Origin of the sequence: Pseudoalteromonas sp. UBA2102, from assembly GCF_002331165.1 — a bacterium.
GTDB classification, from domain to species: Bacteria; Pseudomonadota; Gammaproteobacteria; order Enterobacterales; family Alteromonadaceae; genus Pseudoalteromonas; species Pseudoalteromonas atlantica.
The window spans coordinates 57,672-103,189 of record NZ_DCYU01000091.1 but is presented as its reverse complement, the minus strand read 5'-3'; the positions used below and the strand labels follow the sequence as shown (position 1 = coordinate 103,189).

Sequence of the window (45,518 nt, the reverse complement as noted above, 5' to 3'; positions counted from 1 at the left end):
CACCGTTTTTTTTGGCTCAAATTCCTGTGATTTAACTATTTTGCTGGGCACGACTTAGCAATATTATAAAGTGCGTATACTCAATCGATTAATTCACTGAGCTATTTTGTTGCCTTGTGTAATTGATCCACATTGCTTTACCCTTTGTACCTATACCCTCGTAAATAAGAGGCTTTTTACGTATCTGCTATTAAGTTACTCTTCAAAATGATTAACCCTTATTGTAGATTAATAATGCGCTTAAAATAATGTGGCTAAATTGTATGACCCCGGCAATAGAATTACTGAAAAAACAAAATGTGCCTCACGATGTACTTAGTTATCAACACGATGCTAATACAACGCGTTATGGCCAAGAAGCCGTTGAAAAGTTAAACCTTAACAGTGAGCAGGTATTTAAAACCCTCGTGCTTGAAACCAATGAAGGGCAGTTAATTGTTGCCGTTACACCGGTTTCCCAGCAAGTAAATTTAAAGCAATTGGCCAAACTCAGTCACGCTAAAAAGATCGCAATGGCAAGCGCGCCAAAGGTACAAGCCGCTACAGGGTATATTTTGGGAGGGGTTAGCCCGCTAGGGCAAAAAAAGCGCCTAACCACTTATATTCATTCAAGCGCTATAGCCTTTAAAACAGTGTATGTAAGTGCAGGTAAGCGAGGGCTTGAGGTAGCGCTTTCGCCAACCGATTTAAAGGCACAAACGCGTGCCACCTATGGCGATTTTTAAAAGCCTCCACAAAAACCAACACGCCCTATACCATATATTTTAAAGGCGATAATTTGCTGCTTAGGGTATTTTTAACTACAGTCAAAATACCCTTGTACACTATGCATTATGGCAGTATGTATGAATTTTGCTGATGTTAATTTTTTTGCCGTGCTTGTGGCGGCGCTTTCCTCTTTTATGCTTGGCGGTATTTGGTATTCAAACGCTTTTTTTAAAAATGCCTGGTTAGAGTGTACAGGCCTTACGGAGCTTGATTTACAAACAGCAAAACCGGCGTTAATTTTCGGCGGCAGTATGGTACTTGCACTTTTGTCGGCGGTGGTGCTTTCATTATTTTTAGGTAAAGAGGCCGGAATGGGAGAGGGTGCCTTTACAGGTTTTGCCATCGGTTTGTTTTGGGTAGGTAGCTCGCTGGGCCTCAGTTACATTTATGAGCAGCGGCCAATCAAGTTATTTATAATTAATGCAGGGTATTACACATTACAATTTACATTAATGGGTTTTATTATAGGTGTATGGCCCTAAGTACGCTAGATAAGGCGCCACCTTTAAGCTAAGCGCTAAAATACAATAAAGATAATTATGAAAATATTAGTCGTTGATGATATGCCACTTATGCGCCACGTATTAATTAATATGTTAAGGCAGCTTGATTACAAAAATGTTGTGGAGGCAACTGACGGCCAACAGGCGTTAAAAATACTGCGTCAGCAAAAGTTTGATTTAGTAATAACCGACCTACACATGCCTAAAGTAGACGGTGTAAACTTGCTCGATAACATACGCCACGACCAATCCTTAGTCGATTTACCTGTTATTATGGTCACCTGCGAAGATAACGCTGATACAGTAAAACAAGTTATCAAAGCAAAAGTGTCGGGGTTTATTATTAAACCATTTAATATGAATGTGTTATCAGCGCAATTAAACCGTTTGTTTTTTAGAGATTAGCGAAACGCTTTTATGGCGTTTTATATCGTACCTATTATTTAATCCCCTGCGTTTTTCTTCACCGCTTATTAGGCAGTTTGCCTAGCTTCTGTAACGTTTTTATTTATTAACTGCTAAAATGCCTGCTTTGTATCTACGTAGATATGTTAAGGAGTGTATGGCTAAGCCAAATAAAAAAGGGCCGACTAAAACAGTCGATATTTTTTGCTCTGCTTGCAAAGCGGCGCTGTTTAAATATAGGAAAGGTGGCAAAGGCGCTTTAGTAAAGTGTTTTATAGAGCGAATAACCCAAGATTACACAACTACACCGTGTATTTGCCCCCAATGCGAGCGCCCATTTGCGCGCCCAGCAATCATACGCGGTACGCCAGCTTATAAAATAATTGGCGGTAAGGTTACCTTTAAATAACCCAATACGTTTAAAAATGTAATAACTACAAAAGCTTAGATTTGCTGATTAGTAAGGCGGACAATTGACCTTGAACCAATAAACAAGCCTGATATACTCGCCCGGTTTTGCTGTTTCAATGATTGAAAAACACCCTCCCCAAGGATAGGGCCAGTTAGTTGGGTTTTTTAAGCAAAGGATAAACGTGTGATAGCACTGTTATTTGATATTGTAGGTATGGCGGGTACTTTCTTAGTTGTTGGTGCATTCTTTTTATTACAACTTAATAAAGCATCCCCAACGGGGTTATTGTACAACATAATGAATTTAACAGGGGCAATTTTGCTGTTAATAAGTTTGTGTTACAACTTTAACCTTGCAAGCTTTGTAATTGAGATTTTCTGGATTGCAGCTTCACTGATCGGCTTATACAAGTACGCTAAAAATAAGCCTCAATTAGCCACTAACTCGTAATTTTAGTACCGCTAATGATGTTTACTGTTGCGAGTCAGTGCAGACTTGCAGCAGTTTATAAATAAATTAAGATTTATTGTATTTGTTAACACAAAGTTTCTGTTGTTAGCGCCCATAACCCGTTAAACTAGCGCCCTTAAATTTTATAGCTATTTTGTTGTGAGCTAGGGCATGTTCTCCTTTTCTAAAAAACTTTTTTTATCTTTTGTTGTACTGATAGTGCTATTGTCGGTCGTGTTTTGCTATGGCCGAACTCATTATTATAATCAGGCCGAGCAAAAAGCAGCCCAGCAAGCAACTCAGTTAAAGCATTATATTGATGCTGAGCTTGCGCGTTTTTCAAAAATTCCTCAGCTTCTTACCTATAACAATGAGGTTATTGATTTTTTAGGTGCGGCGCAAAATAACGAAAAAAAGATTAATAACTACTTAGCTGATATACAACAAGCCAGTGGTGCCTCAGATATTTATATTCTTGATGAACAAGGCGCTGTGATTGCAAGCAGTAACTGGCAGGCCGATCATAACTTTTTAGGCAGCGATCTGTCGTTTAGACCGTATTTTAAGCGCGCATTTGCAGGTGAAAAAGTAGCGTATTTTGCCGTAGGTATGCGTACAAAAGAGCGAGGCATCTATTTTTCACAAGCCATTTATAACAATAATCAAGCGGTAGGGGTTGTTGTTTTAAAAGTTAATGTGAACAAATTTGAAAGTGACCGTGAGCTTTTAAATACCGCCAAAGGCAGCCACTTTTATGTGCAGCTAGAAGATAGTGTGATTGCTATTTCAGATATGGAAAATTGGCGCCTGAATACGTTTTCTACACTCGATATTACTCATCGTCGAGACATCGCTCAGCGTCGTGCGTATTTAGATTATCAACCTAAGCTGATTGCCCATTCAAATTACACATCACAAAGGTTACTGTTTAGCACAATTGATGAGCATAACTATTTATCGGTAGAGCAAAAATTACGCTTTTTGAACGCATCGGTTACCGTATTAGTAAATGTATCTAATGCTAATATTGCCCAATTACCGGCGTTATTTGGCTTTGTGGTAATTTATGCGCTTATTATTGCCCTAGGGTATGTTGTTTTAAGGCGCTTTGTTGGCGTTAAAAAGCTGGTTTATTCCCATCACAGTGTCAGTCAGGAAATTAGTGCACGTACTAATGCTTTTAAAGCACAGCAAGATGCGCTTGTACAATCAACTAAGCTTGCAACAATTGGCCAGCTTAGCATGGGCTTTAACCACGAAATTAATCACCCGCTTAATACCATTAATACTTACTTAGCCAGTGCTAAACGCTTGCTAGCTAAAGGAAAGTTTGAAGCCCTAAACGAAAATTTACAGTTTGTTGAAGCCTTAGTAGCAAGAGTGCATAAGATAGTTGCACAGCTAAATTATTTTTCTGATTCTGCAAAAACGATTATTAGCGAAGTGCCATTAAGTGAATCAGTAGCCAAGGCACTTGAGATTAATAAAAACCAGCTAAAGCAGGACAATATAAGTGTTTTACCGCCTAAAATTGACAGCCAATTAAACGTGTTAGCAGATAAAGCGGCCCTTGAAGAAGTGTTAGTTAACTTAATATCGAATGCCAGCCAAGCAATGCAAGGGTGTATTACTCGCGAGCTGAGTATCAGTGCCAATTATCTAAATAATAGTGTGCAACTATGTATTGAAGATACCGGTCCGGGTATAGAAGTGCACGATATAGACACTATTTTTGAGCCTTTTTACAGTACTAAATCGGTTGATGGGCTAGGGCTTGGCTTGTGTATTTCTAAGCAAATTATTAGCGCGCTTAATGGCACGCTAAGCGCACAGAACCGCGAGCAAGGCGGTGCTAAATTTATTATTACGCTGCCTTGTGAGCCGCTAACGAGCTAAATAAAAGTAATTTAAGGGCTAAATTATTGAGCGAGTAGTGGTTAATTGTGGCTATTTGTTCCTACAAAAGCGGTAATTTTTAGATAGTTAGTGTTATTGCTCGAAAATCAGAACGGCGTTATAGTCGTAGCAAAATGATACACGAGTAGCACCTTTGGATACTGATAGCACACACACACCGTCACTCAGCGATACGTTTAATGAGCTGCAAAATAGCTTTTTAGCCCAGTCGTACCTCCCGATAGATAAGCGTATCGTATTATTAAAAACGTTGCACAAACGCATTGTTAGTAATGAACAAGCGCTTATCGATGCAGCATCAAAAGACTTTGGCTACAGAACCGCGTTCGATACGTTACTTGGCGATATTCTGCCAACGGTTCAGGGCTTAGCGCACATTATTAAAAAATTGCCAAAATGGGCAAAACCCAGTAAGCGCTCAACTAGCTTAAGTTTGTGGCCATCAAAAGTGAGTGTGACTTACCAGCCACTTGGTGTAGTTGGTGTGATTGCACCATGGAATTACCCCATACAATTGGCATTAGTGCCTGTTATTACCGCCATTGCTGCAGGTAATAGAGTTATGCTTAAGCTCAGCGAATTTACCCCGCATACTAATGCAGTCATCGAAAAAATATTTGCAGACGAGCTACAAGCGCACTGTAAAGTGGTGTTAGGGGCAAGCGATGTAGCGAGTGAGTTTTCTGCACTGCCATTTGCACATCTGCTGTTTACTGGCTCAACGTCAGTGGGCAAGCTGGTTATGAAAGCGGCCAGCGAAAATTTAACTCCTGTTACCTTAGAGCTTGGTGGTAAGTCGCCGGTGATCATTACTGAGCAAGCTAATATTAAAAAAGCAGCGCAAACATTACTGTTTGGTAAAATGGCTAATGCGGGGCAAATTTGTGTAGCCCCAGATTATGTATTTGTGCCTAAGGCCCTTGAGCATCAGCTGGTGCAGCAATTGTGCGAGCTTTATAAAAAGCACTTTAAAGACGGGGTTGAAGGCAAAAACTTAACGTCAATTATTAGCGATGCGCATTACACTCGCTTAGAAGGGTATTTAACACAAGCACAGCAGTTAGGTGCGCAAGTTATTAAGCCGCTAGATCAAAACCAGCAAGACAAACAAAAGCATAGAATGGGTTTGCATATTGTTACCGCACCTAGCGATGATATGACGCTAATGCAAGATGAGTTATTTGGCCCCATTTTGCCTATTAAAACCTACGAAAAGCTCGCTGAGGCAATTAGCTACATAAAAGCGCATAATCACCCTTTAGCGCTATATATTTTAGGCCAAGATAAGCACGCTCAAGATTACATAATGGAGCAAACATTAAGTGGTACAGTTGCTGTAAACGATGCCTTAGTGCAGGTGACAGCAGACGATGTGCCATTTGGTGGCGTTGGGCATTCTGGAATGGGGCATTATCATGGTACAGAAGGGTTTTTAACCTTTAGTCATGCAAAAAACACCTTGGTGTCTAGCTCGTTTAACCCGCGTACCGCGCTTTTACTCAAACAGAGCAACCTTATTATTAAGTTGCTTAAATTTTTATATATTAAGTAAATTGATATAAAAAAGGGCTAATGCGAGATGCATTTGCCCTTGTGAAACGCTCAGGTTTAGCTAGGCGAAAATTAAAATAAGCGACCTTCACCGGCGTACGTGCCTGCGAGTATTTTTTCGTAGATTTTGTCGGCTTTTTCTTTTGCTTCTTCTATTTCTTTAGGTAGCATTTTACGCTCATCTAGCTTACGGCTATGGCTTGCTTGCATGTTGCCGTTGTATTCTGCAATGGTGTTCCACACATACGACTTCTCTAAGTCTTTTGGCATGCCTAGGCCTTCAAAATACATGAGCGCCAGATTAAATTGCGCCAGTGAGTAGTTATTAGCAGCGGCTTTTTCGTACCACGTTCTGGCTTGTTTATAATCGCGCGTTACGCCCTCGCCATTTGCATACATAACACCTAAATTAAATTGTGCGGCGGGGAGGTTTTTTTTCGCTGCTTTTTCAAATAACGTAACCGCCATTTGCTTATCAAGCTTTACGCCTTTGCCTTCATCGTATAAAACCGCTAGCGCAAACATTGAGTCAGCGTGATTTTTTTTAACGCCTTCTTTATAAAGCTCTGCCGCTTTAAAGTAGTCGCGTGTAACACCATAGCCGCCCTCGTAAAGCTTACCTAGTTCGTAAATACCAGGGGCAAAGCCTTTATCAGCTAAATATTCAAATTCTTTTAGTGCCGTCGCAAACTCGCCTTCGTTGGCAGCTCTTATACCGTCTTCAAGAGTTGCATGTGCAAATGGGCTTGAAAGCAAAACGCCAGTGAGTATTAATGCTTTTAAATTAAACTGTGACATAGCCATGTCTCCAATAGGTAATAGTTGCAATGTGTATGTATAAAAACCTGTTTTATTGCAACACTTTGTACTTACTATTTAATAGCCACGTATAAAATGGTGCAAGTGCTTGGAGTTAAGTGAAATACTAACGCTTTGGTGATTATATGCTCGTTTAACACTTAGCCAAGCTGTTGTGGTAATTATAGCTTAAATAAGCAATTATATTGCTAATAATGCGCTGCTTATAAGCGTAAGATACAGATATTACAGAAAATTTAAAGCAGTAAAAAAGCGCAAGCCAAGGCCTGCGCTTTTAATGTCATATTAACCGTCACTAATATGAGCAATGTAGCAAGTAGAGATGAACTTTTATGCTATTACTTGGGTCGAGTAAATAATAGCCATTAAGCAGTCACGCGCTTAAAACAAAATGTCAGCATCCATGCTGTATTTCTTCCTTGGGCACTGAGGTCGTTACACTTTATTTATGCGATTAATTATTATTTAGATTTGACGGAGTGTCAACAGTAAATAATAATTATTATCAATTAAAATAAATTAACATCTTTGCGTATTATGTGAGAGTTTGAGAGAAAGCGTTAGTTGAGGATTTCATGTTTAAAATAAAAAATATAAAAGTTTCGCGCGTAGCCATTGCGCTCAGTCTGCTCTTTTTGTGTAGTTGTTCGGCTTCGTTTACTTATAATAACTTAACGTGGCTTTCGTCGTTTTGGGTAGATGACTACATTGACCTAAATAAGCAGCAAAACAAGCAACTAAAAAGTATTATTAACACAACCCAGCAGTGGCACCGCACCACGCAATTACCCGCCTACAAGCAAGATATCCTAAATTTAAAAGTGTTATTTAATCAGCAGTTAGACTATCAGCAACTAAAGTCGCAAGTGGTATTGGCCAGAGCTCATTTTCAAAACATTCTTGAACACGCGCATATACCGCTCGCGCAGTTAGGGCTTACGCTTACTTATACGCAGCGCGAAGAGCTTATTGCTAATATCCAAACGCAAATTAACGAAGAATACGAAGAGTTTACTGAATTAACAGCGCAGGAGCGCAAAAGCGAGCGCCTAGAAAGGCAGCTCGATTACTACAAGCAATGGCTAGGAAAGTTAACCCCTGTGCAAACGCAGCTTATTACCCAAGCTAACAATGCTCATTATGACTCTTCATTGCTTTGGCATCAGTACAAGCAAACGCGTTTAAATGCAGCGCAGCAAGTACTTTTAAATAAAGCGCTCAGTGAGGCTGAATTTGTAAAACAATTAAGCTATGTAATTACACAGCGAGAAGCGTATATGAGCGAAGAACTATTAGCCAGTAATGATGCAAACTTAGCGCTCTATGTAAACCTACTTATTGAGCTAAATACCACATTGAGTGAGCAGCAACGCGAGAGTGTAAATAATGAGTTTGATGAGCTGATTAATACGCTCACCGATTTAATTGAAGATTAATGCTTATTTAAGCTAAGGCTCACATTAGCCAAAAAGCTAACGTATTGTTTGCTAATTAAGCATGTGTAACTTTTTATAAATTTTACGCTTATTAAGGAAGTTAGCGCGAGGCGTACTTCGGTGGATGAATTTACAACAGGGCGTTTGGTTTTTAGTCAGGGCAAAGCCTTTGAAGGCGATTTAATTGCACCTAGAGTGAAAAATTTCAATCCACACAGGTCACCTCGCCCTCGATAAATGCTAAGATAATATTTCATATTTAATAACGTCCTATCTGATCGATTTTAAAATATATCACGTACGCTTCTCACTTATTTGTTGCTTGATCATCCTCGTTATATCTAACAAATGAAGCAAAGCGACACCATGGTGATAATTAAAACGCGCGCATATTAAGGTTTGTAATGGCTGCAGTTTATGGTTACTGATTTAAAAGGAATGCTCAATACGTGGTATCCGCTTCGTGATGAACAACAATGGGTGCTCGCAACCTTGTACCAAATTGAAGGGTCTAGCTATCGAAAATTGGGCGCGATGATGCTTATTTCAAGCCTTGGCCAGCGCTTAGGCATGCTTTCGGGTGGCTGTTTAGAGGCTGATATTCAGCGCCACGCTAAACAGGTTATGACCTCATTACATTCTAGAACTATTACCTACGATGCAACCGATGAAGACGACTTAACATTTCAGCTAGGAATTGGCTGTGGTGGTGTGGTGCATATTATTTTGCAAAGCGTTAATAGTGAAAATGAATACTTACAACTAGATAGCATGTTTAATGCGCTTAAAAATAAGCAATCGGGGCACTACACACAGCAAATTAAACCTTTAGTGGCAAAGGGGTCTGGCGTTTTTAAAACCGTGGCGCAGCAACATAACTTATCTTTAAACCGCAAAGCAACGCTTTTAGAGCAAGATAAAGTCCAACGTTTAAAAGTGGCTATTTACCCCAGCGCACATTTATTAATTGTTGGCGGTGGCGCTGATGCGATACCAGTATACGCGTTTGCTAAACAACTCGGGTGGATGGTAAGTGTATGGGATAGCCGAGCTGCAAATGCTAAAAGAGACTACTTTAAGCAGGCCGATAATATTTTGCGTTGCCCAGCTGCGCAGCTTAAACAATTTTGCGAACAGCACAAAGTGGATGCCGCTGTTTTAATGGCCCACAGTGTAGAGCTTGACTCACAGGCGTTAGCCGCACTTGAGCAAAGCCAACTAAAGTACATGGGATTACTGGGGCCTGCACATCGCCGAGCGCAAGTGTTTGAGCATGCAAATACAACGGTAAATAAGGTAGTAGCGCCTGTATTTGGTCCTGTTGGGCTTAATTTGGGCGGCGACTCGCCAGAGAGCATAGCTTTGTCGCTCATTAGCGAAATTCATGCGGTATTTGCTAATAAAGATGCTACATCGTTAAGTAATTGGGGCAACTAAGGTGCGCATAGCAAAGGTTATTTTAGCCGCTGGGCAATCGTCGCGCTTTAACGGCTGTAAGCTTATAGCCGATGTAGGTAATAAACCAATGATTTGCCGCGCCGTAGATACCTTACAAGGTGATGACACATTACCCATATACGTTATTAGCGGTGCTTGGTATGCGCAAATTGAACACGCGTTACGTGGCTATAACAATGTTGAAATACTGCATAACCCACACTGGCAAATAGGCTTAGGAAAATCCATTGCGCTGGCAACACACACTATAAGTAAGGCGCACTCATTAGAGGGGATTTTATTTATGCTGGCGGATCAGGTTGAGCTTAGTGCTACACACATAAATACTTTAATTACTCATTTTAACAACAACCCGTCGCGCTGGTGCGCTGATTATGGCGAGCGCCTTGGCGTACCTGCTGTATTTCCTGCCTGTGATTTTAAAACACTCGCAGCGCTAAATTGCGATAAAGGCGCTCAACATTTACTGCGCGATACACAGGTTGACGTTAATACCATTTTACTTAAGCAGGCAAGCACAGATATCGACACTCAACAGCAATTAAAGCAGTTTATTAATAATAACAACAACCTAACTGTAAGCGAATAAACAAAAAAATATAGCCTAAACTTTAGGTTAAACGTTCAAAACGAGATTAAATTTTTAACAGTTGTGCCAGCGCGCATTTTAAATGTGCGCTGCAATGCAAAGCGTAATAGTTTCAACGTACGGTGGTATAAAAAGTAACGTGTATGGGTCATACGTTACTTTAATTTTATTTAGGCTTAATCAAGGGGCAAGCTATGGTGACGTTTACAGTTAATGGCAAAGAGGTTAAATCGCAAGCAAGTGCAGATACACCTTTGCTGTGGGTTATTCGCGATGAAATAGGGTTAAAAGGAACTAAGTTTGGTTGTGGTATTGCTATGTGCGGTGCATGTACAGTGCATCTAGATGGACAAGCAACCCGCTCGTGTGTATTACCCGTGGGCGCAGTGGCAGGAAAAAACATTACGACCATTGAAGGGCTTAACAACGCGCATCCGCTGCAAAAAGCGTGGGTCGATGAGCAAGTGCCTCAGTGCGGTTACTGCCAATCGGGGCAAATTATGCAAGCTGCTACGTTATTAGCAGACAATCCAAATCCAACAGATCAAGAAATAGTAAATCATATGAATGGCAACTACTGCCGCTGTATGGCGTACAAACGTATTAAATCGGCTATACAACGTGCAGCTGATGAATCGCAAAGTGCAGTACAAATGTTTAACCCCAAAGAGCTAGACGTGTAACTGGAGCCGACAATGAAAAAACTATTTCAAAAAAATACCGAAACCGTAGACTTAAACCGTCGCTCTTTTATGATTAGTACAGCAACTGCTGGCCTGGTTATGGCATTTGCTCCGGCTTTATTTTCAGGTGAACTTAGCGCCAAAGAGTCGATTGCACAACAATCGTTTTCACCCACAATTTGGTGGACTATGAACCAGCAAGGTGAAGTAGTCGTTAGTATTGCCAAAGCTGAAATGGGCCAACACGTAGGCACCGCCTTAGCGCGTATTGTGGCAGATGAGCTTGAGTGCGACTGGGATAAAGTATCAATCACGTATGTAGATACTCACGAAAAGTGGGGCTACATGGTTACAGGTGGCTCGTGGTCGGTGTTTCAAAGCTTTAAGCCGCTTTCACAAGCTGGCGCTGCGGGGCGTATAGCCCTTATAGACGCTGGAGCTAGTATGCTGGGGGTTAAGCCTGAGCAGTGCCACGCCAGAAAAGGGCGCATAATTGCAGGCGATAAATCGCTCAGTTATGCCGATATTGTTAAAAATGGTGAGTTTAACCGTACCTTTAGCAGTGAAGAAGTTGCAAAACTGCCGTTAAAGCCTGCCAATAAACGCCACTTAACGGGTTTAAAACAAGACTTTAAAGCGCTTGATATTCCGGCAAAAACAAATGGTAGTGCCGTATACGGTATAGATGTAGAGCTGGAAGGCATGGTGTATGCGCGCCCTGTGATCCCACCAACACGCTATGGTAGTGAAGTGACAAAGGTGGACGATAGCGCTGCAAAAGCAATAAAAGGCTATAAAGGGTTTGAGATTTTAAACGACCCGAGTAATACCGTACAAGGCTGGGTGGTGGTTTTAGCTGACAATTACCCCAGTGCTATTAAAGCGGTAGATGCGCTAAAAGTAACTTATAAAAAAGGGCAAACAGCTAATGTTACAGAGGCCGATATTCAATCCCTGGGCGAAAAATTATGTAACGATAGCAACGCTGGCACCTTATTTGTTAATGAAGGTGATACCACTAAAATGCAGGCTGAGGCAACGCAGTCGCTTGAGTCACTGTACACCACAGCAACAGCAAGCCATTATCAATTAGAGCCGCTGAACGCGGTGGCAGAGTTTAAACAAGACAAGTGGATTATCCACACCGGTAATCAGTGGCAGTCTTTAACATTACCTGCATTGGCCAAGGCGTTAGAGGTTGAACAAAATAACGTTATTATTCGCCCTTATTATTTAGGCGGTGGATTTGGGCGTCGTTTATTTGGTGATTGGACTGTGCCTGCAGCATTAACAGCCAAAGCAATTGGCAAACCTGTAAAACTGGTATTTACGCGCGCAGACGATAGCTTATTTGATCAATCACGCTCTGCCTCTACAGCTAAATTAACAGCTTCGTTTAATGAAAATGGCGAGCTCAGTGCAATGGAGCATGCTTTTGCAGCAGGTTGGCCAACAAAAGCAATGGCACCTGGCTTTTTATCACCAGGGGTTGATGGCAAAGGTAAGTTTGATGCATTTTCAGCCTCTGGAGCCGATCACTGGTACAGCATGGATAACCACCGTGCCCGGGCAATTAATAACGAATTAGCGCAAAGTACATTTACCCCAGGCTGGCTTCGCTCGGTAGGCCCTGGCTGGATAGCATGGAGCTTAGAGTCTTTTATCGACGAAATAGCGCACAAACAAGGGATTGATCCGGTTGAGTTTCGTTTATCAATGCTCGATGGCAAAGGTAAACAAGCAGGTAAAGCTCCTGAAAGCGTAGGCGGAGCGCTGCGCTTAAATGCGGTACTTAAAAAAGTGTCAGCGAAGGTCGCAAATGTTAAGCTGGGTGAAAATGAAGGCATTGGTTTTTCAGTAAGTTCAGGGCAAGAGCGTAATATGCCAGCGTGGATTGCCACAGCAGCCCATGTGCACGTAAATAAAAGCGATGGCAAAATTACGCTTAAAAAGCTTTACGCCGTGGTAGATGCAGGTTTAATTGTTCACCCCGATGGTGCACTAGCCCAGCTTGAAGGTTCGTTATTGTGGGGCACAAGCCTTGCGTTACATGAATCAAATAATTACCAAAACGGACAAGTAGCAGCCACTAACTTTAACACTTACTTACCACTTAGAATGCAAGATGTGCCCGATATGGACATAGAGTTTGTACAAAGTGATGAGTTTCCAATGGGCTTAGGTGAGCCTGGAGTAATTGGCGTTGCGCCAGCTATTGGAAATGCGGTATTTAATGCAGTTGGTGTGCGGTTACGTAATTTACCTATGAAACCCAATGAGCTTAAAGCAGGTCTTTCGGCCTAGTTAAGCGCTAACAAAGCGCGTAGGGCACAGGCTTTACGCGCTTTGAACTTAGCGATGAATTATTAAAATGTTAAAGGCTTTTTTATGCTAGTCGACCCAGCAGGGCGAAAATTTAGTTATCTACGTTTATCTATTACTGATGTATGTAATTTTAAGTGTGTGTATTGCTTACCGGATGGTTATCAATGCGATCACGACCGAGACTTTCTTTCACTTAACGAAATTAGCAATACAGTAAACGCCTTTGCTCATCATGGCATATCAAAGTTACGCATTACTGGCGGTGAGCCAACCCTCAGAAAAGATTTTATAGATGTAATTCGTGCGGCAAAAGACACCCAAGGTATTACCAAAATAGCCGCCACTACAAATGGTTACTCAATGCATAAACATGTTAAAGATTGGGCACACGCAGGGCTCAATGCAATAAATGTTAGCATCGACAGCCTAGACCCACGTATGTTTAATACCATTACCGGCAACGATAAGTTTGCCACGGTTATGAAAGGCATAGACACGGCCCTAGAGAGCGGCTTAGATTCAGTAAAAATAAATAGCGTACTAATGAAACAGTACAATGGTCGTGCCCTTGAACCTTTTTTAGCCTATTTAAAGCACAGACCCGTAACGATGCGTTTTATTGAGTTAATGCAAACAAACGACAATAAAGCATTTTTTGATGCTAACCATATATCGGGGCAATCCATAAAAGAGCAGTTGCTTCGCGCTGGTTGGCAACCCATTATACGCGATGTAACAGCGGGGCCTGCGCAAGAGTTTTACCACCCTGATTATTTAGGCAAAATAGGGTTAATAATGCCTTACAGTAATGACTTTTGTGCTACCTGCAACAGGTTAAGAATTTCATCACTGGGGAAACTGCATTTATGTTTGTTTTCTGAGCAGGGTATATCTCTTAGAGAATACATGAGTGATAACACTAATCAGGCATTAATTGATCAGTTAGCGCGTTACATAAAAACAAAAAAACCAACGCACTTATTGCACCAAGGTAACACCGGGGTCACTACAAACTTATCTATGTTAGGCGGGTAAAGGCGTAAGTGTAGTGTAATTCGCTACTGAGTTTACTGTTTTCGCTACACAGTTTGATAAAATGACTGTTTTTACCTGTTTAGCTACTTGTTATATTTAATTTTAAGGTTACACTGAATTTTTTATTATTTTAAGTTTTTTGAATGGATATAGCAGCACTTAGTAGTACTAAATCATTAAGAAGAAACGTTCTGAAGTGGATGTGCTTGTGCTTTGGTTTTGTCTCACTGTTTTTTGCTGCGTTTAATATTTTTTTAAATAACTTTGCGTTATTAGGCTATTTAGAAATAGCGCTCACTGTATTTTGTGCTTACACCTACTATCGCTTAAACACGCATGCGCTAGAGGTATGGCAATCTGTAGTTATGTGCATATTTGTCACCTTTGTTATTGTATTAGGTAACTATTTAGCTAAACCAATAAATGGTTTGTATGTGTGGTCGTTTGCGTTACCTGTGTTGTATTACCTACTGTTAGGTAAGCGCTATGGCATTGTATTATCGACTTTGTTGTTTGTACTCCAGGGAGCCATATTATTAACCAAAGCATCGCAACTTCCTCTAACAACGCTTAACTTCAGTTTAAATCTTGCCTTTGTTTATATCAGCATTTGGGCCATTTCTCATGTATTTGAAGGCAGCCGCGCTTTATCGTCTAAACGGCTGAAAAATCTGGCCTTGTTAGACCCACTTACTGGGGCTGCAAACCGTTTATCAATGAACCATTACTTTGCAGTAGAGCTTAAAGATAAGTCGCAACTTTATTTGTTTTTACTCGACCTAGACTTTTTTAAACAGGTTAACGACACCCATGGCCACGCAGTAGGGGATAAAGTGCTGATTGAAGTCGCCACTTTATTAAGGGTTGTATTGGCAAAAGGGTATGTATTTAGAGTAGGCGGGGAAGAGTTTGCTTTACTACATTCTTTTGCGTCACAAAGTGATGCATTGGCAATGGCCGAAACCATAAGAGAAAAACTCAACAATACGGCATTTGAGATTGATGGGCTAAAAATAAATGTAACTGCCAGTATAGGCGTTGTTAAGTATCGCCAAGGCGACACGCTTGAAAAGTTTGTAATTAAAGCAGATAAACAACTCTATAAAGCAAAAGAATATGGCCGCAATAAAGTGTACTTTCAAGCAAATGCCAACCTGATTGAAAAGCCCCAAATAGCCTAATTATGAGGCTAGTACATTTGCTCAAAATTTGGGATGTTGTTTTCCCAAATTGGTTTGTCTTTACCTAGGTATTCTCTCACTGCATCAAAAAATAAACGTGTTCTTACCGGTAAGTCTCTGTGTGGGTACACCGCATACATATGGCTAAACTCTTTTAACTTAACATCCGTTAAAATGGGCACCAATTGACCTTGTGTAATTTCTTTATCGATAATAAATGCTGGCGCAACAAAGTAGGTAGTCCCTGAAATAGCTTTCATTAGCAGTACTTCAGCGTCGTTTGCTCTGTACACGCTTTTTATTTTTAGCTCGCACGGCTCACCTTTACTATCGTAGTAATCTATGGTTTCTACGCGCATAGCGTTACTTGCATAACTTGCAGCGGGTAACTGCACCAGCTCTTCTATGGTTTGTGGCATACCATAGGTTTTTATAAATTCAGGGGCGGCTACAATAAGCAGCCTGTTACGGGCAATTTTACGGGCAATTAATGAGGAGTCTTTAGGCTCACCAATTCTAAATGCTAAATCAAAACCTTCAGATACAATATCAACTAGCCTATCGTCGAGGCGCAGCTCTACTTCTACTTGTGGAAAACGTTTTTGAAAGTCGTTAAGCACAGGTTGTAAATAACGCCGACCAATTAATGTTGACGAGGTAACCTTTAACACACCGCGTGGCTCTAAGTGGTAGTTTTCGGCCATACGTACGGTTTCACCAAGTAGCTCTCTTAGCTCTGACGCTTTTTTAATCATTTCTGCGCCCGCCGCCGTTAACGAAAACGAACGGGTGGTGCGGTTTAATAACCTAACGCCTAGCTCGTCCTCTAATCGACTGATTTGTTTAGATATAACAGAGCGGTCTATGTTTCTTATTTCTGCAGCTTTGGCAAAAGAGCCTTGTTCTACCACTTCAAGCAGCATTAAAAGCCGGCTTGTTGTATCCATTATGAACACCCAATAAATGCTATTGATGCCATTTTGGCATTAATGAATTTATAAATCTATAGTTTTTGTCCGCAAGTATAGTCCGTAACATGCCAGGTAAATAAATAAAGGAGCGTCTTCATGAATAAACATTTAATTGCTGCTGCATTAGCTGCGGCAACTCTATCCTTAGCGGGCTGTGCCGATGAGAGCGCACCAAATGCGCAGCAACAACAATTACAACCTATCGATGTAGCACACGTTTTAATTAAACCAGTACAAAGCTGGCACACTTACACCACGCGTTTAGAATCGCCGCAAGAAGTTGCGCTGATGCCGCGTGTATCTGGGGTGATTGATAGCATTGAATTTAAAGAAGGTGATGTTGTTAAGCAAGGCGATGTGTTGTTTCAACTTGACGAGCGCCCTTTTGCAGCAGTTGTAGCAAGCCTAGAAGCGCAAATACACAGCGCAGAAGCTGCACTTGAACAAGCTAAAAGTGAAGACAAACGAGCAGTGCGCTTATTAGAGCGTAAAGCTATTTCAACAGAACAAGCACAGGCGCGTACCTCAACGCTTCGCCAGCGCGAAGCACAACTGGCAGCGCTGCAAGCACAGCTTACTTCTGCAAAGCTCGATTTAGAATTTACATCAGTGGTTTCGCCGATTGATGGTGTTATCTCACGCGCAAATATTACCAAAGGTAATAACGTATTAGCGGGTCAAAGTGTATTAACATCAATAGTTTCTAATAAAGCGATGTATGCCTACTTTGATGTTGATGAGCGTACTTGGAATAGCGCCTTTAACGATGTAACCGCGCAAAGCCGCCAAACAGTTGTTATGCAAAAAGTAGGGCAAAAAGAGTTTGCTTACCAAGGCTATATTAATTTTATTGATAACCAAATTAATTCAGCAACGGGTACTTTACGTGTACGTGCGGTATTTGAACAAGATAACAACCAACTACGTGCAGGTTCTTTTGCTCGCGTTAAATTGGCAGCAAACGAAGTGAGCGAAAAAGTAATTATTCCTGAGCGTGCTATTGGTACCGATTTAAAAAATCGCTTTGTGTTAACCGTAGGCGAAAACAACGTGCTTGAATACAAATTAATAGAAGTAGGCGAGCGCTATGGTGCGTTACGCGCTGTTACTGCTGGCCTAAACGAAGGCGATATTATTGCAGTAAATGGCCCTGCACGTGTAGGCCCAGGTATGCCAATTTCGCCAAATACAGTGACAATTGATACAAGCGGCGTGGCTTTTACATTGTCAAACGACAACGCGCAGCTAATGGCTAAGCAATAAGGTTTATTGATGAAATTTTCACACTTTTTTATTCAGCGACCAATATTTGCAGCCATGCTGTCGTTGGTTATTTTAATTGCTGGTGGTATTTCACTGTTTCAACTTCCTGTAAGTGAATACCCAGAAGTTGTGCCACCTACTGTTGTGGTAACAGCAAATTACCCAGGTGCTAACCCAACCGTTATTGCGCAAACTGTGGCAACGCCCCTTGAGCAAGAAATTAACGGCACCGAAAACATGCTGTATATGTTTTCTCAAGGCACCAGCGATGGCCGTATGACACTTACGGTAACGTTTGCACTAGGCACCGACCTAGATCGTGCACAAGTACAAGTACAAAACCGTGTAAACAGTGCATTACCACGTTTGCCCGAAGAGGTGCAGCGCTTAGGTGTAGTAGCCGAAAAATCATCACCCGATTTAACCATGGTGGTGCATTTATACTCGCCTGAAAACAGCCACGACACAGCGTATTTATCTAACTATGCCGACATTCATATTAAAGATGAAATTGCCCGTTTACCGGGTGTAGGTGATATTCGTTTATTTGGCGGTGGTAAGTACTCTATGCGTGTGTGGTTAAACCCAGATGCATTAGCAGCCCGTGAGCTTACAGCCACCGATGTTGTGGCTGCTTTGCGCTCGCAAAATCAGCAAGTTGCAGCGGGTAGCTTAGGTGCACAGCCAATTTCTAACGATAGCCAATTTCAAATTTTGTTAAACGTAAAAGGGCGTTTAAACAGTGTTGAAGAGTTTGAAAAGGTCATTATTAAAGTGGGCGAACAGGGGCAATTAACGCGTTTGTCTGATGTAGCCCGTGTTGATTTAGGCCAAGATACCTATGCACTTCGTGCAGAGCTTGATAACCAGCCAGCACTTGCAATGCCAGTGTTTCAGCGCCCAGGTTCAAATGCAATTGAGCTATCTGATCAAGTACGCGAAACCATGGCTCGTTTATCACAAGATTTTCCGGCAGGGGTTGAGTACGACATTGTTTACGACCCCACTGTGTTTGTACGTGGTTCAATAGATGCGGTTATAGCAACGCTACTTGAAGCCATTGTATTAGTTGTAATAGTGGTTATTGTATTTTTACAAACGTGGCGCGCGTCTATTATTCCATTGATTGCGGTGCCAATTTCGTTAATTGGTACGTTTGCTGTAATGCAATGGCTAGGCGTGTCTATTAATACACTTTCGCTGTTTGGCTTGGTACTGGCAATCGGTATTGTAGTTGATGATGCGATAGTTGTTGTTGAAAACGTAGAGCGAAATATAGAACAAGGGCTTTCGCCTTTAGAGGCAACACGTGTTGCTATGAGCGAAGTAACCGGGCCAATTATTGCGATAGCGTTAGTGCTGTGTGCGGTATTTATTCCTACTGCATTTATTACCGGTTTATCGGGTCAGTTTTATAAGCAATTTGCACTAACAATTACTATTTCGACTGTTATTTCGGCGTTTAACTCCTTAACCCTATCGCCTGCGCTATCGGCATTATTATTAAAATCGCACGATGCAAAACCAGATGCATTCACGCGTTTACTTAATAAACTGTTTGGTGCGTGGTTATTTAAACCGTTTAACCGCGTGTTTGACCGTGGTGCTAAAGGCTACGAAAAGCTGGTACAAAAGCTTATACGTATGAGCGTTATTGTTATGGTGGCCTATGTTGCGCTGGTGGGCGGTACAATTAAATTGTTTGATACCGTACCTGGTGGCTTTATTCCACAGCAAGATAAGCAATATTTAGTTGCGATTGCGCAACTGCCAGATGCAGCCAGTTTAGACCGTACCGAAGATGTGCTCTCGCAAATGCAAAAAATAGCATTAGAAGTACCAGGCGTTGCACACACCGTGGCGTTTCCAGGCTTATCGGTAAACGGTTTTACTAACAGCCCAAATAGCGGCATTGTATTTACGCCACTTGAGAGCTTTGATAAACGCACCGACCCTAGTCAATCAGCGATGGCAATTGCCGCGCAGTTAAATCAGCGTTTTGCAGCTATTGATGAAGCGTTTGTGGCTGTATTTCCGCCGCCGCCAATTCAAGGCTTAGGCACAACAGGTGGCTTTAAGCTGCAAATTGAAGATAGAGCAAATAAAGGCTTTGATGCACTATTTAATAGTTTGCAAACCATTATTGGTAACGCGCAGCAAGACCCCGCGTTAATGGGCTTATATTCAAGCTTTCGCATTCAAGTACCACAAATGGATATTGATATAGACCGCGAGCAAGCGCTTATTCAAGGTATTCCTCTTGATGAAGTATTTGACGCATTGCAAATATATTTAGGCTCTGTGTATGTGAATGACTTTAATATGTTTGGTCGTACTTATCAGGTTAATGCGCAAGCTGATGCTGATTTTCGTCTTGACCCTGAGCAAATCCTTAACCTAAAAGTACGTAACAGTGCAGGAAATATGGTGCCGCTTGGCTCGGTACTTACAGTTACACCAACAATAGGGCCTGACCGTGTAATGCATTACAACGGTTACCCAAGTGCAGAACTAAACGGCAGTCCAGCCCCCGGTTATAGCTCTGATCAGGCACAAACTGCTATTGAAACAATATTAGCCGACAACCTGCCAACAGGTATTGAGTACGAGTGGACAGAAGTAACGTACCAACAAGTACTTGCAGGTAACACCATGGTTTATGTATTCCCATTAGTTGTGTTGCTTGTATTTATGGTGCTTGCTGCGCAGTACGAAAGTTTACGTTTGCCACTGGCCATAATATTAATTGTACCGATGACTATTTTCTCAGCACTATTAGGTGTGTGGTTTGTAGGCTCAGACAATAATATATTTACTCAAATTGCATTAATTGTACTGGTGGCACTCGCCTCTAAAAACGCCATATTAATGGTAGAATTTGCCCGCGACCAACACGGCGGTGGGTTAACGCACTTTGAGGCAATATTAGCGGCGTGTCGTATGCGTTTACGCCCAATATTAATGACCTCAATTGCCTTTACAGCTGGGGTTGTACCTTTGGTACTTGCAACCGGTGCAGGCGCCGAAATGCGCCACGCAATGGGTAACGCGGTGTTTGCAGGCATGATAGGGGTAACGGTGTTTGGCTTATTATTTACACCTGTGTTTTACATGTTAGTTGTGAAAAAGCAGCAAGAAGCAAAGGGGTTATCGCATGACTAATTTAATCGCTAAACCTATCAAAACGCGCTTAACGTTAAGTGCTGTGTTAGTGGCTGCTTTTTTATCTGGTTGCGCTAGCAAAATAGATACACAAAGCGAGCAAAACGCTATTAACGATTTTGTAGCTCAAGCAAATATTGCCAGCAATGTTGCCATTGCAGATGAAACAAATTGGTGGCACAAGTTAGAGTCAAAGCAGCTAAATGCTTTGGTTAATAGCGCACTTGCCAATAACTACAATTTGCAAACAAGCCAATTAACGCTTAAAAGTACCCTTGCCCGTCTTGGTGAGCAAAAAGCGCAATATTTACCCCAAGGTGGGGTAAATATTGGCGCAGCACGAAGCGATGCACCGAGTGTGTTTGACCGTCAATCGAGTGCTAACATAGCGCTTGATTGGCAGTTAGATTTATTTGGCCGTATTACTGCTTTGGTTGATGCTGCACATGCATCGGCCATGAGCCAAGCCGAGCAAGTACGTTCACTGCAAATTGAAGTGGTATCGTCTGTTGTTAAAGGGTTTGTAAGCTATCAAGGTAATGTTGAAAAACAACACATCATAGCCATGCAAATTAACGCATTAGAGCAAAGCATTGAAGTACTTCAAGCACGTGTAGATGAAGGCGTTGCCAACGAGCTTGACCTAAACCGTACTATGGCACAGCTTAGGCAGCAAGAAGCCCTAATGCCCGCTATTGAGTATGCAAAATACAGCGACTTATCAACTTTAGCGGTGCTTACAGGTAAGCTTGCGCAAGACATTGCGATAGACAATGAGCAAAACCTGCTGGAGCAAAGCTTTAGCGTTGCGCTTAAAAATGCCAATAGCGCCATTGCCCTGCGCCCTGATATAAGCCGTGCATTGTATGATTTTAGCCAAGCTAACAGCTTAAGTGTGGCGGCAAGTAAAGCCTTACTACCTGATATTAGCTTATCAGCCTTTGCAGGCGTAGTGAGCATAGACAGCACGGGCTTAAAGAATACTGATCAGCAATGGCAAGTAGCTCCCCAGTTGCAATGGTCAATATTAAGTTATCCCGCTCTCCTTGCCCAGCGCGACGCACAGCAGTTTTTAAGTGAAGCTGCCTACAGCGACTATCAGCAAATAGTATTAAATGCGGTGACTCAAAGTGAACTTTCATTGCAAATGTTGGTCAATCAACAACAGCAAGAGCGTTATGCTAAACAGCGCTATGGCTTTGCAAATAAAGCATTTTTACAAGCACAGGCGATGTACGAAGAAGGCCAAATACCGTACTTAGAGTTGTTAGATGCACGCCAGGATGTTTTAATGGCACAAGAAAACGCTGTTGATACAACTATTGCTACATTGCTTGCTAAAGTGAATGCTTATCAGGCATTTAACGGCCAATGGAGCTATGCACTGAGCAGTACAAAATAGCTAGAGTTAATTGAATGAGCAATACTGAATTATCACATCAAGGCAGCCCCTTACAAACAATGCGCGCTATTGTTTTATCACAACCAGATGAGCAAATACGCTTGCAAGATGTTGAGGTTGATATACCCGAGTGCGCCGACAACGAATTGTTGGTAAAGCTTGAGTATGTAGGCCTTAATCCTGCTGATGCCTATTTTGCTAAAACGGGATTTTGTAAGTGGCAATACCCTCATATTTTAGGCCTAGACGCCGTTGGTGTGGTAGTTAAAGCTAACAAAGGTGTGTTTCCTGGGGTTGGCGAACGAGTAATGTGGCATGCCAATATAGGTAAGCAAGGGGTACTGAGTGAATACACCACCGTGCCTAATTTTGCTGTATCGGTTGTGCCCGATGGGCTGTGCCCTGCAAAGGCTGCTACGTTACCGTGCGCTGGTATGGCCGCCCTTATTAGCTTAGATAAAATAGCCATTACGGAGGGCGACCAAATCCTAATCGAAGGTGGCTCTGGTGCGGTAGGGCAGTTTGCCATTCAATATGCTAAACAACGCGGTGCCGATGTATTTACCACCGCTTCAAAGCGTAATCACAAGCTGGTAAAGCAGCTAGGTGTCGATGTGGTATTTGATTATAACGACAAAAAGTTACGCGACAAAATTCGCCGCGAGCTTGGCCCGCAAGGGTTTGACGCTGTAATTGATACTATGGGCGGTGAATCAACGCTTAGAAATATTGAATTAATGCGCTTTTGCGGGCGTATCGCGTGTTTAAACTCGCTGCCTCATTTTGATCAAGATTTAATGTACCACCGAGCGCCTAATATTAGTGTGGTGTCTATTGGTGGTGCGTGGCTTGCCAATAGTTTATGTGCACAGCAGCGCTTAAGTTTTATGGGCAATTTATTGCTTGAAGGCGCGCTATCGGGCGATATTAAAACACCGGCAATCACTGCGGTTGACTTTACTGCTGACTCAGTCAGTGCTGCCTTAAATAACCAAATAGCGGGTGGCTTTACAGGCAAACACGTTGTGCAAATAAGCAATTAACGTTGCCCACCTTATTTTAAAAACGCAGCCCAAGTGGCTGCGTTTTTTTATGCCTAAAAAATAGCTTTTTATGAGTATGGGGCTTAATTGTTGCCAAATAGAGGTATTTCAGCGCACAAGTGTAAGCCTTTTAGTTTCAACAGTTTACGTCACCGTAAAGAAAATAAATTGAAAAAACTGTTAATTAATTGAATAGAGTAATTGATCTAAACTGATTTTTATGACGTAATGTAGGTATTATTTATCTGGTCGGATGAGTTCAATCATGAGTTTACGTACAAAATTAAAAAAAGTATTACCAAGTATTTCAATCACTGAACAAGAAGCGCTAGACGCGGGTGATGTGTGGTTAGAAGGGTCTATCTATCAAGGTAAGCCAGATTTTAGCGCACTACGCGATGTGCCGGCTGCTACCCTAAGTGCAGACGAGCAAGCATTCTTAGATGGCCCAGTACAAGAGCTACTAGGCATGATTGACGATTCAGTTATTCAAAACGGTATTCACTTACCAGATGACATATTAGAATTTTTGAAAAAAGAGCGTTTCTTCTCGCTTATCATTCCTAAATCGTTTGGCGGTTTAGAGTTTAGCCCTTATGCAAACTCAACTATTGTGGCAACCATTGCAACTAAAAGCTCTGCAGTAGCGGTAACTGTTATGGTTCCTAACTCTTTAGGCCCAGGTGAATTATTACTTCACTTTGGTACACAAGAGCAGCAAGCGCATTACTTACCGCGTTTAGCAAACGGCAGAGACATTCCATGTTTTGCTTTAACAAGCCCAGAGGCGGGCTCTGATGCAGGTGGCATTCCAGATATTGGTACTGTCACCAAAGGCATGTACAACGGCGAAGAAGTACTTGGCCTTGAGATCACATGGGATAAGCGTTATATCACACTGGCACCAATCGCTACGGTACTTGGTTTAGCATTTAAAGTAGTGGATCCAGAAGGTTTACTAGGCGGCAAAGAAAACTTAGGTATTACCTGTGCGCTTATTCCTAAAGATCACCCAGGTGTAGAGCTTGGCAACCGCCATGACCCAATGGGTATTCGTTTTTATAACGGTACTACACGTGGTAACAAAGTATTTGTACCAATGGACTTTATTATTGGTGGCCAGAAAAACATCGGTCGTGGTTGGCAAATGCTGGTTAGCTGTTTAGGCGCAGGGCGTGGTATTTCATTACCTGCACTAGGTGTAAGTACATCACAAGTGGCGTTTAAATCAGCATCTGAATACGCAGCAGTGCGTGAGCAGTTTGGTTTAGCAATTGGTCAATTTGAAGGTATTCAGGAAAAGCTAGCAGACATTGCAGGTAAAACATACCTTCAAGAAGCAATGCGCGTACTGACAACTGAAGGCCTAGGCATGGGCTTAAAACCATCGGTTGTTACAGCAATAGCTAAATACCACATGACCGAGCTTGGCCGCGACGTATTAGACTCTGCAATGGATATTCAAGCGGGTAAAGCGATTCAAAATGGCCCACAAAATACCCTTGCAAGCGGTTACGTAGCACAGCCTATTGCAATTACAGTAGAAGGCGCGAACATTCTTACACGTAACCTGATGATTTTTGGTCAAGGTGTTATGCGTTGTCACCCTTATTTACAATCTATGGTTGAATCAATCCATAGTGAAGATAAAGGTGCAGATAAAGAGTTTAACGGCATTTTGCGTAAAACAATTGGTTACAGCACAGCAAATAGCTTACGTGCGTTCCGTTTAGGTGTTTTACCATTTACTGCAAGTGCAAACTCTGCATTACCCGAAGTACGTGAATACGAAAAAGCCGTGCATAAACTATCTGCAAAATTAGCAGTGTATGCTGACTTCTCGTTACTCGTACTTGGCGGTAAGTTAAAGCAGGCTGAAATGCTATCAGCACGTTTAGGCGATGTAATGAGCTTTTTATACGCGGCAATGGCATCAATTAAGTATTACGAGCAAAAAGTAGCAAGCAGCGAGCGCGAGCAAGCAGCGCCGTACTTCCACTATGCGACACGTTTTGCACTACAAAGCGCTGAAGAAGCACTGCATAAGTTTTTAGATAACTTCCCTGCAAGTGGTACTCGTAAGTTTATTCGTTTTGTAACAATGAACTACTCAACTAAAATGCCAAAAATTAGCGACGACTTAATTCGTGAATTAGCAAAACAAGCACAGCTTGATACCGCATTTAAAGCGCAAATTACGCATTTAGTTAAGCCTGTAGAAGGTGACGGTCATCACATAAACGAGCAAGCTTATAAAGCTAAAATGGCATCACTTGTTGAGCTGGCTAAAGTTAAAAAAGCGCTGCGCGCTAAAACAATTAAACCAGGTACACGTTTTGCCATTACGCTAGATAACGCATTAGCGGCAAATGTAATTACTGCGGATGAACATGCGCAACTAATTGATTACAACAAAAAACGTGAAAAAGCGATTCGCGTTGATGAGTTCGACTTTGACATGAACTTACTTGATGACAACGCTCAACCAGTTAACCCACTTAAAAGTGTAGTTAATCAATAAAATTCAATGATGCAAAGCGCCCGCTGTATCGGCGCTTTTATTCTTGATTAAAAAATTAGTGTGGAGCCTCGTTTGTTTAAAACCAAGCGGGGCTTTTTTATGTGTGTAATATAGAGGCAGGGCTAATGGTGGCTCATTTGATGGTCGTTTTGCTTGTTCAATTAGAGTAGCTGTTTAGTTTATTTTCCATACTTTAAATAAAAAGCTCAACGCATTTAAGGCTTGTGTTTGAGTATTAGGAGCAACATTTTGTTGGTTGACTAAATGATTTAAAAAAAGTTCGACCTCATTATCTCCCATCGTTGTTGGGTGCCTCATAGAGTTAAAACGAATAAACGAAGCTATCCAGTATAAATACGCTTTGATGGTACTTTTAGCATAATGCTTTAGATACATTTGTTCGGCTATCATAGTTAAAAAAGGTGATTTCATGATATGAATCTCTAGCAAAATTTAACTGTATATATAGACAGTGCATATTGTTTTGTCCAATATTACTGATCTCCACCATTTCGGTGTATTTTCGCACTGATTAAAAATAATTATCAGTTAACTAATTGTTTACAGGTGTTTATTTGATGGTTAAGATAAATGCGTTGTAATATATGGACATTTGTCGGTTTATAAAACGACAAATGTCGTAGACAAAATTGTTAAATGCCTAAAGGATTTATGAGCATAATTTCCGAAAATGACATAAGAGAATTCATTGAACCTTATATTGGAAAAGTGGTTAGTCGTGTCCGTCAAGGTCATGGTAGTGCCATTTTCTTAGAAGTAGATGATCTAACAATTATGATCGAATGGAGTTGGAGAGTTGAAAAAGGTAATCAAATTGCTTTTGGTAGTTGGTCGGAAGAAAGTGCTTTTAAAAATCATTTAGCGACATTAAACGGTTTATTTCTTTCTAATATTTCATTTCAATCTAGGCTCCCTGAAGTCGTTGTCGAGTTAACTGACAATACTTGGGTGTGTTCATTCTCTACAGTAGAAGGTGATCCTGAATGGGCTTTAATTACACCTACTAATACTTTACTGTCAAAAAGTGGTTGTTTAGCTTTCGAGTAAACGGCACTTAACAAGTTGCTTAAACGGACACAAACAGCTGGCTGTGCTTCGTTCCTCGCTATTATAGCCAGCCATTTTTAGCCGCTTAGCAAAGCGTTATATGTTTCTTGATATTGGTGCATATTCAAAGAAAATCAAATGTTTAAATATGAAACACCTCCATGGGGAGCTAAGTTAATTTGCTTTTGTTATCTGGCTGTATCTTGTTTGATGCTGTTTGCTTTTTACACTTATGGTAATTGGGCAGGTAATTCTCCTGTAGTTTTTAAATACATTTTTGTTATGTTAGGTTTGATCTTCATGTTCCCGGCTTTAAAGCCAAGTAACTGGCGTGGTTGGGTTTACTTTTCAGCAGACAATCGAGGGATAAGTTTCCCAACTTCATTCGATGAAGTTAATAATCAGTCGTCTCTTAATGTTGCATAGGAAAATGTGGGTATTATAAAAAGTGAAACCCTTCATGGTCAGGTAAAAGGAATTACAATAGAGTTAAATATTTCACAAGCTGATATTGATTTACACTTTCGAAAAACAGATCTAACAAATAAACTTTTAGGCTTAAACAATAAAAGAGGTAACTTTTTTGTCATTGCATACGCAAACAATGCGTTTCAAAAAGTTTCTAGTGTTGTAAACACATTAAATGAAATTAAGCGCTCAAACATATAACAAACGCATTAAGGGCGGACGCAAAAAGCTTGGCTGCGCTCATTCTTCGCTTAGTATAGCCAAGCTTTTATGCGCCACTTATGCGGGCGTTAGAGGCACTATGAAGTTAGCAACCATTTTTCTAGCCCTATTCTTGCTATCAGGATGTGGTACAGAAGGTGTTGATATGGAAATCAGTGATGTTGATGACTGGTTTAAGGTAAATGAAACTGAAATAACTTCTATCGTTGAATTATTTAAGAGCGACAAATGTTTACGTAGAGTTGAACTCGGCTCAATGAAATATATCAGTCAAAACTGTGAAAACAATTCGTCTCAAGAAACCAAAATAAAAGAAATACAAAGTAAGCTAACAAGCCTTGGTGTTGTTCTAGCTGTTGCGCATACATTCGATGATGGAAATTTTGTTGCGAGTATATTGATAAACAGGAGAGGTATTGCAGTATCTGGTGGAGGTCTTGAAATTAGTTACTGGGAAAAATTTCCTGTTTATTTAAATGATGAACTCGAGTGTGGTGCAATTGAAGCTCTCTACAAAGAAAAGTGGTACGCAGAGATTTTAAGCTCTGAAGATCCGTGCCTCTAACAAGTCAATTCAGCGAAAAATAAACAAGACACCCATCCTAAATTTTGCACTTTTTGAAGTTTAAGCCTAGCCCTTATTTAGCAATAATAAACTAGACACCCATCTTAAATTTTGCACTTAACGCAATTAAAGGCTAGCTTTTATTTAGTGCGAAAAATAAGCAGAGTGTCTTATGGCAATTGCAAGAAAGCGACAAGTAAGTTTGGTTGATACAAAATACTATCATTGTGTTTCACGGTGTGTTCGTCGTGCATTTTTATGTGGCGAAGACCGTTTCACTGGTCAATCTTACGAGCATCGACGAGGATGGGTTGAAGATAAGCTGGGTGAATTAGCTAGGGTATTTTGTATTGATGTGTGCGCTTATGCCGTAATGAGCAATCACACCCATTTAGTACTGTATGTAGATGATAAAAAAGCAAATAGGCTGAATGATAAAGCGATTGTTATTCGCTGGCATAAACTCTGTAAAGGCACATTGTTAACGCAAAAATACATACAAGGCGAGAAGCTAAGTAAAGTTGAACTCATCTTTTTCAACCAAACGGTAAAACAATACCGAGAACGTTTAGCAAGTATTAGCTGGTTTATGCGCCTGTTAAATGAAGATATAGCGCGTAGAGCAAATAAAGACGATAATTGCACAGGGAGGTTCTGGGAGGGGAGATTCAAATCGCAAGCTTTACTTGATGAAGCCGCAATTACAGCGTGTATGGCCTATGTAGATTTAAACCCTATTAGAGCCAAGATGGCTAACACGCCAGAAGAGTCAGACCATACCAGCGCTCAAGTACGCTTAATATGTGCAAAAGAAGGCAAGCAGCCAAAACAACTACTTCGCTTTGCAGGCATGTCACGTCAAGTAATGCCAAAAGGGCTGCCGTTTGAGCTTAAATCGTACCTTGAACTTGTTGAGCTAACAGGGCGAGTAATGCGAGAAGATAAGCAAGGGCATATAGATAATATGACCCTTCCTTTGCTAGAAAGGCTTAATATATCATCAGAAAACTGGTTAAAACTCACCACACAATTTACGCGCATATTTCATGGTGCAGTGGGCAGGCCAGCCTCACAAGAAGGGTATTGCGAAAACTTAAACCGAAAGCGGCGAGCGAATATCAGTAACTGCGCAAAGTTATTCGCTTAGAGCCAAATCACTTTTTGAGCACTCCAACTACATAATGTAGGTTTTTTTGTGGCTGGCATTTGAGCTTTATTTAGTAATACCTCTATTTTAAAACTCAAATTATTTTTGGACAGTTAAAAAACATAAATTCATTAGGTAACTTTAACTTTTTGTAATTCACTTTGTAGAAATTAAGGTGGGTGTCACTTTAAAAAGAAAGGGGCTATGGATGCTATCGTTTTATTAAAAATACCTTCTAATGTTAAACTATAAAAAACTTAATGACTTAATATAGCTATGGCATTTTACCTTCCTCTTTTACAGCCTCATTTTAAACACATTGAAATGGGCGATACGCTAACATCGCTTTGGAGCGGGTGTGGCAGTATTGTCGAGTGCATACTTGATGCTGAGCCATGTGTTATTAAAGCGATTAAAATACCACGCCACATAAACCATCCAAAAATTAAGCAAAGCGAATTTGCATTAAAGAGAAAGCAGCAGTCTTATAAAGTTGAATATAATTTTTATAGGTTATACAGCGCGTACTTACCGACAAGCGCTAAAAGTATTACCTGTATTAATGCAATTAATGATGGTGATGATTATGCGTTAGTGTTTAAAAACTTTACGCAACATGGTTTTGCTCAAGCAAGTGCGCTTGACATAAAACCAATACTTACGTGGCAAGCCCATTTTCATGCCTTTAATTTAAATAAGCCCGCAAAGGGCTTATGGCAACAAGGGAACTATTGGCATTTGAGCACACGGCCAGATGAGTTTAATAAGTTAAAACAAAGCGCTGACAAAAAGTCCGATATTAAAAATGCGGCTCATAAAATTGATAAAACACTGCAAGCATCACACTACAAAACCTTGATACATGGCGATGCTAAGCTTGCCAATTTTGCTGCAAATGAGCAAAGTGAAATACTCGCTTATGACTTTCAGTATGCAGGGGCTGGGGTAGGGATTTGCGATGTAATGTATTTTATGACCAGCTGCTTAAGCAACGAGCAATTACATACCTGCGCCGATGAGTATTTACGTTACTACTTTAGCCAATTAAAAAATGCGCTTTTAGTGTATCAACCGCAAATAAATGCTGATGACGTGATTGCAAAGTGGCATGCATTATGGCCATTAGCTTGGGCCGATTTTTATCGTTTTTTAGCGGGCTGGAGCCCAACTCATTTTAAAATAAATAGCTACATGATGGCGCAAGTTAATTTAACGTTATCAGATAACAATTTATAAACATAAAGTAGTGTGTCGCTTGCATAAATATCAAGCAAATCAATGCATTTTGGCACGATCTATGAAAACTTATTTAAAATTGCAGGTCAAATGACCTTTTTTAATATAAAATACCGACAATTCTTGTATCAGTAGGTTTTTATCATGTCAATTCACGTAATTTCACACCCTCTAGTTCAACACAAATTAGGCTTAATGCGCGCTCACGGTATAAGTACTAAAAGCTTTCGTGAATTATGCTCAGAGGTAGGTACTTTATTAACCTACGAAGCAACTAAAAACCTACAGTTAGAAGATAACGAAATTACTGGCTGGGACGGCAACAAATTAAAAGTAGAGCACATTAAAGGCAAAAAAATTACTGTTGTGCCTATTTTACGCGCAGGCCTTGGCATGATGGATGGCGTAATGTCATTACTCCCAGCGGCTAAGGTAAGTGTAGTGGGCCTTGAGCGTAACGAAGAAACGCTTGAGCCAGTACCTTACTTTGAAAAGTTAGTAGGCAATATTGATGAGCGCTTAAGCTTAGTTATAGACCCAATGCTTGCAACTGGCGGCTCAATGATTGCTACTATCGATATGCTTAAAAAAGCAGGCTGTAAAGACATTAAAGTAATTGTACTGGTTGCTGCACCTGAGGGCGTTGAAAAAACATTAGCCGCTCACCCTGATATTGAGATTTTTACTGCCTCAGTTGATAGCCATTTAAATGAAAAGGGTTACATTATCCCAGGGCTTGGCGATGCAGGTGACAAAATTTTCGGTACGGTTTACTAAGGTTTAACAGTGCAAAATAATTCTACATTTTCTATAAAAACCATTTTAACCGGCGCCCAAATGTTGTTTGTAGCATTTGGTGCGTTAGTGTTAGTGCCTTTATTAACGGGGCTTGACCCAAGTGTCGCTTTGTTTACAGCGGGTATAGGTACTTTATTATTTCAGGTAGTGACGAAAGGCAAGGTGCCTATATTTTTAGCGTCATCATTTGCGTTTATTGCGCCTATTATTGCCTCAGTACAAATGTGGGGCGTACCAGCCACCATGGGTGGTTTAATGGCAGCGGGCTGTGCTTATATGCTGTTAGCGCTATTGGTTAAATTTAAAGGGGTGGCAACTCTTCATAAAATTTTGCCGCCTGTGGTCGTCGGCCCCGTTATTATGGTGATTGGTTTAGCCCTTTCACCGGTTGCGGTAAATATGGCAATGGGTAAAAGTGGCGACGGCAGTATTGAACTTATTGCTTACGATAAAGCCATTATTATTTCGCTGTTTTCTCTTGTTGTAACACTTATTTTTGCTGTGTGGGGCAAAGGTGTATATAAGCTGATCCCTATATTAGCCGGTGTTATATCAGGTTATGTTTTATCACTGGTAATGGGTGTGGTTGAATTTGGTAGCGTAAACGAAGCGAGCTGGTTGGCTGTACCAAACTTCACATGGCCCGAATTTAAGTGGCAAGCCATTCTCTTTATGGTACCTGTTGCCATTGCACCTGCTATTGAGCATATTGGCGATATGATGGCTATTAGCCAAGTAACCAATAAAGACTTTTTAAAAAAACCAGGCTTACATCGCACCTTATTTGGTGATGGCTTAGCCACTGCCGCTGCCTCTTTATTTGGTGGTCCGCCAAACACTACTTACTCTGAAGTAACTGGCGCAGTGATGCTGACCAAAAACTTTAACCCTAAAGTAATGATGTGGACAGCCATAATTGCTGTGGTACTGGCCTTTGTGGCAAAAATGGGCGCTGGTTTACAAACAATTCCTGTACCTGTGATGGGTGGCATAATGATTTTGTTGTTTGGCTCAATTGCAGTAGTGGGCTTAAATACGTTGGTTAAATCTGGTGATGACTTAACTGCACCCCGTAATTTAAGTATTGTGGCACTTATATTAGTATGCGGTATTGGCGGTATGCATATTGGGGGTAGCCAATTTAGCTTAGAAGGGGTTAGCTTGTGCGCCATTTTAGGTATTGTACTTAACCTAGTATTGCCAAAAGCCGAACCAGAAACTGATTAATTTTGCACTGTATGTAAAATTTACGCACCAAAATAGCGCATACTAATTGCGCTATTTTTGTAAGTTACTAATAATTAAATAAAAATAATAGTGGTCTAGTACCTGCATTTGTTACTTCATAATATAAGGAGTTACTATGTCAGAGGCCAGTATTGTGGATATAACCCCATTTTTAGCAAAGCACCAATTGCCTTTAAAGTATCAGTACCTTAGTGAGCAATTTTTTATCCCGCTTGCACACGATATTCTAGAATCAAAAAAAAATAACACCCCTATTTTTGTCGCCATAAATGGTTGCCAAGGTTCAGGAAAAACCACCCTCGCAGATTTTTTAGTTACTTGGTTTAGTAACAACACGCCGTTTACCAGTGTCGCGCTTTCTATTGACGATTTTTACTTATCTAAAGCGCACCGCCAAGGACTTGCCAAAGACGTACACCCATTATTTGCCACCCGTGGTGTGCCTGGCACCCACGATGTAGGGTTAATGAATACCACCATAAGCCGGTTACTTGCAAAAGAGGTTGGCGTGCCTTTGCCTAAATTTGACAAGCATCACGACGATTGCAGCCCCGAGCAAACATGGCAATGTAACAATAAACCCATTGATATTATTATTTTAGAAGGTTGGTGTGTAGGTAGTGAACCACAACCGTTATTTTCTTTAAGTGAGCCTATAAACAAGTTAGAAACACAGCACGATAAAGAAGGCGTGTGGCGTCGTTGTGTAAACAGTTGCCTAGCAAATGAATACAAAAGTGTGTTTAGTAAAATAGATTATACGGTGATGCTCAAAGCGCCGAGCTTTGAAGATGTATTTAAGTGGCGACAAGAGCAAGAGCAAAAGCTTATTGCTGCTAAAGGCGAGGGCGATGGCACCATGAGTGATGAGCAACTGGTGCACTTTATTTCTCACTTTGAGCGTATTACTCGCGAAAACTTAAACACCCTAAGCGCTAAAGCTAACGCCCTTATAGAGCTTGATAGTAATCGCGATATTAGTGCTATGCACTTAACCAGCGACGATACGCTGCAACCTATTATATTTACCGACTTAGATGGCACGTTACTCGATCACGCCGATTACAACACTAAAAATATCAGTAGCTTGCTGCAAGACTTACAAGCAGCCCACATTCCTGTGGTGTTTAATACGAGTAAAACATTTTGCGAAGTGGTTGAGCTTAAAAACGAGCTTAATATTCAACAGCCTTTTATTGTTGAAAATGGCGCGGCTGCTTATTTACCCGTTGATTATTTTGAGCTTAAACCCATTGGCTGCACACAAGTAGGGGCGTATTGGTGTTATGCATTTGCATCACCCTTATCTAACTTACTTAGTGATTTAGACTCCTTAAGCAGCGAATATAAATCGCATTATAAGTTATTTAGTGATTTGTCGAGCGAGCAAATATCATCCCTCACCGGGCTTGATGAAGCGCATGCAAGGCGCGCTCAAACACGCGATTTTTCAGACCCACTTTATTGGCACGGAAGCGATGAATTACTTAATGCGTTTGTAAACGATGTTAAAGCTCTCGGCTACGACATAAAAATAGGCGGGCGGTTTATACATATTGCTAAAAACACCGATAAAAGCGCTGCACAGCAGTGGTTAGTTAAACAAATTTCACAACATTTTAGAAAGCCTCTCACGGTAATTGCACTAGGTGATAGTGACAACGATAAGCAGATGCTAGAGCAAGCTGATATCGCCATTATCATACATAACCCAAGCAGTAAAAAGCCGGTTAAGTTAACACATAACAAGGCGCGTTATTCGCAATCGCCCGCTCCACTGGGTTGGATTGAAGAAATAACCACATTGCCTTGTATTAGCAGCATTTTAAATACTATTGAGGAGCGAAAATCACATGGCTGATTTTTATCAAAATGGCATCATCACAACCTTACATAACATCGCCGATAGACCGGTAGAAGCGCTTGAAGAAGAGCTAATTAGTTTTAGTAAGCAACGTCCAATGGGGTTAATACTCCCTTCGTTGTTTAGTGAGCTTGAAGGCCCAGCGCTGCAAAACATTGTAAAAGAACTCAGAGAGGTTCCTTATTTATCGCAAATTACCATAGGTTTAGACAGGGCAGACGAGTCACAATACCGCCATGCTTTAGGCTTTTTTAAAGAGCTTAACCAAAACCACAAAGTGCTTTGGAACGATGGTCCCCGTTTGCAAGCGCTTGATAAAGAATTACAAGAGCTAGGCGTTGCACCGCGTGAGCTTGGTAAAGGCAGAAACGTGTGGTATTGCATGGGTTATAAATTGGCCACCTCAGAGGTAGAGTCGATAGCCCTGCACGACTGCGATATTTTAACTTACGACAGAGGTTTGTTAGCGCGCTTAATTTACCCTGTAGCACACCCGCGTTTTAATTATGAATTCTGTAAAGGCTTTTACCCACGTACTGCAAACGGCAAAATTAATGGCCGAGTATCGCGCTTATTAGTAACGCCGTTATTACGATCGTTCAAAACTATTTTAGGCAATACCGACTACCTTGAGTACATGGATACCTTTAGATACCCGTTAGCAGGGGAGTTTTCGTTTAGACGTGATGTGCTAAACGATATTCGTATCCCGAGTGATTGGGGTCTTGAAATTGGCGTACTAAGTGAAATGTACCGTAATTATTCGCATAATCGCTTATGCCAAGTGGATATTGCTGATAACTACGATCATAAGCATCAGGAACTTTCTCTTGATGACCAAAACGCCGGTTTATCTAAAATGTCGATAGACATAACCAAGGCACTATTTAGAAAATTAGCCACTCAAGGGGTTACTTTTACCAGCGAAACAATTCGTTCTTTAAAAGCAACTTACTACCGTATTGGTTTAGACTTTATAGAAACGTACCATAACGATGCACTGATGAATGGTTTAACCTTAGATGTGCACCAAGAAGAAAAAGCCGTAGAAATGTTCGCCAAAAATGTTATGGAAGCAGGTCAGCACTTTTTAGATAACCCAATGGAAGCGCCATTTGTGCCAAGTTGGAACCGTGTTGTATCAGCCATGCCAGATGTTTTTGAGCGCTTAAGAGAAGCGGTTGATCTTGATAATAAAGAATTTAGTGAATAAATAAAACAATAATAAGGGGCGCGTGTGAATACAGTAAGTGAATTATTTTTACAGCGGGTAGAGCAACATCTACATATTATTTATAAAGATGTTGAACTGCCCTTAAGTATTACAGAGCTGGCTGAGCAGCTTATAACTATAATTTTAGGCGACAGCCCGCTGCGCGACCCTACACCCCATACAAACCGTTGGGACGAGCAAGATATTATACTAATAGCCTATGGCGACTCTATTATTAAGCACGATGAGGGAGACCAAGCTGTTGCAAAACCGGTAGAAGCACCGCTTAAAACCTTGCACCGGTTTATAAAAGAGCAGTGCGATATGCAGCTTAATGCTTTGCATATATTGCCATTTTACCCGTATAGCTCTGATGAAGGCTTTGCGGTAATGAACTACGTGCAAGTAAATGAATCGCTAGGTGATTGGCAAGATATAAAAAATATTGCCAAAGATGTAAAGCTAATGGCAGATTTAGTGATTAATCACTGCTCTAGCCGAAGTGTATGGTTTGAAAACTTTTTAAACGATTTAGACCCCGGCAAAGATTACTTTAAAACGGCAAGTTTAACCGATGATTTATCTAATGTAGTACGCCCGCGTACGTCACCGCTATTAAATACGGTGACCACACCAAGCGGCGAAAAACATGTATGGTGTACATTTAGCCACGACCAAGTTGATTTTGATTTTGGTAACCCGGAAGTTTTAAAAGAATTTATAAGCATTATTCGCCATTATTTAGATAATGGTGTGCGTTTGTTTAGGCTAGATGCGGTTGCATTTTTATGGAAACAACTCAATACAAATTGCATTAATTTACCGCAAACGCATGAAGCAGTTAGGCTTATTCGCACCCTAATAGAGCATACTGAGCCAAGCGTTGTCATAATTACCGAAACAAACATACCAAACCAAGAAAACCTCTCTTACTTTGGTAACGCCAACGAAGCCCACAGTATTTATAACTTTGCCTTACCGCCTTTATTACTGCATACATTACTCAGTGGAGATAGCACGGCCATTAAGCACTGGATGATGAGTATGCCGCCTGCGCAAAACGGCACCACATACTTTAACTTTATTGCCTCGCACGATGGCATTGGACTTAGGCCAATAGAAGGCTTGTTACAACCAAGCGAAGTAGCGTCATTGGTGAGTACGTCTATGCAGTTTGGTGGGCGTGTATCAATGCGCACCAGTAACGATGGTACGCACACACCGTATGAACTAAATATTGCACTTTTTGATGCATTACAAGGCACGCACAATGGGCAAGATAAGTTTGGCCTTGAGCGGTTTATGTGTGCACACGCCATTATGTTTGCGCTCGAAGGGATCCCTGGGCTTTATATTCATAGCTTGCTTGGCACAACGAACGATTACGAACGCTTTGAAAACTCACAGCATAACCGTGCAATTAACCGTCATCGTTGGCAAGAGTCAAAACTATTATCGGCTTTAGGTGATAAATATAGCCATCATCACAAAGTGTTTAATGGTATTAAGCATTTATTAGGTATTCGAAAAAAACAAAGTGCATTTCACCCTAATGCCACGCAATTTACGCTGCACTTAGCGGGGGGGTTATTTGGTTTTTGGCGGCAAAGTATAGACAGGCGTCAAAGTATATTTTGCGTTTATAACATAAGTGATAAACCACAAGTACTTACCCTTGCAGATTTAAACTTAATTAACACCCAGCAGTGGTTTGATTTAGTGGCTAATGAAACAATTACCGAGGATCAACTCACTATAGAGCTAGAGCCTTATCAAAGTGTATGGTTAAGTAATATTAAATAAAGTGCAGTCATACCAATTTGCAAAATAGATCACTTAACTAAGCTCATTGGTATAAAAAGGCTCGCAGTGCGAGCCTTTAACTTAATTAATAAACGTTGTTACTAATTATAAGCTGTAGCTTAAGTTAATGTAGCCAAAGCGGCCAATGTTATCGTAACTTGCGCTGTTTTCGCCTGTCCCGCGTGTACCGTACGGAAGTTTACGATTAAATAGGTTATCAACACCTACTTTAACGCCTAAGCCGCTATCGAAGTTGTAACCCACTGTCATATCGGTAATAAAGTATTTACCGTAAGACATTTGGTTACTTGGGTTCGAGTTACTCGCAAGCTCTACATTTGTGTATAAATCAACTTCGCTGATAAAGCGTGTTTCAACCGTTGAATAAAAGTTATCCATTAAGTAGCTTACAGATAGGTTAGTCTGCCATTTCGCTTCGCCGGTTGTACCTGCGTACTCAATATATGAACTAGGATCATCCTGGAACGGGTAATCTTTGCGTTCAATAAGGTAAGTACCAATTAAACGTGTTTTAAAGCTACCTTCTAGCGCATCAAAGTCATAGCCTAGTTCAAAATCAACACCAGACGCCTTTTGACCAGCTACGTTAAGCACTGAGTTTTGAATCAGCGAAATTTCACCACTGGCATTACGTGTAATTAAATTACAGTACTGATTGTCTATACCTGTTGTGCTATCAACACAGCGGTCGAGAATTTCTTGCGCGTCGATTGTGTCAATTGCATTTTCTAGATCAATTTCCCAGTAATCTATAGTAAGCACAGCGTTTTCTAAAAACTCTGGTTGATAAACAATACCTACCGTTGTACTTGTAGACTCTTCACCTTTAACATCACGGTTACCGCTTGTTAAGCCATCTAAAGAGGCTGAGTCGTAACCTGAGTTAAAGTCACTTGCAACACCTAATGCAGCACAGTTTGCTGTGCGTGTTGCTGCATTTGATAAATTAGCTATGTTTTCAGCGCGGCACGGGTCTTCTACATTGTAGAACGTTTGGCTTGCTGCACCAAATACTTCACTTATGTTAGGCGCACGAAGTGCTGCAGATTGCGTTACACGCACACGTAGTTCATCGTTAACAGTCCAATCAAGGCCTAGTTTCCAGCTAGTTGCTTCGCCAATTGTGCTGTAATCAGCATGACGTACTGCGGTATCAAATACTAAATCTTGAATAAGCGGTAAGTCAGTTAAAATAGGCATAGTTGCTTCAAAAAATGCTTCACGCACATTAAACGAGCCTTTATCTTCGCCTAAAGCGTTAAAAAATGTACCTTCTGCGTTATCTGGCTCTTTTGTTTCGCTTTCTTCTTTACGGTATTCAGCACCAAACGCAACACCTACGTAACCTGCTGGTAATTCAAAAATAGCGCCATTGGCAAGTGAACCAGAAACCACGGTTTGCTTAATAGTTGACGTACCTACAGATACCGTATTTATGTAATCAATCGCTTGCTGAGATGGTGCGCCAAAACCCATAATGTTTACCGGTACACAGCCATCAGCTTGTGCAGCAGCGCTGCGACATACGATGTTGCCATCTGCATCTTCAACGGCATCAAGGGCATTAAAGTAGTTGGCTAAAATCATATTAGCGCCATTTTCGCGCTCTAAGTCAGTTTGACCATACACAACTGATGTATCTAATTCCCAATCTTCAAACACAGTTCCTTTTAAGCCTGTAACAAAACGCGTTGTTTCACGGGTATTATTTTCAACGCGGCGGCCAAGGTCACTCATCATGCGGTTTATCATGATTGAATCAACGCCTTCCTCTTGCATACGCGCTTTGATATCTGGGTCTAGGTAAGGGTTATCAATTTTAATGCTGTTGTCGCTGTCAAAAAAGAAAAACGCAGGTTGACCTATGCTTTCGCCTTGGCTGTTTACGTATTTTGCATCAAAGTAGACGTTTAAATCGTCGGTAACATCGTAGTTAACTTTAAAGTTTACGTTGTAACGCTCAAACTCAGGTTGTATTTCTTCAAATTGGCCTAGGTTAAAAAAGTCACATTCTGCACATGAATATGGATCTGCGTTATTGCCTATGTATAAGTCACGAGCACTGCTATCCGGGTTAAAGCTATTAATAAATTTACTTGGATCTTCAAGTGCATAAACACCTGCATCATTGATGGCGAAATAACCCGCATTAGGTGTTAAAATTTTATCAGGAAAGTCAGCACTATTTTTGTTCTCATCCGTTTGGGCTTGGTTAGGTAAGCTGCTAAAAGATGTGCTAGTCCAAGGGTGGTCAAGTGCATTTAATGAATCTTGGCCTGAGTACTCAATAGCAAAAGCGGCATTACCACGGTCGTTATCAAAATTAGAGCCGTACGAGAACGTTGCTTTTTCGTTGTTGTAGCTGTTTAAATCGGCAAAACCACGGGTAACGCTAAAATCCATACCTTCAATGTTGTCTTTTAATATAAAGTTGACAACACCTGTAACCGCATCTGCACCGTATACAGCTGATGCACCACCAGTAATAATTTCTACTCGCTCAACCCAGACGCTCGGAATAGTATTTGTATCTACAGCTTGAGAACCCGCTGAGCTAGATACGTGGCGCTTACCGTTTACAAGTACTAAGGTACGGTCGGTACCCATGTTACGTAAATCAAGAATGTTTAAACCAGCAGTACCAATAAAGCGGCCTGAGTTAGCCATTGAATATGTATTGCCAAGTGCTGGTAAGTTGTTTAGCGCTTCACCAATGTTTACAGCGCCAGTATTAATTAGCTGCTCGCCGCTTATAACTGTTACTGGTGCCGGTGCAATAGCGCCTTCACGTAAAATACGCGAACCCGTTACTTCAACGCGTTCAATTTTTGTCGCTTGCTCATCTTGTGCAAGTACAGAATTACTCGCTGTTGCAGCAGCAGTAATTAATGCACATTTAATACTAGTAGAAAGTAAATTATGACGTTTCATGTGTTTCCCAAAGGAGATTTTATAATAATTAAATACATTAACTTTTTAGCTAAATACACAGTGCATTTAGCCTAAGCCCTATAACTTTTGTTATAGGGCCGGCGATTATTGCATGCTGAAACAATGAATAGAAGCGTCGTAATTTTTGCTTTTTCAGTAAGTTAACTCTTTATTAAATTGTCTAAAGTTGCCGCTTGTTAGTATTAACGCAACAATAAATCACTCGGGTTTTGTTAATACTAATGAGGGTTAAAAGGGCTTAGTGTTACATTTTTTGTTGTTTTACAGGTGTGTTTACGTTTGGTTGATTTATTGGTTTGTTTTTTAATCTTTTAATGGCTTTGAAGTTGGCGTGGGGCTTAACTATGTTTTGCTCGTAAATTGAACTGCTGAGTTGAAAGTGAGCTTTAATGTGTTTTTAATGTAATTACTTTGTGTCGGTTGGCCCCGAAAAAGTAACATGATGAAACAGTTATATGTTTCTAAAAACAATAAATTGAGTAAATTTCATCTAAAAAAATAAAAAAGGCCCAATTAAGGGCCTTTCTAGGGAGGGTTAAAAACTAAAAATCGTATGATAAGTTTACATAGCCAAAACGGCCAATATTATCGTAACTTGCACTACCACTACCTGTACCGCGTGTACCGTATGGAAGCTCTCTGTTAAATACGTTATCTACACCTAATTTAACACCCATGCCATTATCAAAGTTATAACCTACTGTTATATCTGAAATAATATAAGTGCCATAGTTCATTAAGCTACTAGGGTTAGGGTTGTCTTCAAGTTCTTGTTCTGTGTATAAGCTCACTTGTTCAATATATCGAGTGCTTAAAGAGGTGTAGAAACGCTCGTAGCTATACTCTATATTAATGTTAGCTTGCCACTCAGCTTCGCCAGTTGTACCCGCATATTCAATGAACTCTTCTGGTTCATCTTGGAATGGGAACTCTTTACGTTCAATTAAGTAAGTACCAATTAAACGGGTTGCAAAGCTACCCTCAAGGGCATCAAAGTCATAAGCAAGTTCAAAATCAATACCAGAAGCTTCTTGGCCTGATACGTTTAGAACTGAGTTTTGAATTAGCGTAATTTCACTGTTTGCATCACGCGTTATTAAATCACAGTATTGATTTTCAATACCTGAAGTGCTGTCGACACAGCGATCCAGAATTTCTTGAGATGCAATTGTAGAAATCGCATCTTCTAGTTCTATTTTCCAGTAATCTAGCGTTAATACTGCATTTTCAATGAAATCAGGCTGGTACACTAAACCTATCGTTGTACTTGTTGATTCTTCACCTTTAACATCACGGTTACCGCTTTGTAAGCCTTCAAGTGTTTGTGAATCGTAGTCTGATTCAAAGCCAACTGGTACACCAAGCGCAGCACAGTTAGCACGGCGAGTGTCGCTATTTTGTAAATCATTTAAGTTATCGGCTAAACAAGGATCATCTACGTTATAGAAAGTCTGGCTAGGTGCGCCAAAAATTTCACCAATATTAGGCGCTCTTAGTGCCTCAGACTGTGTAAATCGCAAGCGTACTTGGTCATTAACAGTCCAATCTAAGCCAAGCTTCCAGCTTGTTGCATCACCAATGGTGCTGTAATCAGCGTAACGCACAGCTGCATCCAGTACTAAATCTTGAACAAAAGGAAGATCAGAGACTAAAGGGATAGTGGCCTCAGCAAAAACTTCATTTACATCAAATTCGCCCTTATCCTCACCTAAAGCATTGAAGAAAGTCCCCTCAGCGTTATCAGGTTCAATTGTTTCACTTTCTTCTTTACGGTATTCAACACCAAATGCCATACCAACATAACCTGCCGGTACTTCAAAAAGTGCACCATTTGCCAGCGAAGCTGAAACCACTGTTTGTGTGATTTCAGAAGTACCGGTCGATACGGTATTAATATAATCAATGGCTTCTTGGCTAGGTGCGCCAAAACCCATAATGTTTACAGGCACACAGCCGTCAGCACGTGCAGCTTCACTACGACATACAATGTTGCCTTCGTCATCTTCAATTGCATCAAGCGCGAAAGAATAGTTATCTAAAATCATATTAGCGCCATTTACACGCTCAAGTTCGGTTTTACCACGAACCACTGAAGCATCTAGATCCCAATCTTCTAAAACTGTTCCTTTTAAACCCGCTACAAAGCGCGTGGTTTCACGCGTGTTATTTTCGATACGACGACCTAAATCTGTCATCATACGTAAAACATTAATCGAGTCGACGCCTTCACCATCATTAGCCTCTTCCATTAATGTTCTGACGCTGTCATCTAAGTATGGGTTATCTATACTGATTGTATTTCTAGGATCGCCAAAGAAGAATGCTGGTTGACCAATGCTTTCACCTTCACTGTTGACGTATTTTGCTTCAAAATAAGCATTTAAGTCTTCTGTTACGTCATAGTTGACTTTGAAATTAACATTGTATCTTTCAAATTCAGGTTGTATTTCATCAAATTGTGCAAGGTTAAACGAGTCACAATCGGCACACAGTAGTCCATCAACATTGTCACCAATATAAATATCACGCTGTGTTCCATCTGGATTAAACGTATTTACATAGCCGTTACCTACGCTAAATACGCCTGCGTTATTAATTGCATAGTAGCCTGCATTTGGTGTGTAAATTTTATCAGGAAAGTTTGGGTCATCTTTATTAGCATCAGTTTGTGCTTGGTTGCGTAAACTTGAGTAAGAGCCGTCTGTCCACGGGTGATCAAGTGCGTTTAATGAGTCTTGACCAGAGTATTCAACTGCAAATGCTGCGTTACCGCGGCCATTATCAAAGTTTTTACCATATGAAAAAGTGGCTTTTTCGTTGTTATAATCACTTAGATCAGAAACCCCTTTAGTCACACTTACGTTTAAGCCTTCAATGTTGTCTTTTAAGATAAAGTTAACGACGCCCGTTACCGCATCCGCACCATAAACGGCCGATGCACCACCGGTAACTATTTCAACGCGCTCAACCCATACACTTGGAATAGTATTCGTATCGACTGATTGAGAGCCCGCAGAACTTGAAACATGGCGCTTTCCATTAACAAGTACTAAGGTACGGTCTGTACCCATATTACGTAAATCAAGAATATTTAAACCGGCAGTACCAATGAACCTGCCTGAGTTTGCAAGTGAGTATGTATTACCTAACGCTGGTAATTTGTTTAAGGCTTCACCAATATTAACTGCGCCGGTGTTAATAAGATCTTCGCCAGAGATAACGGTAACAGGGGCTGGGGCTATTGCGCCTACACGGCTGATCTTAGAACCTGTTACTTCTATTCTTTCTAATTTTTTTTCATCCTCTTCTGCCGCTAATGATGAAAATGCTAAACCTGCAGTTGAGAGACAAAGTGCAGCTTTAATACTGTGAGAGACTATATTAAACGTTTTCATTGAAATTCCCTAGATGATTACTTGTGATTTTAGGTACAGCTCTTGTGCAATGTGTATTAATTACTACGAGCTGTTTATTTATTATTTACATTGCACATTAACAATTAACATGGATATATATGGGAACAACTAATTTTCGCTGAAATCACAATAAAATAAGCCCAAATACAGTGTTAATTAAATGAAAAAAACATGCTTAACCTTTGTTTTAAAATAAGATTATTCTTTTAATTGAAATTGTTGTCACTGTTTTTAAGTTGTATTTAATATACGTAATTCATGTATTTGTATTGATGTTTTTGAGTTTTTATTAGGCGGTGTTAATTTCTATTGTCCCTTTTATGGGGTGTGTTTTTAAGGTGTATTATTTGTGTTTACTGTTTAGTTACATTTATAAAGGTAATACTTGTTACTTACTCGTTTATTGTAAAGCCCCTTTACAGTTACCTAGCTTCCTATGCGCCTTGAGTTACTTTATTACGTAAACTTGATACACTTATACTGTTTTTTATAAATAGGTTTTACCATGAAGTTTTTAGTTTTAATTTTTACTTTTGTATTCAGTACTGCGGCCTTTTCAGAGCAAGAAGTTGATCTCGAAGTTAATATGAAAAATACAGGCCTTGCATATAAAAATGCGGTGCAAGCAGTAGGTATAGGTGGCTTTAATACCGCCATAGATAAGTTTATTACTTTGGTTGAAACCAGTAAAAAAGCGACCTTTCATAAAGAAGCACAAATGTCGCTACAAGGGCTAGATAAAGTTATTGCGCAAGCAAAGTTGGCAAAAAAATTAGCGAATGAGCGCGGGCTTGATGCAGCAAAGCCAGCCCTTAAAAATATAGATGATTTACGCAAGAAGTATCATGAATTGCACGAGCCTCCAGGTTTTTTTGACTTATTGTTTGGTAATTAACCTCAGCTTTTTTGTAAATTAATGTCGAGCAGTTATTTCAGCGCTACATATGCTAACTTTTTCGCAGTAGCGCATTATTGATGCGCAGATTTGTGATGTTTTAATAAAATGTATAGCTGCAGATTAAAAAGTTTGAATGCTCATTTTTCAATATTTTAGTAAAGCTCTTATCTAGGGTGCAGATTAATTAAGGAATAGTAATGGAAATTTCAGTGTCATTGTTAGAGGGTCAAAAACAAAGTGCAAAATTTGGCGACCTTGAAGTAATAAGCGATCAAAGTATTAGTGCTGGTGGCGGTGCCGAACACCCAGAACCGTTTGACTACTTCTTAGTAAGCATGGTGCTATGTGCTGGGTTTTATGCACGTAAATTTTGTGAGCAACGCGATATCTCTACACAAGGGATGACGCTTACGCAAAATAATGAAAACGTAGATGAAGAAGGTAAAAAATTATTTTCTATCGAAATTAATTTACCAGATGGCTTTCCTCAAAAATATAAAAAAGCACTTATTGCTGCGGTTAATACGTGTACTGTTAAAAAAGTGATTCAGGCCCAACCTGAGTTTTCTGTAGTTGTTAAATAAAAAATACGGGTAAACATGGTTCGTTTACCCGTATACTTCACGGAATTAGTGTTATTTTTTCTTCATTCCTTGTACTGCTTTAAAACGTGGATTGTCTTTACATATTACAAAAACACGTCCT

38 protein-coding genes (1 of these 38 only partly in view) are annotated in these 45,518 nt (G+C 40.6%); 32 read left to right on the top strand and 6 right to left on the bottom strand.

Translation table 11 applies throughout. The features are described from left to right. Nucleotides 1-263: 263 nt before the first annotated feature. From ybaK to B2R65_RS12885, 7 genes are all read left to right on the top strand, one after another. Nucleotides 264-725, top strand: a complete 462-nt coding sequence (ybaK, locus tag B2R65_RS12915) for a Cys-tRNA(Pro) deacylase (RefSeq protein ID WP_273607983.1) — start codon at nt 264-266, stop codon at nt 723-725. 120 nt (nt 726-845) lie between these two features. Beyond that, nucleotides 846-1,250 carry a DUF1761 domain-containing protein gene (locus B2R65_RS12910; RefSeq protein ID WP_054981852.1) on the top strand — a complete coding sequence of 135 codons (405 nt, stop codon included), beginning with the start codon at nt 846-848 and terminating at the stop codon, nt 1,248-1,250. Nucleotides 1,251-1,307: 57 nt separating this feature from the next. Beyond that, on the top strand, nt 1,308-1,676 hold the full coding sequence (locus B2R65_RS12905; protein WP_273588436.1) for a response regulator: 369 nt from the start codon (nt 1,308-1,310) through the stop codon (nt 1,674-1,676). 157 nt (nt 1,677-1,833) lie between these two features. Next, complete coding sequence (locus B2R65_RS12900) at nt 1,834-2,085, top strand: hypothetical protein (RefSeq protein WP_004588717.1); 252 nt, start codon at nt 1,834-1,836, stop codon at nt 2,083-2,085. A 186-nt stretch (nt 2,086-2,271) separates the two neighbouring features. Then, the gene (locus B2R65_RS12895; RefSeq protein WP_004588716.1) at nt 2,272-2,538 is read left to right on the top strand and encodes a CBU_0592 family membrane protein; all 267 of its coding nucleotides are present in this window, start codon (nt 2,272-2,274) and stop codon (nt 2,536-2,538) included. 171 nt (nt 2,539-2,709) lie between these two features. Next, entirely contained in the window at nt 2,710-4,434 is a 1,725-nt protein-coding gene (locus tag B2R65_RS12890) for an ATP-binding protein (protein WP_273607982.1), read from the top strand. A 154-nt stretch (nt 4,435-4,588) separates the two neighbouring features. Further along, complete coding sequence (locus B2R65_RS12885; protein ID WP_286743247.1) at nt 4,589-6,007, top strand: coniferyl aldehyde dehydrogenase; 1,419 nt, start codon at nt 4,589-4,591, stop codon at nt 6,005-6,007. Between the two features lie 71 nt (nt 6,008-6,078). Here the strand turns inward: B2R65_RS12885 and B2R65_RS12880 are convergent, their stop codons facing one another. Further along, nucleotides 6,079-6,804: a tetratricopeptide repeat protein gene (locus B2R65_RS12880; RefSeq protein WP_024032214.1), complete on the bottom strand. Its 726-nt coding sequence runs from the start codon at nt 6,802-6,804 to the stop codon at nt 6,079-6,081. 596 nt (nt 6,805-7,400) lie between these two features. Between B2R65_RS12880 and B2R65_RS12875 the strand changes: the two genes are divergently transcribed. From B2R65_RS12875 to B2R65_RS12845, 7 genes are all read left to right on the top strand, one after another. Beyond that, nucleotides 7,401-8,261: a DUF6279 family lipoprotein gene (locus B2R65_RS12875; protein ID WP_273607980.1), complete on the top strand. Its 861-nt coding sequence runs from the start codon at nt 7,401-7,403 to the stop codon at nt 8,259-8,261. A gap of 417 nt (nt 8,262-8,678) precedes the next feature. Further along, on the top strand, nt 8,679-9,698 hold the full coding sequence (locus tag B2R65_RS12870) for an XdhC family protein (RefSeq protein WP_273607979.1): 1,020 nt from the start codon (nt 8,679-8,681) through the stop codon (nt 9,696-9,698). A 1-nt stretch (nt 9,699) separates the two neighbouring features. Further along, a complete protein-coding gene (locus B2R65_RS12865; RefSeq protein ID WP_273607978.1) occupies nt 9,700-10,308 on the top strand; it encodes a nucleotidyltransferase family protein in 609 nt (202 codons plus the stop codon). 194 nt (nt 10,309-10,502) lie between these two features. Further along, a complete protein-coding gene (locus B2R65_RS12860) occupies nt 10,503-10,991 on the top strand; it encodes a (2Fe-2S)-binding protein (RefSeq protein ID WP_029771953.1) in 489 nt (162 codons plus the stop codon). Between the two features lie 12 nt (nt 10,992-11,003). After that, the gene (locus B2R65_RS12855; protein WP_286743240.1) at nt 11,004-13,295 is read left to right on the top strand and encodes a xanthine dehydrogenase family protein molybdopterin-binding subunit; all 2,292 of its coding nucleotides are present in this window, start codon (nt 11,004-11,006) and stop codon (nt 13,293-13,295) included. An 84-nt stretch (nt 13,296-13,379) separates the two neighbouring features. Continuing rightward, on the top strand, nt 13,380-14,351 hold the full coding sequence (gene moaA / locus B2R65_RS12850; RefSeq protein ID WP_273608724.1) for a GTP 3',8-cyclase MoaA: 972 nt from the start codon (nt 13,380-13,382) through the stop codon (nt 14,349-14,351). A 143-nt stretch (nt 14,352-14,494) separates the two neighbouring features. Beyond that, a complete protein-coding gene (locus B2R65_RS12845) occupies nt 14,495-15,532 on the top strand; it encodes a GGDEF domain-containing protein (protein ID WP_286743238.1) in 1,038 nt (345 codons plus the stop codon). Nucleotides 15,533-15,540: 8 nt separating this feature from the next. On the opposite strand, the gene B2R65_RS12840 is transcribed toward B2R65_RS12845, so the two are convergent. Further along, nucleotides 15,541-16,479 carry a LysR family transcriptional regulator gene (locus B2R65_RS12840; protein ID WP_004588705.1) on the bottom strand — a complete coding sequence of 313 codons (939 nt, stop codon included), beginning with the start codon at nt 16,477-16,479 and terminating at the stop codon, nt 15,541-15,543. A 120-nt stretch (nt 16,480-16,599) separates the two neighbouring features. Here B2R65_RS12840 and B2R65_RS12835 point away from each other — a divergent pair, with 120 nt between their 5' ends. The 5 genes from B2R65_RS12835 to B2R65_RS12815 all read left to right on the top strand — a co-directional run bounded on the left by B2R65_RS12835 (nt 16,600) and on the right by B2R65_RS12815 (nt 25,894). Next, entirely contained in the window at nt 16,600-17,766 is a 1,167-nt protein-coding gene (locus B2R65_RS12835) for an efflux RND transporter periplasmic adaptor subunit (RefSeq protein WP_286743235.1), read from the top strand. Nucleotides 17,767-17,775: 9 nt separating this feature from the next. Continuing rightward, nucleotides 17,776-20,928, top strand: a complete 3,153-nt coding sequence (locus B2R65_RS12830; RefSeq protein ID WP_286743233.1) for an efflux RND transporter permease subunit — start codon at nt 17,776-17,778, stop codon at nt 20,926-20,928. Continuing rightward, the gene (locus B2R65_RS12825) at nt 20,921-22,330 is read left to right on the top strand and encodes a TolC family protein (protein WP_029771962.1); all 1,410 of its coding nucleotides are present in this window, start codon (nt 20,921-20,923) and stop codon (nt 22,328-22,330) included. The genes B2R65_RS12830 and B2R65_RS12825 overlap by 8 nt, the downstream gene beginning before the upstream one ends. A 14-nt stretch (nt 22,331-22,344) precedes the next feature. Beyond that, nucleotides 22,345-23,373, top strand: a complete 1,029-nt coding sequence (locus tag B2R65_RS12820; protein WP_286743228.1) for a zinc-binding dehydrogenase — start codon at nt 22,345-22,347, stop codon at nt 23,371-23,373. Between the two features lie 265 nt (nt 23,374-23,638). Next, nucleotides 23,639-25,894 (top strand): acyl-CoA dehydrogenase, encoded by a 2,256-nt coding sequence (locus tag B2R65_RS12815; RefSeq protein ID WP_004588700.1) that lies wholly within the window; start codon nt 23,639-23,641, stop codon nt 25,892-25,894. Nucleotides 25,895-26,068: 174 nt separating this feature from the next. On the opposite strand, the gene B2R65_RS12810 is transcribed toward B2R65_RS12815, so the two are convergent. Then, a complete protein-coding gene (locus B2R65_RS12810; RefSeq protein WP_004588699.1) occupies nt 26,069-26,326 on the bottom strand; it encodes a phage integrase N-terminal SAM-like domain-containing protein in 258 nt (85 codons plus the stop codon). 240 nt (nt 26,327-26,566) lie between these two features. Here B2R65_RS12810 and B2R65_RS12805 point away from each other — a divergent pair, with 240 nt between their 5' ends. From B2R65_RS12805 to B2R65_RS12755, 11 genes are all read left to right on the top strand, one after another. After that, on the top strand, nt 26,567-26,962 hold the full coding sequence (locus B2R65_RS12805; RefSeq protein WP_138628008.1) for a hypothetical protein: 396 nt from the start codon (nt 26,567-26,569) through the stop codon (nt 26,960-26,962). Between the two features lie 138 nt (nt 26,963-27,100). After that, nucleotides 27,101-27,388, top strand: coding sequence for a hypothetical protein (locus B2R65_RS12800; RefSeq protein WP_286743223.1), 288 nt, complete (start codon nt 27,101-27,103; stop codon nt 27,386-27,388). Between the two features lie 6 nt (nt 27,389-27,394). Further along, on the top strand, nt 27,395-27,631 hold the full coding sequence (locus B2R65_RS12795; protein WP_286743221.1) for a hypothetical protein: 237 nt from the start codon (nt 27,395-27,397) through the stop codon (nt 27,629-27,631). A 100-nt stretch (nt 27,632-27,731) separates the two neighbouring features. Further along, entirely contained in the window at nt 27,732-28,217 is a 486-nt protein-coding gene (locus B2R65_RS12790) for a hypothetical protein (protein ID WP_286743219.1), read from the top strand. A 172-nt stretch (nt 28,218-28,389) separates the two neighbouring features. After that, nucleotides 28,390-29,364, top strand: coding sequence for a transposase (locus tag B2R65_RS12785; RefSeq protein ID WP_286743216.1), 975 nt, complete (start codon nt 28,390-28,392; stop codon nt 29,362-29,364). Nucleotides 29,365-29,640: 276 nt separating this feature from the next. Continuing rightward, nucleotides 29,641-30,600, top strand: a complete 960-nt coding sequence (locus tag B2R65_RS12780; RefSeq protein ID WP_286743213.1) for a phosphotransferase — start codon at nt 29,641-29,643, stop codon at nt 30,598-30,600. Between the two features lie 144 nt (nt 30,601-30,744). Continuing rightward, nucleotides 30,745-31,377: a uracil phosphoribosyltransferase gene (upp, locus tag B2R65_RS12775; protein WP_004586497.1), complete on the top strand. Its 633-nt coding sequence runs from the start codon at nt 30,745-30,747 to the stop codon at nt 31,375-31,377. A 9-nt stretch (nt 31,378-31,386) separates the two neighbouring features. Continuing rightward, nucleotides 31,387-32,625, top strand: coding sequence for a uracil-xanthine permease family protein (locus B2R65_RS12770; RefSeq protein ID WP_286743210.1), 1,239 nt, complete (start codon nt 31,387-31,389; stop codon nt 32,623-32,625). Nucleotides 32,626-32,761: 136 nt separating this feature from the next. Next, the gene (locus B2R65_RS12765; RefSeq protein WP_286743208.1) at nt 32,762-34,507 is read left to right on the top strand and encodes an HAD-IIB family hydrolase; all 1,746 of its coding nucleotides are present in this window, start codon (nt 32,762-32,764) and stop codon (nt 34,505-34,507) included. Next, the gene (locus tag B2R65_RS12760; RefSeq protein WP_029771978.1) at nt 34,500-35,723 is read left to right on the top strand and encodes a glycosyltransferase family protein; all 1,224 of its coding nucleotides are present in this window, start codon (nt 34,500-34,502) and stop codon (nt 35,721-35,723) included. Before B2R65_RS12765 ends, B2R65_RS12760 begins: the two co-directional genes overlap by 8 nt. A gap of 24 nt (nt 35,724-35,747) precedes the next feature. Then, nucleotides 35,748-37,526 (top strand): sugar phosphorylase, encoded by a 1,779-nt coding sequence (locus B2R65_RS12755; RefSeq protein ID WP_004586493.1) that lies wholly within the window; start codon nt 35,748-35,750, stop codon nt 37,524-37,526. 105 nt (nt 37,527-37,631) lie between these two features. Here B2R65_RS12755 and B2R65_RS12750 read toward each other — a convergent pair whose 3' ends face one another. Then, complete coding sequence (locus B2R65_RS12750) at nt 37,632-40,478, bottom strand: TonB-dependent receptor domain-containing protein (RefSeq protein ID WP_286743203.1); 2,847 nt, start codon at nt 40,476-40,478, stop codon at nt 37,632-37,634. A gap of 563 nt (nt 40,479-41,041) precedes the next feature. Continuing rightward, nucleotides 41,042-43,894, bottom strand: a complete 2,853-nt coding sequence (locus B2R65_RS12745) for a TonB-dependent receptor domain-containing protein (protein WP_029771981.1) — start codon at nt 43,892-43,894, stop codon at nt 41,042-41,044. Between the two features lie 526 nt (nt 43,895-44,420). On the opposite strand from B2R65_RS12745, the gene B2R65_RS12740 reads away from it, so the two are divergent. Next, a complete protein-coding gene (locus B2R65_RS12740; RefSeq protein WP_029771982.1) occupies nt 44,421-44,810 on the top strand; it encodes a cytochrome b562 in 390 nt (129 codons plus the stop codon). Between the two features lie 200 nt (nt 44,811-45,010). Further along, the gene (locus B2R65_RS12735; RefSeq protein ID WP_029771983.1) at nt 45,011-45,397 is read left to right on the top strand and encodes an OsmC family protein; all 387 of its coding nucleotides are present in this window, start codon (nt 45,011-45,013) and stop codon (nt 45,395-45,397) included. 51 nt (nt 45,398-45,448) lie between these two features. Here B2R65_RS12735 and ykgO read toward each other — a convergent pair whose 3' ends face one another. After that, on the bottom strand, nt 45,449-45,518 hold the 3' portion of the coding sequence (ykgO, locus tag B2R65_RS12730) for a type B 50S ribosomal protein L36 (RefSeq protein ID WP_004586489.1). The gene runs 65 nt beyond the window's last position; the window shows 70 of its 135 coding nt (coding positions 66-135); the start codon falls outside the window, past its right edge; the stop codon is at nt 45,449-45,451.

Coding starts and splice junctions, on each gene's coding strand:
- ybaK (WP_273607983.1), top strand. CDS start 264: ATGACCCCGGCAATAGAATTACTGAAAAAACAAAATGTGCCTCACGAT.
- B2R65_RS12910 (WP_054981852.1), top strand. CDS start 846: ATGAATTTTGCTGATGTTAATTTTTTTGCCGTGCTTGTGGCGGCGCTT.
- B2R65_RS12905 (WP_273588436.1), top strand. CDS start 1,308: ATGAAAATATTAGTCGTTGATGATATGCCACTTATGCGCCACGTATTA.
- B2R65_RS12900 (WP_004588717.1), top strand. CDS start 1,834: ATGGCTAAGCCAAATAAAAAAGGGCCGACTAAAACAGTCGATATTTTT.
- B2R65_RS12890 (WP_273607982.1), top strand. CDS start 2,710: ATGTTCTCCTTTTCTAAAAAACTTTTTTTATCTTTTGTTGTACTGATA.
- B2R65_RS12880 (WP_024032214.1), bottom strand. CDS start 6,804: ATGTCACAGTTTAATTTAAAAGCATTAATACTCACTGGCGTTTTGCTT.
- B2R65_RS12875 (WP_273607980.1), top strand. CDS start 7,401: ATGTTTAAAATAAAAAATATAAAAGTTTCGCGCGTAGCCATTGCGCTC.
- B2R65_RS12870 (WP_273607979.1), top strand. CDS start 8,679: ATGGTTACTGATTTAAAAGGAATGCTCAATACGTGGTATCCGCTTCGT.
- B2R65_RS12860 (WP_029771953.1), top strand. CDS start 10,503: ATGGTGACGTTTACAGTTAATGGCAAAGAGGTTAAATCGCAAGCAAGT.
- B2R65_RS12855 (WP_286743240.1), top strand. CDS start 11,004: ATGAAAAAACTATTTCAAAAAAATACCGAAACCGTAGACTTAAACCGT.
- moaA (WP_273608724.1), top strand. CDS start 13,380: ATGCTAGTCGACCCAGCAGGGCGAAAATTTAGTTATCTACGTTTATCT.
- B2R65_RS12845 (WP_286743238.1), top strand. CDS start 14,495: ATGGATATAGCAGCACTTAGTAGTACTAAATCATTAAGAAGAAACGTT.
- B2R65_RS12840 (WP_004588705.1), bottom strand. CDS start 16,479: ATGGATACAACAAGCCGGCTTTTAATGCTGCTTGAAGTGGTAGAACAA.
- B2R65_RS12835 (WP_286743235.1), top strand. CDS start 16,600: ATGAATAAACATTTAATTGCTGCTGCATTAGCTGCGGCAACTCTATCC.
- B2R65_RS12830 (WP_286743233.1), top strand. CDS start 17,776: ATGAAATTTTCACACTTTTTTATTCAGCGACCAATATTTGCAGCCATG.
- B2R65_RS12825 (WP_029771962.1), top strand. CDS start 20,921: ATGACTAATTTAATCGCTAAACCTATCAAAACGCGCTTAACGTTAAGT.
- B2R65_RS12820 (WP_286743228.1), top strand. CDS start 22,345: ATGAGCAATACTGAATTATCACATCAAGGCAGCCCCTTACAAACAATG.
- B2R65_RS12815 (WP_004588700.1), top strand. CDS start 23,639: ATGAGTTTACGTACAAAATTAAAAAAAGTATTACCAAGTATTTCAATC.
- B2R65_RS12810 (WP_004588699.1), bottom strand. CDS start 26,326: ATGAAATCACCTTTTTTAACTATGATAGCCGAACAAATGTATCTAAAG.
- B2R65_RS12805 (WP_138628008.1), top strand. CDS start 26,567: ATGAGCATAATTTCCGAAAATGACATAAGAGAATTCATTGAACCTTAT.
- B2R65_RS12800 (WP_286743223.1), top strand. CDS start 27,101: ATGTTTAAATATGAAACACCTCCATGGGGAGCTAAGTTAATTTGCTTT.
- B2R65_RS12790 (WP_286743219.1), top strand. CDS start 27,732: ATGAAGTTAGCAACCATTTTTCTAGCCCTATTCTTGCTATCAGGATGT.
- B2R65_RS12785 (WP_286743216.1), top strand. CDS start 28,390: ATGGCAATTGCAAGAAAGCGACAAGTAAGTTTGGTTGATACAAAATAC.
- B2R65_RS12780 (WP_286743213.1), top strand. CDS start 29,641: ATGGCATTTTACCTTCCTCTTTTACAGCCTCATTTTAAACACATTGAA.
- upp (WP_004586497.1), top strand. CDS start 30,745: ATGTCAATTCACGTAATTTCACACCCTCTAGTTCAACACAAATTAGGC.
- B2R65_RS12765 (WP_286743208.1), top strand. CDS start 32,762: ATGTCAGAGGCCAGTATTGTGGATATAACCCCATTTTTAGCAAAGCAC.
- B2R65_RS12760 (WP_029771978.1), top strand. CDS start 34,500: ATGGCTGATTTTTATCAAAATGGCATCATCACAACCTTACATAACATC.
- B2R65_RS12750 (WP_286743203.1), bottom strand. CDS start 40,478: ATGAAACGTCATAATTTACTTTCTACTAGTATTAAATGTGCATTAATT.
- B2R65_RS12745 (WP_029771981.1), bottom strand. CDS start 43,894: ATGAAAACGTTTAATATAGTCTCTCACAGTATTAAAGCTGCACTTTGT.
- B2R65_RS12740 (WP_029771982.1), top strand. CDS start 44,421: ATGAAGTTTTTAGTTTTAATTTTTACTTTTGTATTCAGTACTGCGGCC.
- B2R65_RS12735 (WP_029771983.1), top strand. CDS start 45,011: ATGGAAATTTCAGTGTCATTGTTAGAGGGTCAAAAACAAAGTGCAAAA.